Here is a 55,875-nt window from a genome sequence, read left to right as displayed (position 1 = left end):
CTGGTCTGGCCGCTCGACTGGGGCCAGGCCAAGTCCACCGGTGACGCCGTCGCCGAGAACACCGGCTCCGCCGCCACGCACCCGGTGATCGTCTTCCGCGGCCCCTGCTCCATGCCGACCGTCACCGAGCGGGTCTCCAAGCGCCGGCTGCGGTACGCGATCGACCTGGCCGCCGGCGACGAGCTCGTCGTCGACACCGCCAACGGCACGGTGACGCTCAACAACACCGCCTCCCGCCGCCACACCGCGATGGCCGACTCCAGCCCCGAGGAGCTGTTCCTCCTCGAACCGGGCCGCACGGAGCTGGCGTTCCGGCCCGACGCGGCCACCCCCGAGGCGCTGATGACGGTCCGCTGGCGCAGCGCCGAGTGGTGACCACCGCCTAGGCCGACCAGCCGGGCCACCCCCTAGGTCACCCCCTAGGCCGACCAGCCAGGCCGCGCCCCCTACGCCACCGCCTAGGCCCACCAGCCAGGCCCGCCCCCTAGGCCACCGCCTGGGCCGCGCCCCCTAGGCCACCGCCTGGGCCGACCCCCAGGCCGCCCCCCAGGCCGCCGCCACCCAAGCGCCGACCCCCCTCCCGACCCCACAGAAGAGGTGAACCCATGACCGTACGGGCCGCCTGGCTCCAGGCCAGCGGGCAGACCCGCGAGGACACCCGGATCGCCCTGTCCGCGCTGCTCACCCCCAGCAGCGGGAGCGCCACCTCGCCCCCGCTGCGCTCGCGGCCCGGCATCGTGCCGGGCGGCTTCGCGCTGACCGGTGACTCCGCGATGCAGTGCAGCGTCGGCACCGGCCGGGCCGTCGTCCAGGGCTACGAGACCGCCCAGGGCGCGTACATGATCGCGGTGACCGCCCCCGAGACGTTCACCATCGCCGACGGCGACCCGCAGTACGGCCGGATCGACGTCATCGAGCTGGCCGTGCTCGACGACGCCTACGACAAGAGCGGCGCCACCGACGCCGTGATCCGGCTGGTCAAGGGCACGCCCTCGGCCGCCCCCCAGATCCCGGCCTCGGGCCCCGGCAGCTCCTTCCAGCTCTACACGATCGCCGTCACGGCCGGCACCTCCGCCGGCACCGGCGGCATCGGCTGGACCTCCGGCGCCGTCACCACCAGGCACTACCCGATGACGGCGCTCGGCGGCATCATGCCGACGAGCGGTTTCAACGGCGTGTACGCCGGCCAGTACCGCGACGTCTCGGGCCAGTTGCAGCGCTGGGACGGCACCGCCTGGGTGGCGTACCCGAAGGCGATCGGCGGCATCGCCCCGAACGGGGCGGCGACGACCGGCAGTTACGCCGGCCAGTACCGCGACAACGCCGGCATCCTCCAGCGCTGGGACGGTTCCGCCTGGCAGTACGCCGAGGGCAAGGCGACCATCCTGTTCAGCGCCTCGCAGACCGCGATGCAGAGCGTGCCGCAGAACGCCTGGACGACGATCACCCTGAACTACGTCGACATCGACGACTTCAACGGCTGGAACGGCACCGACAGCTTCGTCGTACCGCGCACCGGCTGGTGGCGGGTCGGCGCCAACATCAACTGGTACGGCGACTCCACCACCGGCGTCCGCGGCGCCCGCCTCCTCGTCGGCGGCGTCGGCTACTCCCGGATGACCTGGATGACCGCGGCGTCCATGGGCACCACGAGCGTCGGCGGCGACGGCCTGGTCAAGCTCACCGCCGGCAACGTGCTCCAGCTCGCGGGCTACCACAACGCCACCGCCCCGGTCCGCACCCTCGGCGGCTCCGGCTACTACACGACCCTCACCGCCCAGTGGATCCGGTCCTGAACCGTCTTCCCCGTACACCCTCTTGGAGAAGTCCATGAACCTGCGCAGCAGCTGGGTCGCCGAGACCGGCCAGACCCGCGAGGACACCCGCCTCACCCAGACCCCGACCACCATGATCAACCCCGTCCAGGTGCGCTCCGGCATCCTGCCGGGCTCCTACAGCGGCCAGTGGCGGCTCTCCGGCTTCTGGATGACCGGCGCCTCCGCGATGACGGCGACCGTCTCCGAGGGCCGCGCCGTCATCCAGGGCGACATCTCGCAGGGCGTCTACCCGGTGACCCTGCCGGCCTCCGAGCCGGTCACCTTCACCGCCGGCAACGCCACCTACGGCCGGATCGACCTGGTCGTCCTCAAGGTCTACGACAAGCTCTACGACGGCGGCACCCGCAACGAGGCCGTCATCGAGGTCATCCAGGGCGTGCCGGAGGCCGCCCCGAAGGCCCCGGCCACCCCGCCGCGCAGCCTCCCGCTGTACGAGGTGACGGTGCCGGCGAACGCGAGCGCGGGCAACGGCGGCATCCCGTGGAACACCTCCCTGAAGGACCTGCGCACCCCGGTCGTCGCGGCCGGCGGCATCCTCCCGGTCGAGGGCCCGGTGCTGCCGGGCGCCCACCCGGGCGCGTACCAGGACGCCCCGAACAACCAGCTGCAGCGCTGGGACGGCGGCAAGTGGGTGGCCTACCCGGAAGCGATCGGCGGCATCGTGCCGAGCTCGGCGTCCACCCTGCCGGGCAGCTACGTCGGCCAGTACCGGGACGGCGCGGGCGGCCGGATCGAGCGCTGGAACGGTTCGGCGTGGGCGCCGGCCGTGCCGGGGCCGTACTTCACCGACTCGCTGACCTCCGGCTACACCACCTCGACGACCTGGGTGAACACGCTCACCACCCGGGACGTGGTGTCCCTGTCCTTCGTCGCCCCGGCCTCGCGGCAGGCCCTGCTCTCGTACGGCTCGCGGATCCAGCTCGTCGGCACGGGCTCCGGGGTCGGCTTCATGGGCGTGAAGGTCACCACGGGCGCGACCGTCCACAGCGACGTGAACGACTCGAACGCGGTGGTCGCCGCCTCCCCCGGCAACGTCTCCATGGCCACCGTCCAGCGCCTCCAGAACCTCACGGCCGGCGCCACGTACACGGTGACCGCCTACTACCGGGGCAGCAACACCGCGCTGCAGACCTGGTTCAACAACACGTACCTCCAGGTCACCCCGCAGCACTGAGCCCAGGCCACCCGCCCGCCGCCCCACCGACAGGAGTCCACCCATGCCCGTACGTTCCGGATGGCTGATGCCCACCGGGCAGACCCGCCAGAACACCCGCATCACCGCCATCGGCGCCACCATCCCCGTCAACCCGCTCGGCGTCCGGTCCGGCATCCTGCCCGGCACGTACGACGGCAAGTACCGGGTCGGCGGCCTGTGGATGAGCTCGAACGGCCCGATGACGGCCACCGTCTACGCCGGCAGGGCCGTCGTCCAGGGCGCCACCGTCACCGACGGCGCCTACCCGGTCACCCTCGACGAGGACATGACCCTCACCTTCGCCGACGGCGACCCGCTCAACGACCGCGTCGACCTCGTCGTGGTCCGCGTCTACGACAACGACGTGGACGCCACCGGCAAGTACGACGCCGGCATCGAGATCGTCAAGGGCACCCCGGCGGCCACCCCCGCCGCCCCGGCCGCCCCCGCCCGCTCCCTGACCCTGTTCACGGTCAAGGTGAAGAAGGGCGCCTCCGCCGGCACCGGCGGCATCGACTGGGCGGGCGGCGCCGCCACCGACCTGCGCACCACGACCGTCTCCTCCGGCGGCATCCTGCCCGTCTACAACAACGCGGGCGTGCCCGGCTCCTACCCGGGCCAGTACCAGGACAACGACAACGCCCACTTCCTCCAGCGCTGGGACGGCACCGCCTGGGTCGCCTACCCCAAGGAGATCGGCGGCATCGCGCCCAGCGGCACGGTGGCCACGGGCAGCTACACGGGCCAGTACCGCGACTACAACGGCGGCCAGCTCCAGCGCTGGAACGGCACCGCCTGGGCGGTCTACCAGCCGCCGGTCGAGATCGAGACCACCAACACCGGCGCCACCCCGTACGTCAACTGGACCGTGACGTCCTTCAACGGCCGCAAGACCAAGGGCGGCCTGTGCACCATCAACGTCATCGTCACCCGCACCGGCGCCGACGTCACCGCCAGCACGGCCGGAAACGTCACCGACGAGCAGCTGTGCATCCTCCCGGCCGGCTGGCGCCCCGGCCTCGACTACGAGGCCACCGCCAGCGACGGCTACGGAGACGGCGCCGCGACGATCTACACCAGCGGCGAGGTCAAGCTCCGCACCTGGTCCGCCAACGGTCTCCTGACCGCGGGCCGCGGCCTGCGCGTCACCGCCACCTACGTCCTGTAAGGAGGTCCCCCGATGGCCATCGACACGCCCTACCGGGCGATCTTCTGCGACCTGCTCACCGACCAGACGCTGGACATCCTCCCCCTGCGGGACGTCTCGTTCGACGACTACATCGGAAAGGCCGGCTCGCTCTCCGGCACCATCCCCATCCCCGACAAGTCCATCGCCGACCGCGTCAAGAAGGTCCGGGAGGGCCGCACCGCGGTCTACCTGGAGCGCGGCGGCGACCTGTGGTGGGGCGGCATCGTCTGGACCAGCACCCTGCAGTCCAGCGGCCGCGGGGTGCTGACCCTCGGCATCCAGGCCGCGACCTTCGACTCGTACGCCGGACGCCGCCGCATCCGTACGGACATCACGTACGCCACCCCCACCGACCAGGTGGAGATCGCCCGCCGGCTGTGGCGCGAACTCGACGTCCAGGCCTACCCCGACGCCCCCGACGGCGAGGAACCCCGCCGCCTCGGCATCACGTTCGGCGACGAGGTCCCCAAGTTCAAGAAGACGGCCTCGTGGCGCAAGGGCGACGAGACCGTCTACCTGGAGGCGCTCGACCAGCTCGCCGCCACGGAGAACGGCTTCGAGCACCAGATCCTGGTCTACCGCGACCCCGTCAGCGGCGCCCGGATCCGGCAGCTCCGCATCGGCGAACCCAAGATCGTCACCGGCGCCACCGACCTGGTCTTCGACCGGCCCGGCGTCATCCTGTCGTACTCCTTCCCGTACGACGCGACCCGCGGCGGCACCACCGCCCTGGCCCGCGGCGCCTCCACCAACGCCAACGCCGCCGCCGAGTCCCGGCCGATCTTCTCCACCCAGCAGTACGCCAGCGACCTGCTCGCGGACGGCTGGCCGCTGATCGACCTGTCCTCCGACCACAACGAGATCACCGACCCGCTCGCCCTCGACTCGGTGGCCTCCACCGAACTCGCCCAGGCCCGCGGCGCCGTGGTGATCCCGTCCATCAGCATCCACCTCGGCGGGATCGTCCCGCCCGCGCTCCTCGGCCGCGTCGCCCGCATCCGGATCACCGACGAGTGGTACTCCCAGGGCCTCGACGCCCGCTACCGCATCATCGGCACCAAGGTCACGCCCCCGGAGCGCGGCCGCCCCGACACCGCCGAGCTCTACCTCGAGGAGGCCTGATGCCCCAGCTGCCCGAGGACATCATCGACCGGCTCAACCAGATGGAACGCCGGCTCAAGGCCCTGTCCACCGCCGTGAACACCCGTCCCGCCGTCAACGAGTTCCGCCCGACGGCGACCGAGAGCGTCACCATCACCCGTCCGCTGTTCCGGATCTTCGACGGCTACAACCACGAGATCTTCGCGGACGACATCATGACCGGCGGCCTCGCCCGGCCCTGGCTGCAGCTGATGCCGCCGCTGGCCAGCGACGTGACCAAGTGGCCCGCCACCACCGCCGCCGCCTTCACGACCGTCGCCCGCTGCTCCAACCCCGTCTGGCAGCCCAAGATGCGGCTCGCGATCAGCACGGCGGCCTCCAGCGGCGCCACCGGCCAGGTCCGGGTCCTCGTCGACAACGTCCCCTTCGGCCCCACGGTCACCGCCGGCACCACCTACGACTACATCGGCCTGCTGCCCGGCGACATGAAGGCCCGGTTCGGCCAGACCATGAACATCGAGATCCAGGCCCTCGCCACCGGCGGCACGGTCTACGCCCAGCCCGTCCTCATCCACGGCGCCCAGACCTGAGCAGGAGCACTCCATGAACATCGACCCCACCCAGCCCTGGGGCGTGGCCATCGACTACGCGGGCCGCGCCACCGTCACCGAGAACGGCCACACCCTCTCCGTCCGCGTCTACGACAACAGCCTGGGCAACAGCGTCCAGCGCGACCCGGTGACCGGGCAGTACCCGGCCGTGTACGTCACCGCCGAGGTCACCGAGAAGGGCACCGGCGACTCCGTCCTGCGCGGCTCCGGCCTGGTCATCGTCGACGCGAAGGACGGCGCCCCGGCCGTCCCCGACCAGACCGCCGCCCAGCGAGCCGTGACCGCCGCGCTCGCCGACTTCGAGTCGCGCCGCTCCGCGTACGCCGCCCTGTGCGCCACCTGGGCCCCGCCGGCCCCGTAACACCCCCCACGAAGAAACCGCAGGCCCGCCGGACGCGGGCCTTTCTCATGTCCGGAGGACACCAGATGGCCACTCCCCTCACCGCGGACCGGTTCGTCGCCGCACTCCGCGCCGAAGGCGTCAACGTCGTCGAACACCCCGGCTGGCGCACCCACAACCGCAACCACGTCGGCGCCTGGGGCCCCGTCACCGGCGTGATCATCCACCACACCGTCTCCGCCGGCACCGCCAACTCCGTCGAGATGTGCTTCAACGGATACGAAGGGCTGCCCGGCCCGCTCTGCCACGGCGTCATCGCCAAGGACGGCAGCGTCCACCTCGTCGGCAACGGCCGCGCCAACCACGCCGGCGGCGGCGACCCGTCCGTCCTCCAGGCCGTGATCAGCGAGACGTACGGAGACCGGCCGCCCGCCACGCGCGAGCACCAGGGCAGCGCCGGCGCCGTCGACGGCAACTCCCGCTTCTACGGCTTCGAGTGCGTCAACCTCGGCGACGGCACCGACCCCTGGCCGCCCGCCCAGCTCGACGCCATCGAACGGGTCTCCGCCGCCCTGTGCCGGGCCCACGGCTGGGGCGCCCGCTCCGTCATCGGCCACAAGGAGTGGTCCGACTGGAAGGACGACCCCCGCGGCTTCGCCATGCCGACGATGCGCGACCGGGTCCAGACCCGCCTGAACAAGGCCCCCGCCAAGCCGTCCGCCGACACCGCCAAGCCGGCCGCCCCCCGCCTCCAGCCCTTCCCGGGCACCTCGTTCTTCCGCGCGGAGACGAGCTCCCCGGTCATCACGGCCATGGGCCGCCGCCTCGTCGCCGAGGGCTGCTCCGCGTACACCGTCGGCCCCAGCCCCCGCTGGGGCGAGGCCGACCGGCTCAGCTACCAGAAGTGGCAGCACAAGCTCGGCTTCCGCGGCTCCGACGCCGACGGCATCCCGGGCGCCGCCTCGTGGAACGCCCTCAAGGTCCCGTACACGAAGTAACCGCAAGGAGCACAGTGATGTCCGATGCCGCCAAGCGCACGGCCCGTACCGTCCTCCAGTCCGCCGTCGGCATCGCCGTCGTCCTCCCCGCCATCGTCGACGCCTCCGGCATCCCCGCGACCCTCCCCTGGGTCGCCGGGGCGCTTGCCGTCGCCGGCGGGCTGGCCCGCGTGATGGCCCTCGACCTGGTGCAGAACCTGCTGCCGTCCTGGCTGCGCCCCACCCGGGGCGGTGCCGATGACCGAGTCTGACCCGAACGACCCCGTCGCCGTCGCCCTCGAACTGGAGCGGCTCCGCGGCACCCTGGAGGCCGGCTTCGCCCGCGTCGACGGCTCGCTCGCCCTGCTCGTGCAGCGCAGCGACCAGACCGACAAGCAGCTCGCCGACCACGAGGCCCGCCTCGACGACCTGGAACGGGCCCGCTGGCCGCTGACCAGCATCGCCGCGCTGGCCGCGGTGGCGACGGTCGCCGTCACGGCCTGGGAGCTGACGGCACGGTGACCCCTCTTTCTTAACGAACGCCGAAGGGCGGCCACCCCGTGATCGGGGTGACCGCCCTTCGTACTACCGCTTACTGGTTGTACGGACCGTAGTCGTAGTCCTCCAGCGGAACGGCCTGGCCGGAGCCGGAGCCGAACGGCGAGTAGTCGATGTCGTCGTAGCCGACGGCCGAGTACATCGCGGCCTTGGCCTCCTCGGTCGGCTCGACCCGGATGTTGCGGTAGCGGGACAGACCCGTACCGGCCGGGATGAGCTTACCGATGATGACGTTCTCCTTGAGGCCGACGAGGCTGTCGGACTTGGCGTTGATCGCCGCATCCGTCAGGACTCGGGTCGTCTCCTGGAAGGAGGCGGCCGACAGCCAGGACTCCGTCGCCAGCGAGGCCTTGGTGATACCCATCAGCTGCGGACGGCCGGAGGCGGGGTGACCGCCCTCGGTGACCACACGACGGTTCTCCTTCTCGAACTTCGACCGCTCGACCAGCTCGCCCGGCAGGAGCTCCGCGTCGCCGGACTCGATGATCGTCACGCGGCGCAGCATCTGCCGGATGATGATCTCGATGTGCTTGTCGTGGATCGACACGCCCTGCGAGTTGTAGACCTTCTGGACTTCGGCGACCAGGTGGACCTGGACCGCGCGCTGGCCGAGGATCCGGAGCACGTCGTGCGGGTTGGTGGCACCCACGGTGAGCTTCTGGCCCACCTCGACGTGGTCGCCCTCGCCCACGAGCAGACGGGCACGCTTCGAGATCGGGAACGCCGTCTCGTCGGTGCCGTCGTCCGGGGTGACGACGATCTTCTTGGTCTTCTCGGTCTCCTCGATACGGATGCGGCCGGCCGCCTCCGAGATCGGGGCGACACCCTTGGGCTGGCGCGCCTCGAAGAGCTCGACGACACGGGGCAGACCCTGGGTGATGTCGTCACCGGCCACACCACCGGTGTGGAAGGTACGCATCGTCAGCTGGGTACCGGGCTCACCGATGGACTGGGCGGCGATGATGCCGACCGCCTCACCGATGTCGACCAGCTTGCCGGTGGCGAGCGAACGGCCGTAGCAGAACGCACAGGTGCCGACGGCGGACTCACAGGTCAGGACCGAACGGGTCTTGACCTCCTCGACGCCCGCGTTGACCAGGGCGTCGATGAGCACGTCACCCAGGTCGACGTTGGCCGGCGCGATGACCTTGCCGTCGACGACGACGTCCTCGGCGAGCATCCGCGCGTACACGGAGGTCTCGACGTCGTCCGTCTTCCGCAGGACACCGGCCTCGTCCTTGGCCGCGATCCGCAGCTTCAGACCGCGCTCGGTGCCACAGTCCTCCTCGCGGATGATGACGTCCTGCGAGACGTCCACCAGACGACGGGTCAGGTAACCCGAGTCGGCGGTACGCAGGGCGGTGTCGGCGAGACCCTTACGGGCACCGTGCGTGGAGATGAAGTACTCGAGGACGGTGAGGCCCTCACGGAACGACGCCTTGATGGGACGCGGGATCGTCTCGTTCTTGGCGTTGGACACCAGACCACGCATACCGGCGATCTGACGCATCTGCATCATGTTTCCTCGGGCACCCGAGTCAACCATCATGAAGATGGGGTTCGTCTTGGGGAAGTTCGCGTTCATCGCCTCGGCGACCTCGTTGGTCGCCTTGGTCCAGATCGCGATGAGCTCCTGCGTGCGCTCTTCCTTGGTGATCAGACCGCGCTCGTACTGCTTCTGGACCTTCTCGTCCTGCGCCTCGTAGCCCTTGACGATCTCCTTCTTCGCCTCGGGAACGACGACGTCGGAGATGGCCACGGTGACGCCGGAACGGGTCGCCCAGTAGAAGCCGGCCGCCTTCAGGTTGTCGAGCGTCGCCGCCACGATGACCTTGGGGTAGCGCTCGGCGAGGTCGTTGACGATCTCGGAGAGCTGCTTCTTGCCGACGGAGTAGTCGACGAACGGGTAGTCCTCGGGCAGCAGCTCGTTGAAGAGCGCACGGCCCAGGGTCGTCTTCAGACGGAAGGTGTCACCCTGCTGCCACTCCGGCTCGCCCTCCTCCGCGACCGGGGGAACCCAGCCACGCGGAGCGACGGTGCCGACGGGGAAGCGGATCTCGATCTCCGACTGGAGCGCGAGCTCGCCGCCGTCGAACGCCATGATCGCCTCGGCCGTGGAGCCGAACGCGCGGCCCTCGCCCTTGGTGTCACGGAGCTCACCGTCGGTGGTGAGGAAGAACAGACCGAGGACCATGTCCTGGGTCGGCATCGTCACCGGACGGCCGTCGGCGGGCTTGAGGATGTTGTTCGAGGACAGCATCAGGATGCGGGCCTCGGCCTGCGCCTCCGCGGAGAGCGGCAGGTGGACGGCCATCTGGTCACCGTCGAAGTCCGCGTTGAACGCGGTGCAGACGAGCGGGTGGATCTGGATGGCCTTGCCCTCGACCAGCTGCGGCTCGAAGGCCTGGATGCCGAGGCGGTGCAGCGTGGGCGCACGGTTCAGCAGAACCGGGTGCTCGGCGATGACCTCTTCGAGGACGTCGTACACGACCGTGCGGCCGCGCTCGACCATCCGCTTCGCCGACTTGATGTTCTGCGCGTGGTTCAGGTCCACCAGGCGCTTCATCACGAACGGCTTGAAGAGCTCCAGCGCCATGGCCTTCGGCAGACCGCACTGGTGCAGCTTGAGCTGCGGGCCGACGACGATGACGGAACGCGCGGAGTAGTCCACACGCTTGCCGAGCAGGTTCTGGCGGAAACGACCCTGCTTGCCCTTCAGCATGTCGCTGAGGGACTTCAGCGGACGGTTGCCGGGGCCCGTGACCGGGCGACCACGACGGCCGTTGTCGAAGAGGGCGTCGACCGCCTCCTGGAGCATCCGCTTCTCGTTGTTCACGATGATCTCGGGGGCACCGAGGTCGAGCAGACGCTTCAGACGGTTGTTGCGGTTGATCACACGGCGGTACAGGTCGTTCAGGTCGGAGGTCGCGAAGCGGCCACCGTCCAGCTGCACCATCGGACGCAGGTCCGGCGGGATGACCGGGACGCAGTCGAGAACCATGCCCTTGGGGCTGTTCGCGGTCTGCAGGAACGCGGAGACGACCTTGAGGCGCTTGAGCGCGCGGGTCTTCTTCTGGCCCTTGCCGGTACGGATGATCTCGCGGAGGCGCTCGGCCTCCTCCTCCAGGTCGAAGGACTCCAGGCGCTTCTGCAGCGCCGCGGCACCCATCGATCCGTCGAAGTACGTGCCGAAGCGGTCACGCAGCTCGCGGTAGAGGAGCTCGTCGCCCTCCAGGTCCTGGACCTTGAGGCTCTTGAAGCGCGACCAGACCTCGTCCAGACGGTCGATCTCGCGCTGCGCACGGTCGCGCAGCTGCTTCATCTCGCGCTCGGCACCCTCGCGCACCTTGCGGCGCACGTCGGCCTTGGCGCCCTCGGCCTCCAGCTCGGCGAGGTCGTTCTCGAGCTTCTTGGCGCGGGCCTCCAGGTCGGAGTCGCGACGGTTCTCGATCTGCTGACGCTCGACGGAGACGTGCGCCTCCAGCGAGGGCAGGTCACGCGTACGACGCTCGTCGTCGACGTACGTGATCATGTACGCCGCGAAGTAGATGACCTTCTCCAGGTCCTTCGGGGCGAGGTCGAGCAGGTAGCCAAGGCGCGACGGAACGCCCTTGAAGTACCAGATGTGGGTGACGGGAGCGGCGAGCTCGATGTGGCCCATCCGCTCACGGCGCACCTTGGCGCGGGTGACCTCGACGCCACACCGCTCACAGATGATGCCCTTGAAGCGGACACGCTTGTACTTGCCGCAGTAGCACTCCCAGTCCCGGGTCGGACCGAAGATCTTCTCGCAGAAGAGTCCGTCCTTCTCGGGCTTGAGCGTGCGGTAGTTGATGGTCTCCGGCTTCTTGACCTCGCCGTGGCTCCACTGACGGATGTCGTCAGCGGTGGCCAGACCGATCCGGAGCTCGTCGAAGAAGTTGACGTCGAGCACTATGCGTCAATCCCTCTCAGGGTTGTAAGGCTTTGGGGTCTGATACGGGGGTCCTGGGGCCGGCGGGGGCTCATCGCTGAGCCCCCACCGGACTCCCGTCAGACCTCTTCGACGCTGCTCGGCTCGCGCCGGGACAGGTCGATGCCGAGCTCCTCCGCTGCGCGGAAGACGTCCTCGTCGGTGTCGCGCATCTCGATGGACATGCCGTCCGAGGACAGCACCTCCACGTTGAGGCACAGGGACTGCATCTCCTTGATGAGGACCTTGAAGGACTCGGGGATGCCGGGCTCAGGGATGTTCTCGCCCTTGACGATGGCCTCGTAGACCTTCACGCGGCCGGTCACGTCGTCGGACTTGATCGTCAGCAGCTCCTGGAGGGCGTACGCGGCGCCGTATGCCTCCAGCGCCCACACCTCCATCTCACCGAAGCGCTGGCCACCGAACTGGGCCTTACCACCCAGCGGCTGCTGGGTGATCATCGAGTACGGGCCGGTCGAACGCGCGTGGAGCTTGTCGTCGACCAGGTGGTGGAGCTTGAGGATGTACATGTACCCGACGGAGATCGGGTCCGGGAACGGCTCGCCGGAGCGGCCGTCGAACAGCCTCGCCTTGCCGGTCGGGAGCACCATGCGCTCGCCGTCACGGTTCGGGATGGTGTGGTTCAGCAGACCCGCGAGCTCGTCCTCACGCGCACCGTCGAAGACCGGGGTCGCGACGTTGGTGCCGGGGGCGACCTGGTCGGCGCCGATCGCCTGGAGGCGCTGCGCCCACTCGTCCGCGAGACCGGAGACGTCCCAGCCGCGGCTGGCGAGCCAGCCGAGGTGGATCTCCAGGACCTGTCCCGGGTTCATTCGGGACGGGACACCCAGCGGGTTGAGGATGATGTCGACCGGGGTGCCGTCCTCGAGGAAGGGCATGTCCTCGATCGGAAGGATCTTGGAGATGACACCCTTGTTGCCGTGACGGCCGGCGAGCTTGTCACCGTCGGTGATCTTGCGCTTCTGGGCGACGTAGACGCGGACCAGCTGGTTCACGCCCGGGGGAAGCTCGTCGCCCTCCTCGCGGTCGAAGACGCGGACGCCGATGATCTTGCCGATCTCGCCGTGCGGCACCTTCAGCGAGGTGTCACGGACCTCACGGGCCTTCTCACCGAAGATCGCGCGGAGCAGGCGCTCCTCCGGGGTCAGCTCGGTCTCACCCTTCGGGGTGACCTTGCCGACCAGGATGTCGCCGGCGACGACTTCGGCACCGATGCGGATGATGCCGCGCTCGTCGAGGTCCGCGAGGACCTCCTCGGAGACGTTCGGGATGTCCCGGGTGATCTCCTCGGGGCCGAGCTTGGTGTCACGGGCGTCGACCTCGTGCTCCTCGATGTGGATCGAGGAGAGGACGTCGTCCTGCACGAGGCGCTGCGACAGGATGATCGCGTCCTCGTAGTTGTGGCCCTCCCACGGCATGAACGCCACGAGGAGGTTCTTGCCGAGGGCCATCTCGCCCTCTTCGGTGGCGGGACCGTCGGCGAGGACCTGGCCCTCGATGACGCGCTGCCCCTCGTCCACGACGACCTTCTGGTTCACAGAGGTGCCCTGGTTGGAGCGGGAGAACTTGTGCAGGCGGTACGTGATGTACGTGCCGTCGTCGTTGGCGACCGTGATGTAGTCGGCCGACAGCTCCTGGACGACACCGTCCTTCTCGGCCTTGAGCACGTCGCCGGCGTCGGTGGCGCAGCGGTACTCCATGCCGGTGCCGACGAGCGGGGCCTCCGACTTAATCAGCGGGACGGCCTGACGCATCATGTTCGCGCCCATGAGGGCACGGTTGGCGTCGTCGTGCTCGAGGAAGGGGATCATGGCCGTCGCGACCGACACCATCTGGCGCGGCGAGACGTCCATGTAGTCCACGTCCGAGGGCTCGACGTAGTCGACCTCGCCGCCACGCTTACGGACCAGGACGCGCGGCTCGGTGAAGCGGAGCTCGTCGTTCAGGGTCGCGTTCGCCTGGGCGATGACGAAGCGGTCCTCCTCGTCGGCGGTGACGTAGTCGACCTCGTCGGTGACCTGGCCGTCGACGACCTTGCGGTACGGCGTCTCGATGAAGCCGAAGGGGTTGATCCGGCCGTACGAGGCGAGCGAACCGATCAGACCGATGTTCGGGCCTTCGGGGGTCTCGATCGGGCACATGCGTCCGTAGTGGGACGGGTGCACGTCTCGGACCTCGAAGCCGGCCCGCTCACGGGACAGACCACCGGGACCCAGCGCCGAGAGACGACGCTTGTGCGTCAGACCCGACAGCGGGTTGTTCTGGTCCATGAACTGCGACAGCTGGCTGGTGCCGAAGAACTCCTTGATGGAGGCGACGACCGGCCGGATGTTGATCAGGGTCTGCGGCGTGATCGCCTCGACGTCCTGGGTGGTCATCCGCTCGCGGACGACGCGCTCCATACGAGCCAGACCCGTGCGGACCTGGTTCTGGATGAGCTCGCCGACGTTGCGCAGACGACGGTTGCCGAAGTGGTCGATGTCGTCGGGCTCGACGACGATCTCGTTGCCGTTCTCGCCGACCGTCTCGGTCTCGCCCGCGTGGAGCTTCACGAGGTACTTGATCGTGGCGATGATGTCGTCGGTGGTGAGGACACCGGCGTCCAGCGGCTCGTCGGCGCCGAGCTTCTTGTTCACCTTGTAGCGGCCGACCTTTGCGAGGTCGTAGCGCTTCGGGTTGAAGTAGAGGTTCTCGAGCAGCGTCTGAGCGGCCTCACGGGTCGGCGGCTCGCCCGGACGCAGCTTGCGGTAGATGTCCAGCAGCGCGTCGTCCTGGCCCTGGGTGTGGTCCTTCTCCAGGGTGGCGCGCATCGACTCGTACTCGCCGAACTCCTGCAGGATCTGCTCGGTGGTCCAGCCGAGGGCCTTCAGGAGGACGGTGACGGACTGCTTGCGCTTGCGGTCGATGCGGACACCGACCAGGTCGCGCTTGTCGATCTCCATCTCCAGCCAGGCACCCCGCGACGGGATGATCTTGGCGGAGAAGATGTCCTTGTCGGACGTCTTGTCGATGGAGGAGTCGAAGTAGACACCGGGGGAACGGACCAGCTGCGACACCACGACACGCTCGGTGCCGTTGATGACGAAGGTGCCCTTGCTGGTCATGAGCGGGAAGTCGCCCATGAAGACAGTCTGGGACTTGATCTCGCCGGTCTCGTTGTTGGTGAACTCGGCGGTGACGAAGAGCGGGGCGCCGTACGTGAAGTCACGGTCCTTGCACTCGTCGATCGAGTTCTTCGGCGGCTCGAAGCGGTGGTCGCGGAAGGTCAGCGACATCGACCCGGAGAAGTCCTCGATCGGGGAGATCTCCTCGAAGATCTCCTCCAGACCGGACTTCCTGGGGACGTCCTGTCCCGACTCCAGGGCAGCCTCGACGCGAGCCTTCCAGGCGGCGTTGCCGAGCAGCCAGTCGAAGCTCTCGGTCTGCAGCGCGAGGAGGTTCGGAACCTCGAGGGGCTCCCGGATCTTTGCAAAGGAGATGCGCAGCGGGGCGGTGCTTGCGCCGTTGTTCGTATTGGTCGAGGCGTTGCGCGAGGCGGCCAAGAGGGGGTCCTTCCGAGGGCTCGGACTCACTACGCGCGTACCGGTCCCCAGCAACGCTTCACGGCAGACGTTTCCTGAGATGGCCAAAAGGCCAGGTCAGACGGGGTCGGTCCACGAAGCTGATGCGAAGGTATGCCCCTGGTGACGGGCAGGAGGCAGCTAACAGGCAGCGCAAAGGGTCAGTGTAGCCACTTGGCTCACTGATGTCCAGGGCGACTTCTTCGCGACCCTCGTTGCTCTCAACTCCGCGGTACCTCGCGCCGTGCGGCGCACCTCGATACTGCCCGTTCAGTCGTCGATCCATGCCTCGGAAACGGATCGTTGTGACGACGCGTCCTGAGAATTGCGCGCTGCGTGCGGTTCGTCAAGACCCGCCGGTCTGCGGGGCGCACGGCGAAGATCACCATACTCCGCCGTCGGCGGCCCGTCAGACCCCCGCCACGCCCGTTTCCCGGGAACGCCGAAAGGCGACCACCCAGATGGATGATCGCCTTTCGATGCCCCCGCGTTACACGGATTCGCGCTACACGGGGGCAGGAGTCAGCTCAGCGAGCCGAAACGGTCTTACTTGACCGTGACGGAGGCGCCGGCGGCCTTGAGGGACTCGGCAGCCTTCTCGGCGGCCTCCTTCGCGACCTTCTCGAGGACCGGCTTCGGGGTGCCGTCGACGAGGTCCTTGGCCTCCTTGAGGCCCAGGGAGGTGAGCTCACGCACGACCTTGATGACCTGGATCTTCTTGTCGCCGGCACCCTCGAGGATGACGTCGAACTCGTCCTGCTCCTCGGCGGCCTCAGCGGCGACACCGGTGGCGGCGGGGCCGGCAACGGCGACGGCCGCGGCGGCGGTGACGTCGAACTTCTCCTCGAAGGCCTTCACGAACTCGGAGAGCTCGATGAGGGTCATCTCCTCGAACTGGGCGAGGAGGTCGTCCTGAGAGAGCTTCGCCATGATGGGCGATCCTTCCACTAATCTCGGCAGGTGCCGATGTGTCTATAGAGGCGGGCGTAACGGCCCGCTACGACCCGCGCACTAGGCGGCGCGGATCAATGCGCGAGCCGAATTACTCGGCACCGCCCTGCTCGGCGAGCTTGACGCGAAGCGCTTCCGCGGTGCGGACGAACTTCGACGGCAGCGCCTGGAAGAGCGAGGCAGCCTGAGACTGCTTGCCCTTGAAGGCACCGGCCAGCTTGCTGAGCAGAACCTCGCGGGACTCGAGGTCCGCAAGCTTCTTGATGTCGTCGGCGGAGAGAGCCTTACCGTCAAGGACACCGGCCTTGATGATGAGGTTCGGGTTCTCCTTGGCGAAGTCACGCAGAGCCTTCGCCGACTCCACCGGGTCACCGGTGACGAAGGCGACCGCGGTCGGACCAGCGAAGTGCTCGTCCAGTGCGGTGATCCCGGCCTCGTTGGCCGCGATCTTGGTCAGCGTGTTCTTCACCACGGCGTACTGGGCGTTCTCACCGAGCGAACGACGCAGCGTCTTGAGCTGCGCCACGGTGAGACCCCGGTACTCGGTCAGCACGGCGGCGTTGGAGCTCTGGAACGCGTCCTTGAGCTCGGCCACCGATGCAGCCTTGTTGGGCGTCGGCATAGTGCTTCGGCCTCCTTCCGGGTGATGAGGACCGCTCAGAAGGGGACTGAACAAAACAAAACGCCCCGGGCGCAGGCGCACGGGGCTGAGCTCGACCGAACATAAAGTCCGGGAACTTTCCACAGTCACCTGCGCGGGTCGTCCGTCGTGAGCGGATCCTTCGGCCACCGCACCCGGTAAGGGCACAGCAACGACCAGCGGTCTTTGGCTTCCTCGGAAGAGTACGTGATGGCCCGGTCCAGGAGCAAATCGGCTCTGACCGCCCCCTGAGCGGCCCGGACCTTCCCTGCTGCCGGGCAACGCCCTCACGGGCCCAGGACGGCCTCGTACGGCCTCAGGAGCGCGAAAGAAGCCGGCCCCGCACCTCCGGAGAGGTGCGGGGCCGGCTGACCACTCAGCGAACCGGTGAGGTTCAGACCGCGGCCGGGTCCTCCTCGACGAGGAGGTTACGGGTGCGGTTGGAGTCCAGCGGGATGCCGGGGCCCATCGTGGTGGCGAGGGCAGCCTTCTTGATGTAGCGGCCCTTCGCGGCGGACGGCTTCAGACGGAGGATCTCCTCCAGCGCCGCGGCGTAGTTCTCGACCAGCTTCGTCTCGTCGAAGGAGACCTTGCCGATGATGAAGTGCAGGTTCGAGTGCTTGTCGACGCGGAACTCGATCTTGCCGCCCTTGATGTCGTTGACAGCCTTCGCGACATCGGGGGTGACGGTGCCGACCTTGGGGTTCGGCATGAGACCACGCGGACCGAGGACGCGGCCGAGGCGGCCGACCTTGCCCATGAGGTCCGGGGTGGCCACAACGGCGTCGAACTCGTTCAGGCGGTTGCCCTTGGAGATCTCGTCGATGAGCTCGTCGGAGCCGACGATGTCGGCGCCCGCGGCGATCGCGGCCTCGGCACGGTCACCGGTCGCGAAGACCAGGACCCGGGCGGTCTTGCCGGTGCCGTGCGGAAGGTTCACGGTGCCACGGACCATCTGGTCGGCCTTGCGCGGGTCGACGCCCAGGCGGAAGGCGACCTCGACGGTGCCGTCGAACTTCGTGGTGGCCGTCTCCTTGGCGAGACGGACGGCCTCGAGGGGGGCGTAGAGCCGCTCGCGGTCGATCTTGGCGTCCGCGGAGCGGAGAGCCTTGCTGCGCTTCACTGCTTCTCCTGTTTGTTCAGGTATGGAGTCGTGGTGCGGGCCGCGCCGGCCCTACCACTAGGTCAAACGGGGGGTGATCAGCCCTCGACCGTGATGCCCATGGAGCGGGCGGTGCCAGCGATGATCTTGGACGCGGCGTCCAGGTCGTTGGCGTTGAGGTCGGGGAGCTTGACCGTGGCGATCTCGCGGACCTGGGCGGCCGTGAGCTTGGCGACCTTGGTCTTGTGCGGCTCGCCGGAGCCCTTCTCCACACCCGCGGCCTTGAGGATCAGCTTGGCGGCCGGCGGAGTCTTGGTGATGAAGGTGAAGGTGCGGTCTTCGTAGACCGTGATCTCCACCGGCACGACCATGCCACGCTGCGACTCGGTCGCGGCGTTGTAGGCCTTGCAGAACTCCATGATGTTGACGCCGTGCTGACCGAGCGCGGGGCCGACCGGCGGGGCCGGGTTCGCCGCACCGGCGTTGATCTGGAGCTTGATAAGCCCCGTGACCTTCTTCTTCTTGGGAGGCATTGCTCTCTCCGGGTCCTAGTGAGAGTGTTCAGCCCGCCTTCCGGTCATCCGGATGCAGGCATACCGCACAACGATAACGGGTATAGTCGCGCGGCCAAAAACCGAGCAGGTCAGAGCGGCTGCGAGAGCCACTCTGACCTGGTCGGAAGACGGTGAGATCAGTTCTTCTGGATCTGGTCGAAGCTGAGCTCGACCGGGGTCTCGCGACCGAAGATCTCGACGAGGCCCTTGACCTTCTTGGAGTCCGGGTTGATCTCGTTGATCGTGGCCTGGAGCGTCGCGAACGGGCCGTCGGTGACGGTGACCGAGTCGCCGACCTCGAAGTCCAGGACCTGGACCTCCAGCTTGCGGGCCGGAGCCGGCTTGCCCTCGGCCTCGGCGGCCTCGCGGGCGGCCTTCTCCTCGGCCTCCGGGGCGAGCATCTTGACGATCTCGTCCAGGGTCAGCGGGTACGGGTCGTAGGCGTTGCCCACGAAGCCGGTGACGCCGGGGGTGTTGCGGACGACGCCCCAGGACTCGTTCGTCAGGTCCATGCGGACGAGAACGTAGCCGGGGAGCTTGTTCTGCTTGACGTTCTTCCGCTCGCCGCCCTTGATCTGGACGATCTCTTCCTCGGGGACCTCGGCCTGGTAGATGAAGTCCTCGACGTTGAGCGAGACGGCACGCTGCTCGAGGTTGGCCTTCACGCGCTTCTCGTAGCCCGCGTAGGTGTGGATGACGTACCACTCGCCGGGGAGGGTGCGGAGCTCCTCGCGGAGCGCGGCGACCGGGTCGACCGGGGCGGCCGGCTCGGCCTCCTCCTCGGCGTCCTCGTCCTCGACGGTCACGACGGACTCGTCCTCGTCGGACTCGTCCGCAGCGTCCTCGTCCTCGTCGATCTCGTCGACCTCGACGTCCTCGTCCGCAGCGTCCTCAGCAGCGTCGACCTCGACGTCCTCGACGTCCTCGTCGGCGGCCTCGACGATGTCCAGCTCGTCCTCGACGGACTCGGACTCGAAGGCGTCGTTCAGGTTCGCGTCAGACACGGTGGCTGCTTCTTCCTGCGATACAGATGGGTGGAACAAAAAGTCAGCCGAAGACGTACTTGACTGCTTCCTGGAAGCCATAGTCAATCACGGTGACAAGGCCGATCATGATGACGACGAAGACAATCACCACGGACGTGTACGACGTCAGCTGGTTGCGCGTGGGCCAGACGACCTTGCGGAGCTCCGCGATGATCTGGCGGTAGAAGAGCGCGAGACGGCCCAGAGGGCCCTTCTTTCCGCGCTTGCCGCCCTTACGGGACTTCTTCTTCGACTCGGCGGTCTCGTCATCGGCATCAGGCATGTCGATGGAGCCTACGGCGTCCGTCACGATCTCTCACCTGATTCCGGGTCGGCCGTGCCGCGCCCGGGTGGAGCCGCACGGCGGTGCAATGAAGTACGTACACATGCGCACAACACCTGGCGGTGTGTGTAGCAGGGCCGGAGGGACTTGAACCCCCAACCGCCGGTTTTGGAGACCGGTGCTCTACCAATTGAGCTACGACCCTTTGTCGGTGCCCCTCAACCTACCGCATCGTGAGATGTGGTCGCTGTGGGCCAACGAGGAGTGAGCATACGTGGTCAGGTGCCCCTACGTCGAACAGGAACTGCGCCGACCTGCCGCCGGACGCGCGTACGACCGGGAATGACCGTTCCTGTCCGGTCCGTGAAACCCGTGTACCGGGCCCTTACGGGGTCTGGGACGATGGCCGCATGAGCGCTGCTACCCCTCCCACCGAGCGTCGGGTCTCCGCCCGGATCGGTGCGATCTCCGAGTCCGCCACCCTCGCCGTCGACGCCAAGGCCAAGGCCCTCAAGGCCGCCGGTCGCCCGGTGATCGGTTTCGGCGCTGGTGAGCCCGACTTCCCGACCCCTGACTACATCGTCGAGGCGGCTGTCGAGGCCTGCAAGAACCCCAAGTACCACCGCTACACGCCGGCCGGCGGTCTGCCCGAGCTGAAGGCCGCGATCGCCGCCAAGACGCTGCGCGACTCCGGCTACGAGGTCGACGCCTCCCAGGTCCTGGTGACCAACGGCGGCAAGCAGGCGATCTACGAGGCCTTCGCCGCGATCCTCGACCCGGGCGACGAGGTCATCGTCCCGGCGCCGTACTGGACGACGTACCCCGAGTCGATCCGCCTCGCGGGCGGTGTCCCGGTGGACGTCGTCGCCGACGAGACCACCGGCTACCGGGTCTCGGTGGAGCAGCTGGAGGCGGCGCGCACGGAGAGGACCAAGGTCGTCCTCTTCGTCTCCCCCTCGAACCCGACCGGCGCGGTCTACAGCGAGGCGGACGCCGAGGCGATCGGCCGCTGGGCCGTCGAGCACGGTCTGTGGGTCCTGACGGACGAGATCTACGAGCACCTGGTCTACGGCGACGCGAAGTTCACCTCGCTGCCGACGCTCGTGCCCGAGCTGCGCGACAAGTGCATCGTGGTCAACGGTGTGGCGAAGACGTACGCGATGACGGGCTGGCGCGTCGGGTGGATCGTCGGCCCGAAGGACGTCGTGAAGGCCGCGACGAACCTGCAGTCGCACGCCACGTCCAACGTGAGCAACGTCGCGCAGGTCGCCGCGCTCGCCGCCGTCTCCGGCAACCTGGACGCGGTCGCGAAGATGCGCGAGGCCTTCGACCGCCGCCGCCAGACGATCGTGCGGATGCTGAACGAGATCGAGGGCGTGTACTGCCCGACGCCCGAGGGCGCGTTCTACGCGTACCCGTCGGTGAAGGCGCTGCTCGGCAAGGAGATCCGCGGCAAGCGCCCGCAGACCTCGGTCGAGCTGGCCGCCCTGATCCTGGACGAGGCCGAGGTCGCGGTCGTGCCGGGCGAGGCCTTCGGCACCCCGGGCTACCTGCGCCTGTCGTACGCGCTGGGCGACGAGGACCTGGTGGAGGGCGTGTCCCGCATCCAGAAGCTCCTCGCGGAGGCGCGCGACTGAGCCTCCTGAGGCGCACGGGCCCCTGGTTCTCCGGAACCAGGGGCCCGTTTTTACGTTCTAGCAAGGTCCCGATCGGGGAAACGGACTGTATTCGTCCATTCGAGTGCGGCAGGATCGGCCAATGGAGCACCCTCACCGCGATCTCACCCTGCTGCCCAAGGCCCATCTGCACCTGCACTTCACCGGTTCGATGCGGCCCACGACGCTCATCGAGCTGGCCGACAAGTACGGCGTGCACCTCCCGGAGGCGCTCAAGAGCGGTACTCCTCCCAAGCTGCGGGCGACCGACGAGCGCGGCTGGTTCCGCTTCCAGCGGCTCTACGACATCGCCCGCTCCTGCCTGCGCGAGCCGGAGGACATCCGGCGGCTTGTACGGGAGGCGGCCCAGGAGGACGTCAGGGACGGCTCCGGGTGGCTGGAGATCCAGGTCGACCCGACCTCGTACGCCCCGCACCTGGGCGGTCTGATCCCGGCCCTGGAGATCGTCCTGGACGCGGTCGACGCGGCCTCGCGGGAGACCGGGCTCGGGATGCGGGTGGTCGTCGCGGCGAACCGGATGAAGCACCCCCTGGAGGCGCGGACCCTGGCCCGGCTCGCGGTGCGCTTCGCGGACCGGGGCGTGGTCGGTTTCGGGCTCTCCAACGACGAGCGGCGGGGCATGGCGAGGGACTTCGACCGGGCCTTCGCGATCGCGCGGGAGGGCGGCCTCCTGGCGGCCCCGCACGGCGGCGAGCTGACGGGCCCCTCGTCCGTACGGGACTGCCTGGACGATCTGCGGGCGGCGCGGGTCGGGCACGGCGTGCGGTCGGCGGAGGACCCGCGGCTGCTGCGGAAGCTCGCCGAGCGGGGCGTGACCTGCGAGGTCTGCCCGGCGTCGAACGTGGCGCTCGGGGTGTACGAGAAGCACGAGGACGTGCCGCTGCGGACCCTCTTCGAGGCCGGGGTGCCGATGGCGCTCGGCGCGGACGACCCGCTGCTCTTCGGGTCGCGTCTGGCCGCCCAGTACGAGATCGCGCGGAAGCACCACGGGTTCACGGACGCGGAGCTGGCGGAGCTGGCCCGTCAGTCGGTGCGGGGCTCGGCGGCGCCGGAGGACGTCCAGGCGAAGCTGCTGGCGGGGATCGACGACTGGATCGCCTAGCCGATCCCCCGGAGGAGGGTGCGGGCGAGGGCGCGGGCGAACTCGTCGAGGGAGTCCGGCGGCCTGCGGTCCGGGGCCATCTCCCAGGCGAAGGAGCGCTGCACGCAGGCTCCGAGGAGCAGGGAGGCGGCGGCCACCGGGTCGGCGTCGGCGCTGATGCGGCCGTGCTGCTGCTCGGCGCGGAGGTAGGCGGCGAGGCCTTCGATGGGCTTGTGGGGGCCCATCCCGTACGTACGCATGGCCTCCTCGTGGCGGCGCTTGAGCTGCGGTTCCGCGTAGAGGGATGCGACGACGGGGAAGGTCTGCTCGTAGAAGAGGGCGGCCTGCCGGGCGACCTGGGTGAGGTTCTCCTCGACGGTGCGGCCGCCGGGGTCGGCGGCGAGTGCGCCGAGGAGCCCGCCGAGCTGGGGAAGGCGCTCGTTCAGGACGGTCAGGAAGAGTTCTTCCTTGCTGCTGAAGTACTTGTAGAGCGCGGCTTCCGAGCAGCCGGCCGCCTTGGCGATCTCCTTGGTGGTGGTGCGGGCGAGCCCCGCCGTGCGCATGAGGTCGCGGGCGGCGTCGACGATCCGGGTGCGGGTCGGTTTCTGTTCCCTGCGGTCCATGCATCCTCCAGCCACGCTTGACGTATGAGTGAGTATCCACTCACCCTGGGGGTGAGTGAATACTTACCCACCCGGGGAGGGTGCGACATGAAGCTCACAGTCTTCGGTGCGACCGGCGGCATCGGTCAGGAGATCGTCCGTCAGGCCCTGGCCGCGGGCCACGAGGTCACGGCGGTCGTGCGGGATCCGGCGCGGCTCACGGTGACCGGCACACGCCTCACGGTCCGGCGGGCCGACCTGACCGACCCCGAGGCCCTGCGCGGGGCCGTCGCGGGCCGGGACGCGGTGCTCTCGGGCCTCGGGGCCCGCAGCCGTGCGGACGCGGGCGTAGCCGCGCGGCTCACCCGCTCGGTGATCGCGGCGATGGAGGCCGAGAAGACGCGCCGGCTCCTGGTGGTCAGCGCGGCCCCGCTCGGCCCGGTCCCGGACGGGCAGGCCCTCGTGGACAAGGCGGTCCTGGCGATCATCAACAACGTCCTCAAGGACGTCTACGCCGATCTGCGGGTCATGGAGTCGGACCTCGCCGCCAGCGGCACCGACTGGACCTCCGTACGCCCGCCCAAGCTGACGGACAAGCCCGGCACGGGCCGGTACCGCAGGGTCGTCGGCGGCACCCCGTCCCGGGGCCGTTCCCTGGCCCGCGCGGACGTGGCGCACGCGATGCTGGCGATGATCGACGACCCCGCGACGGTCGGGCAGGGCGTGGGCGTCGCGTACTGATCCGCCGGACAGGTCCTAGAGCTGGACTCCCACGGTCACCGGCTCGTTGACGAGGGTGACCCCGAAGGCCTCCCGCACCCCGGCGACGACCTCGCGGGCGAGGGCCAGGAGGTCCTCGGTGGTCGCCTCGCCGCGGTTGGTGAGGGCGAGCGTGTGCTTGGTGGAGATGCGGGCGGGCCCGGAGCCGTACCCCTTGGTGAAGCCGGCCTTGTCGATCAGCCAGGCCGCCGAGGTCTTCACGGCGCCGTCCTCGCCCGCCGGGAAGGCCGGCGGGGCGACGTCGGGGCCGAGCCGGCCCGCCACGCGCGCGAGGAAGGTCTCGTACTCCCCCGCCGTGAGGACCGGGTTGGTGAAGAAGGATCCCGCGGACCAGGTGTCGTGGTCCTCCGGATCCAGGACCATGCCCTTGCTCGCGCGGAGCCCCAGGACGGTCTCGCGGGCGTGCGCGAGCGGCACCCGCTCGCCCATCCCGACCCCCAGGGCGCGGGCGGTCTGCTCGTACGAGACCGGCGCGGACTGCCCGTCCGCGTCCTCCAGCTCGAAGCGGACCCGCAGCACGACGTACCGGTCGGGCTGGCCCTTGAAGAGGCTGTGCCGGTACGAGAAGGCGCACGCGGCGTTCGTGAGGGTGACGGTCTCCTCGGCGCGCCGGTCGTAGGCGACGACCTCGCTGATGGTGGCGGAGACGTCCTGCCCGTACGCGCCGACGTTCTGGATCGGGGTCGCGCCGGCCGAGCCGGGGATGCCGGCCAGGCACTCGATCCCGGCGAGCCCGGCCTCGACGGTCCGCGCCACGGCGTCCGTCCAGACCTCTCCGGCGGCGAGCTCCAGGCGGGTCCCGTCGAGCGCGAACCCGGTGGTGGCGATCCGCAGCGCCGTGCCGTCGAAGCCCTTGTCCCCGATGACCAGGTTGGAACCGCCGCCGATGATCAGCAGCGGGGTCCCGGCGGCGTCGGCCTCGCGGACCGCCGCGACCACCTCGTCGTCGGTGGTGGCGGTGACGAGCCGGGTGGCGGGCCCGCCGAGGCGGAAGGTGGTCAGGGGCGCGAGGGGGGCGTCTGCGATCTGCTGCACGGGCTCAAGGGTACTTACCGCGGGGGTAAGCACCCTTCGGCAGCGACCGTCAGGCCAGCCGGACCACGGCCCGGCTCATGCCGAGGACCTTCTGTCCGGCGCTCATGGCCGTGATGTCGACCCGCACCTGCTGGTCGTCCAGCTTCGCGGCGACCTTGGCGGAGACCTCGATCAGGGCGCCGGTCCCGTCGTCGGGGACGACGACCGGCTTGGTGAAGCGGACGCCGTACTCGACGACGGCGGCGGGGTCGCCGGCCCAGTCGGTGACGACGCGGATCGCCTCGGCCATGGTGAACATGCCGTGGGCGATGACGTCCGGGAGGCCGACCCCGACCGCGAACTTCTCGTTCCAGTGGATGGGGTTGAAGTCCCCGGAGGCGCCGGCGTACTGCACGAGCGTGGCGCGGGTCACGGGGAAGGTCTGCGCGGGCAGCTCGGTGCCGACCTCGACCTCGTCGTAGGCGATCTTCGCGGTCATGGTCAGGCCCCCTCGGGTGCGCGGGAGACGAGCTTGGTCCAGGCGGTGACGACGTGCTCGCCGGAGGCGTCGTGGACCTCGCCGCGGATGTCCAGGATGTCGTTGCCGGCGAGGGACTTGATCGCCTCGATGGTGGAGGTGACCGAGAGCCGGTCCCCGGCGCGGACGGGCCGGGTGTAGGCGAACTTCTGGTCGCCGTGGACGACGCGACTGTAGTCGAGGCCGAGCTGCGGGTCCTCGATGACGGCGCCGGCGGCCTTGAACGTGATGGCGAACACGAAAGTGGGCGGGGCGATCACATCGGAATGTCCGAGCGCCTTGGCCGCCTCGGTGTCGGTGTACGCGGGATTCGCGTCGCCGATCGCCTCGGCGAACTCGCGGATCTTCTCGCGGCCGACCTCGTAGGGCGGGGTGGGCGGATAGGTCCGGCCCACGAAGGACTGGTCGAGCGCCATGGACTCGATACCTCCTGGATTTGTTGCCGATGTCGTCGGGGGGAGCCGACAAACGACACGAGGCCGCCCCCGAGTGGGGACGGCCTCGTGTACGAGCCTGATTAGCGCGTCTCGCGGTGCGCGGTGTGCGAGTTGCAGCGGGGGCAGTGCTTCTTCATCTCAAGACGGTCCGGGTTGTTACGCCGGTTCTTCTTGGTGATGTAGTTCCGCTCCTTGCACTCCACGCAGGCCAGCGTGATCTTCGGGCGGACGTCGGTGGCAGCCACGTGAGTGCTCCTTGACGGACGGATGGACGGATGAACGCATAGAAGAGTAGCCGATCGTAGGACCGACCCCACAATCGGCTACTGTCTGTAGCGGTGACCGGACTTGAACCGGTGACACAGCGATTATGAGCCGCTTGCTCTACCGACTGAGCTACACCGCTTTGATGATCCGGATCCCACCCGAAGGCGGGATCCCTCTCACCAGAGCCCCAATACGGAATCGAACCGTAGACCTTCTCCTTACCATGGAGACGCTCTACCGACTGAGCTATTGGGGCGAGCGAGGAAGACATTACACGGTCTGCGGCCCATCACCCAAATCCGTTTCCCCACGCCCTCGCGACCGCCCTCATCAGGCGTCCCGTACGCCACTCGTGGCCTCATCGGTACGACTTTTGCCGCTCCTCCCCGAAGGTCACTCCGAGCGCCCCTAGGCTCGGCCCCACGCTGCGTGATCTTGATCTTGAGGAGCCTTGAGGAGCCCGATGTCAGCCGACAGCAAGCAGCCCCAGCCGCCCGAGGACGGGGCCGCCACCACCGCCGACTCGACCTCGCTCCTGCTCTCCCACGCCCGGCTCACCGACGGACGCACCGTGGACGTGCGGCTCGTCGGCGGCCGCATCGAGGCCGTCGGCACCGCGGGCAGCCTCACTGCCGTGGGCGCGCGCGTGGACCTCGCCGGCTACCTCCTGCTGCCCGCCGCCGCCGAACCCCACGCCCACGCCGACACGGCGCTCTCCGCCGACACCCCGGGCCCCGTCTCGTACGCCCCCGAGGACGTGCAGCGGCGGGCCACCGAGGCGGCGCTGCTCCAGCTCGGCCACGGCGCGACGGCGCTCCGCGCGCACGTGCGCATCGGCGACGTCCACGGGCTCGGCCCGCTCGAAGCGGTGCTCCAGGCCCGGCGCTCGCTGCGCGGCCTCGCCGACCTGACGGCGGTCGCCGTGCCCCGGCTGCTCACCGGCGTCGCGGGCGCGGACGGGCTCGCGATGCTGCGGGACGCGGTGAAGATGGGCGCCGGCGTGGTGGGCGGCTGCCCGGACCTCGACCCGGACCCCGCCGGGTACGTGGAGGCCGTCCTGGAGGCCGCCGCAGAACACGGCGTCCCGGTCGACCTGCACACCGACGGGGACGACCCGGCGCGGCTCGCCCGGCTCGCGGCGATGGCCGGCGGGCTGCGGCCCGGGGTGACGATCGGGCCGTGCGCGGGGCTCGCCCGGCTTCCCGCGGACGCGGCCCGGCGGGCGGCGGACCAGCTGGCGGCGGCCGGCGTGACCGTGGTCTGCCTGCCCCAGGGCGGCTGCGGGGCGACCGAGGTGCGCGGCACCGCCCCCGTACGGCTGCTGCGGGCGGCCGGGGCGCGGGTCGCGGCGGGCAGCGGGGCGCTGCGGGACGTGGCCAACCCGGTGGGGCGCGGGGACCCGCTGGAGGCGGCCTACCTCCTTGCCTCGCTCGGCGGGCTGCCGCCCGAGGAGGCGTACGGGGCGGTGAGCACGCACGCGCGTGAGGCGATGGGCCTGCCGGAGGTGCGGGTGGAGGCCGGCTTCCCGGCGGAGCTGCTCGCGGTGCGGGGCGAGCGCCTGGCGGGCGTGCTGTCCCTCGCGTACAGCCGGATCGTGGTGCACCGGGGGCGGGTGGTGGCCCGGACGAGCGCGGTGCGGGAGTACTGCGATTCGGCGGCGGCCCTGGACCTGCCACGGCAGGCGCGGCCCGAGCGCCCGGAGCGCACGGAGCGGCCGGAGCGGCCGCCCGAGCCGGGAAGCCCTCCGGCCGGACCCGACGTACGGTCGTGAGTATGCGCATCGTCATCGCTGGGGGACACGGACAGATCGCCCTGCGCCTGGAGCGGCTGCTCTCGGCGGCGGGCCACGAGGTCGCGGGGATCATCCGCAACCCGGAACAGGACGACGACCTGCGGGAGGCGGGCGCTGAGCCCGTCGTGCTCGACCTGGAGTCGGCGTCGGTCGAGATGGTCGCCGCGGTGCTCCAGGGCGCCGACGCGGCCGTCTTCGCGGCGGGCGCGGGCCCGGGCAGCGGCGCCGCCCGCAAGGACACGGTGGACCGGGCGGCCGCGGTGCTGTTCGCTGACGCGGCGGAACGCGCGGGCGTGCGGCGCTACCTCGTCGTCTCCTCGATGGGCGCGGACGCCTCCCACCCGGGGAACGAGATCTTCGACGCCTACCTGCGCGCGAAGGGTGCGGCCGACGACGACGTCCGCGCCCGTACGGCCCTGGACTGGACGATCCTGCGACCCGGCTCCCTGACGGACGACGCGGGCACGGGCATGGTCCGCCTGGAGGCCCGCACGGGCCGCGGGCCGGTCCCGAGGGACGACGTGGCCGCGGTCCTCGCCGAACTCATCGACACCCCGGCGACGGCCGGCCTCACCCTGGAACTGATCGCCGGCTCGGTCCCGCTCTCGGTGGCCGTGAAGGACGTGGCCGGCAACTGACGCCGATCGTCTCCGGAAACGAGTGAAGGTCCCCGGTGTGAACACCGGGGACCTTCTTCACGTGGCGACGCCAGGATTCGAACCTGGGTAGGCTAAGCCGACGGATTTACAGTCCGCTCCCATTGGCCACTCGGGCACATCGCCATGGGTTCGCTGCCTTGGTCCACCGCGTTTCTGCGGTGTTCCCCGGCAACGACGTAAACAATACCTGATCCCCGGGGGTGGTTCGCCACCCGGTTGATCAGCGGTTCGGCCGGCGGCTCACCCCCTAGGCTTTGGGGGTACCCCACAGCATCCGAGCAAGGAGCCACGAGTCATGGCCGACTCCAGTTTCGACATCGTCTCCAAGGTCGAGCGGCAGGAGGTCGACAACGCCCTCAACCAGGCCGTGAAGGAGATCTCCCAGCGCTACGACTTCAAGGGAACCAACGCCTCGATCTCCTGGTCGGGCGAGAAGATCCTGATGCAGGCGAACGGCGAGGAGCGCGTCATGGCGATCCTCGACATCTTCCAGTCCAAGCTGATCAAGCGCGGGATCTCGCTCAAGTCGCTGGACGTCGAGGGCGAGCCGCAGCTGTCCGGCAAGGAGTACAAGCTCTTCGCCTCCGTCCAGGAGGGCATCTCCCAGGAGAACGCCAAGAAGGTCGCGAAGGCCATTCGCGACGAGGGCCCCAAGGGCGTCAAGGCGCAGGTCCAGGGCGACGAGCTGCGGGTCAGCTCGAAGAGCCGGGACGACCTGCAGGCCGTGCAGGCGCTGCTCAAGGGCAAGGACTTCGACTTCGCGATCCAGTTCGTGAACTACCGCTGACCCCGTAGCGGGTCATGAGGGCGGTGTCCGAATACCGCCAGCCCCGGGCTCGCCGGTCCCCGCACACTGGGTCTCAGGAAGACCCGTACGGGGAGAGGAACCAGCCATGACCGTGTACGCGTACGTCGACGGCCCCCTGGGCGAGATGCTCCTCGTCGGACAGCTCGCCGAAGGGGGCCGAGCCGTGCTGCGCTCGCTGTCCCTGCCGGGGCAGAAGGGCGCCGTCGAGGTCGAGGACGGCTGGACGCTCGCACCCGGGGCGTTCGCCGAGGCCGCCGGGCAGCTGGGCGAGTACTTCGCCGGCCGCCGGGACCGGTTCGACCTGCCGCTCGCCGACGACGCCGGGACCGCGTTCCAGCGGCGCGTCTGGCGGGCCCTGGAGGAGATCCCGTACGGGACGACCGTCTCGTACGGGGAGATCGCCCGGCGCGTCGGGTCGGCCGGCTCCGGAGTACGGGCCGTGGGCACCGCGATCGGGCGCAATCCGCTGCTCGTGGTGCGGCCCTGCCACCGGGTGATCGGCGCCGACGGGAGCCTGCGCGGGTACGCCGCCGGCCTTGAGCGCAAGGAGCGGCTCCTGGGGCTCGAAGGGACCCTCACCGGGACCCTCGCGTGACCGAGGGGCTGTTCCCCCGCGAGCGGGCCGAGATCGCGCCCGGGGCGGTGCACGTGCCCGCGTGGCTCCCGTTCGCGCGGCAGCGGGAGCTGGTCGACGCCTGCCGGGAATGGGGGCGCGGGCCGTACCCGTACCGGCAGACCGTGCTGCCCGGCGGCGGCGTGATGTCGGTGCGCTCGCTGGCCCTGGGGCGGCAGTGGGTGCCGTACCGCTACCTCGACACGCTCGGGGTCCCGCTGCCGGAGTGGCTGGTCGCCCTCGGCCGGGACGCCCTCGTCGAGGCCTACGGCGAGCACGGCGGCTTCACCCCCGACACCGCGCTCGTGAACTTCTACGCGCCCGGCGCGCGGATGGGCATGCACCAGGACCGGGAGGAGCGCTCCGGGGCGCCGGTGGTGTCGCTGAGCCTCGGGGACCGGTGCGTGTTCCGCTTCGGGAACGAGGAGAACCGCGGCCGGCCGTACCAGGACGTCGATCTGGTCTCCGGGGACCTCTTCGTCTTCGGCGGGGCTTCGCGGTGGGTTCACCACGGGGTTCCCCAGGTGTTCCCGGGGACGGCCGACCCGGCGCTCGGCCTGGCCGGGCGGCTGAACATCACGCTCAGGGAGACCGGACTCAGCGTCTAATGTGCGGAGCATGACACCGGAACTGCGCCGCTCGCTGGGCCTCTTCGACGCGGTCGTGATCGGGCTCGGCTCGATGATCGGCGCGGGGATCTTCGTCGCGCTCGGGCCCGCGGCGGACGCCGCCGGTTCCGGACCCGGACTGCTCTGGGCGCTCGGGCTCGCCGCCGTCGTCGCGTACTGCAACGCCATGTCCTCGGCGCGGCTCGCCGCCCGCTACCCGGCCTCCGGCGGCACGTACGTGTACGGTCGCGAACGTCTCGGCTCCTTCTGGGGGTACCTGGCCGGCTGGGCGTTCGTCGCCGGCAAGACCGCCTCGTGCGCGGCGATGGCCCTCACCGTCGGTTCCTACGTGTGGCCGGAGCAGGCGCACGCGGTGGCCGTCGCCGCGGTGGTGGCCCTGACAGCAGTCAACTACACGGGAGTTCAGAAGTCGGCGCTCCTCACCCGGGTGATCGTGACGCTCGTCCTGGCCGTCCTCGCGTGCGTGGCCACGGCCTCGCTCACGGCCGGCGGGACGGGGCTCTCGGCCCCCGGCGGAGAGCTCACCACCGGCGGGGGGCTCCAGGCCGCGGGTTTGCTCTTCTTCGCGTTCGCGGGGTACGCGCGGATCGCCACGCTCGGCGAGGAGGTCCGCGATCCGGCCCGCACGATCCCCCGCGCGGTGCCGCTCGCCCTCGGCATCACCCTCGCCGTCTACGCACTCGTCGCGGTGAGCGTGCTGACGGTCCTCGGCCCCTCCGCCCTCGCCTCCTCCCCCGCGCCGCTCGCCGACGCGGCCCGCGCGGCGGACGCCGACTGGCTGGTGCCGCTGGTCACGGCCGGAGCGGCGGTGGCCGCCCTGGGCTCGCTCCTCTCGCTGATCCTCGGGGTGTCCCGTACGACCCTGGCGATGGCCCGCGACGCGTACCTCCCGACGGCCCTCGCGGCCGTGCACCCGCGCTTCCAGGTCCCGCACCGGGCCGAGCTCGCGGTGGGCGCGGTGGTGGCCGTGGTGGCGGCGACGGTGGACGTGCGGGGCGCGATCGGCTTCTCGTCGTTCGGCGTCCTCGTCTACTACGGCATCGCGAACGCCTCGGCCTGGACCCTGGGCGGCCGCGACCGCGCCCTGGCCGCCCTGGGCCTCACCGGCTGCGGAGCCCTGGCCTTCGCCCTCCCCCTGGGCTCGGTCCTGGCGGGCTCGGGCGTGGTGGCGGCGGGCGTGGTGGCCTGGGCGATAAGCCGGGGGCGCGCGATCCCACCACATGCGTGAGCGGCTGGGCCTGGTTGTGGCCTCCACCCGTTGCGGCCGAGTCTTCGATGACCCGTTGTGGGCATTCGTTCCGCATGAGGGTCCCACGGTGATGTGCACGGGGTACTGATGTTGACAGGACAGTACCGGCGGACCCACCTCGAAAGGTGTCGATCATGAAGCTGTTCAACCTGCTGCTGAACATCATCTGGCTCGTCTTCTGCGGCATCTGGATGGCGATCGGCTACCTCGTCGCCGCGTTGATCTGCTTCGTTCTGATCATCACCATCCCCTTCGGTATCGCGTCCCTGCGTATCGCAGGCTTCGTCCTCTGGCCGTTCGGCCGCACCACTGTGGAGCGACCGGGCGCTGGAGCCGGGTCGGTCATCGGGAACGTGATCTGGGTGGTCTTCGCCGGGTGGTGGCTGGCCCTGGGACACCTGGTCACGAGCATCCCCCTGTTCCTGTCGATCATCGGAATCCCGTTCGGCTGGGCCAACCTGAAACTGATCCCGATCTCACTCATGCCGCTGGGACGCGAGGTGGTTCCGTCAGATCAAGGCTTCGGTGGACGTTAAGACGTCAGCCCGAACCCTGAGTCATCCGGCCCGTCGCGCCCCCAGGATCATTCGGCACGCCCAGTGACACCTGGGCATAGCCCCCATCCCGGAACACGAACACGGTCGACTCCGTGTCGTACTCGTGCCGCAGAAAGCCCCCGTGTCCCGGGACTGCCACATGCGGGGTCACCAGCGCCAGTAGGGCATCGAGGAGCGGCAGATTGTCATCGACCCAGTAGTTGCGTGCGAAGACTTCCCACATCGGGCGGCCGAGCTCGTCCACCCTCTCCGATCTCCGCATGGTCGCCGTATCCCCTCCCGGCAGCTCGCTGCCGGGATACGTGAGGAAGAGCGGCCAGGGATGCTCCTCCTCGTCAAGGTCCTCCGGACAGTCGGAGTCCACGCCCAGATGCCAGAGGCAGGCGGCCAGCACAGCCTCGGGAGTGTCGCTGCGCAGGAAGCAGCTCAAGACGATCTCGTAGTGCTCACTCATGCGGCACATCATGAGACCGCTCACTGGCAGAACCCTGGAAACGCCGACGGCACGTCAGATACCCGAGCTACCTTGGAAGCTCAGACAAAACGCCCCGGCAGCGGCTGGCACCGCCCCGGGGCTGGCCGACTGATTGGGAGTCGACGTGTCCCATGTAAGCACACCCCTGTCTTCGGACGTCGAGACCGACGCATGCGCGGCCGATACACGCACCTCGCGTGCGGTCGACTACCTACGCGTATCGACTGAGGAGCAGAAGAAGGGCTACGGCGTAGCCCGGCAGAGCCGCAAGACGACCCGACACATCGCACTCAAGCAGTGGACCCATATCGGCACCTACAAAGACGAGGGAGTCTCGGGTTCTCTGGAAGCTGCCGACCGCCCTGACCTGAAGCGGCTCATGGATGCCGCCCAGCGGACTCCACGTCCCTTCGACATCGTGGTCGTGCCGGACGGTCGTGTGATCGGTCGCAAGAGTCGTGCCTTCTGGCGCTGGGTCTGGGCTCTGGAAGACATCGGCGTCTTCGTCGCCGTCGTCGCGGACGACTACGACAACACCACCGCTGAGGGCCGCAAGAAGATGCGACGCGATGCGGACTACGCCGAGACCGAGTGGGAGATGGTCCGCGACCGCACTCAGGGCGGCCTGCAGGAGAAAGCGGAGCGGACGCCGGCCGCACACATCGGCGGGCCCGCCCCCTACGGCTACCGCATCGCCGACAAGGGGACCCCCGGTTCGCACCTGGTGATCGACGAGGACGAGGCGAAGGTCATCAAGCACGTGTACGACCTCGTGGTCGGCGAAGGGCTCAATCTCCGCAGGGCCACCATCCGCCTGATCAGCGAAGGGATCACGGCACGCTCCGGCAGGGCATGGACGCGGGACAATCTCCGAGACCGCATCATGTCGGCACCCGTACTCGATGCCGTGCTGGTCTTCCGTGGGAAGCATGCCGAGAGGGACGAGAACGGCGACCCCGTCTGGGGAGACTCCGTCCGGATCGAGTTGCCTCGAATCCTGACCGAAGAACAGAGCACCGAGCTACGACGCAAGGTCGCCGAGACAGCGAAGAGCAGCAGTGGCCAACGATGGAACTACCCGCTCAGCGGCCGCATCGTCAGCCTTTGCGGCAGGACTCACTCGGGGTTCGGCTATTCCTCAGGCCGGGAGGTGGCTCGGTTCTACCGGTGCACGGGCAACGCGCCCAGGGAGCTCGCCCAAGAGCCCTGTCACTGCTCTCGCATCGATGCGGACGCCCTTGAAAAGCATGTCTGGAAGCACGTCACCGAGATCGCGAGCAACAGCGAAATGCTCCGAGGGCCGGCTGTCGAGCAGATCGGGATGGCGGCAGGGGACACAGTGGCCCTGGCTGACCGGATCGCCGGCCTCGACCAGCAGATTGAGGGAATGAACGCCTCGATCGCGGCCGTCATCGCCGTAGCAGCCGAACAGTCCAGGTCATCGGATGCCATCGAGGCGGCCACAGCAGTCCTGAACCGCGAACTTCAACAGCTCCAGAACCTGCGCGATGAGGCGACCGAATGGCTGGCCGAGAGGGAAGCGTCTGATCGGCGGGCCCGTGATCTCATCGCGCTGGCGGACACGGCGCAGAAGTCGTTCCCCGACGTGCCCCCTGAGCAGCAAGCGGCCATCCTGTCCATGCTGGAACTGAAGGTCACCGTCACCGGCCCTGTTCCCCGCGACCGACGCGCCGGCGTCCCCTGCACCGTGAGGGCCTGGTACGCCATGGCCGCCCTCGACGTACCCGCTGCCCCGCTCGCGGACGAGGAATGGGCGAGGGTCTCTGCCCTCCTCCCGAAGGGACGCAGGGACACCGTCCGCCGGTCCGTGGACGCCATCTTCTACAAGGCCCGCACCGGCAAGTCATGGCCCGACGTGATCAAGGAGACCGGAGCCACCATCCAAGCTTCGAAGCATTTCAATGCCTGGACGTGCGACGACACCTGGAGCCGCGTGAACGCTGCGCTCGCGGACGTGGAACGGATCTCTCTCCCGGAGATCCGGCTACTGCCCCCGATGGTCATCGAAGGTCGAGCCACCTGACGTTCAGGATCGTTTTCACGGGCGTCGACCTGCCATCTGTTCGAGCCGGGCGATGCGCTCGGCCATCGGCGGATGGGTGGAGAACATCTTCGACAACCCCTGCCCGGGCCGGAAGGGGTTCGCGATCATCATGTGGCTCGCCGCCTCGATCCTCGGCTCGGGCGGCAGGGGCAGCTGCTTCGTGCCGGCCTCCAGCTTCCGCAGGGCGCCGGCGAGGGCCAGCGGGTCTCCGGTGAGCTGGGCGCCGGACGCGTCGGCCTCGTACTCCCGGGAGCGGGAGATGGCGAGCTGGATGACCGAGGCGGCGATCGGGCCGAGGACGAGGACCAGCAGGTAGCCGAGGATGCCGGGGCCGTCGTCGTCGTTGGAGCGGCCGACGGGGATCAGCCAGGCGAAGTTGACCAGGAACATGATCACGGAGGCGAGCGCTCCGGCGACCGAGGAGATCAGGATGTCCCGGTTGTAGACGTGGCTCAGCTCGTGCCCGATGACCCCGCGCAGCTCGCGCTCGTCGAGGATCGCGAGGATGCCCTCGGTGCAGCAGACGGCGGCGTTGCGCGGGTTGCGGCCGGTCGCGAAGGCGTTGGGCGCCTGGGTGGGCGAGATGTAGAGCCGGGGCATGGGCTGGCGCGCCTGCGTGGAGAGCTCGCGCACCATCCGGTACAGAGCGGGGGCCTCGAATTCGCTCACCGGGCGGGCCCGCATGGCCCGCAGCGCCAGCTTGTCGCTGTTCCAGTAGGCGTACGCGTTGGTGCCGAGCGCCACGACGAGCGCGACGATCAGCCCCGTACGCCCGAAGAAGCTGCCGATGACGATGATGAGGGCCGAGAGCCCTCCGAGGAGGACCGCGGTCCTCAGCCCGTTGTGCCGGCGGTGCACGGTACGCCCTCCAGGTGGTGCGGCGGGGGAACCCTCGTCCTCGTGGTCGTCTACTCGTCCAGTGGACCCTCCCGTAGAGGTCAACGCCAGGCGGGAGGTTCGGGTTCCCCGGCTCGCACGGGGTGCCGTGTGGGCCGTACGGGTGATCAGCGCGCGGCGGGGATCTTCTCCAGGCCGAAGACGGTGGGCTCGACCTCGCTGGTGCAGTGGGCGCAGCGGGAGGCGATGGCCGGGATCTCGGTGAAGCAGCGGGGGCAGTCGCGCTTCTCCGACTTGGGGTCCTTCGCCTCCTCCTTGGCGAACTTCTCCTGGATCTTCGTCATGGGGACGACGATGAGGAAGTAGAGGACCGCGGCGGTGATCACGAACGCTATGGCGGCGGCGATCGCCAGACCGTAGGGGAAGTCGGTCTTGCCGATGCTGAACTTGGCCTCGCTGAAGTCGCCGACCGAGCCCGTCGCCAGGCCGATGAGCGGGGTGATGAACGCCTTGCTGAAGCCGGTGACGACGGCCGTGAACGCCGAGCCGATGGCCAGACCGATGGCCATCGAGACGACGTTCCCGCGAAGTATGAAGTCCTTGAATCCGTTCAGCACGGGGTGTTGCTCCTCGGTGTTCTCTGGGGGGTCAGAACAGGGTGGTCGCCGCGAAGCGGAGGACGAACTGCGGGTAGCCCGACAGGACGACTCCGGCGGCGGCGGTCAGTGCGATCGCCAGGGTGACCGGCGCGGGGGCCTTGTGGGGGGCCTTCTCGACGGTCCCTTCCGGTGCGCGGAAGAGCAGGGCCGTCCAGCGCAGGTAGTAGTACAGCGCGATCACGACGTTGACGCCCATGATCACGGCCAGCCACCCGAGGCCCGCGTCGACGGCCGCCGAGAAGACGGTCACCTTGGCGAAGAGGCCGATGATACCCGGGGGCAAACCGGCCAGATTCAGGAGGAAGAACCCGAGGGTGAGGGCGGCGCCGGGGCTCGTGGCGTACAGGCCGCGGAAGTCGGAGATCCGGGTCTCGGGGTGCGTACGGGCGACGAGCGCGACGACGGCGAAGGCGCCGAGGTTCACGACGGCGTACATGAGGGCGTACGCGACGGTGGCGCCGATCTGGTCGTCGCTGGAGTACGCGGCGGCCGCGATCGGCACCAGGAGGTAGCCGGCCTGGGCGACGGAGGACCAGGCGAGCAGCCGGACGGCACTGCGCGCGCGCGTGGACACCTGGCGGAGCGCGGCGACGTTTCCGGCGGTCATGGTGAGCGCGGCGAGGGCGGCGAGCGCCGGGCCCCACACGTCCGCGTACGAGGGGAAGGCGACGACGGTCACCAGGATGAGGCCGGTGAAGCCGACGGCCTTGCCGACGACGGAGAGGTAGGCGGCGACGGGCAGCGGGGCGCCGACGTAGGTGTCGGGGACCCAGAAGTGGAAGGGGACGGCGGCCGTCTTGAAGGCGAAGCCGACGAGGGTGAGGGCGACGCCGGCCTCGGCGAGGGTCTGGAGCTGCCCGGGGACGTCGTCGAGGAGCTGGGCGATCTCCGTGAGGTGGAGGGTGCCGGTCGCCGCGTACACGAAGCTCACGCCGAGGAGGGTGACGGCGGTCGCGGTGACGGAGGAGAGGAAGAACTTGAGCGCGGCCTCGCCGGACATGCGGTCGCCGCGCTTGAGGCCGACGAGCGCGAAGGCCGGCAGCGAGGCCACTTCGAGGGCGACGACGAGGGTCGCCAGGTCGCGGGAGGCGGGCAGCAGGGCGGCGCCGGCGGCCGAGGACAGCAGCAGGAACCAGAACTCGCCGGCCGGGAGCCTCTCGCGGGTCGCCTCCATGGAGAGGAGCGCGGTGAGCAGCGCTCCGGCGAGGACGAGGAGCTGGATGACGAGGGTGAACTCGTCGGCGGTGTAGCTGCACGCCTTGACCTGGGTGGCGGCGCTGAGGCAGAAGGTCTCCCGGTCGCCGGACCGCAGGGGCAGGAGGAGGGCGAGGGAGGCGGTGAGGCCGCCGATCGCGGTCCAGCCGAGGAGCTGCTTGCGCTCCTGCGGGAGGAAGAGGTCGGCGACGAGGACGACGAGCGCGACCACGGCGGTGAGGGTCGGGGGCGCGATCGTGAGCCAGTCGACGGACTGGACGAGGGACGTCATCGGGGTCCTCCCGCGAGGAGCTGCTGGACGGCCGGGTCGGTGAGGCCGAGGAGGACGGCGGGCCAGAGTCCGGCGAGGACGGTGAGGGCGACGAGCGGGGTCCAGGCGGCGAACTCGTAGCCCTGGACGTCGGCGATCGCCGTCTCCCCCGCGGGTCGCGGGCCGCCCATGCAGACGCGGCGGACGACGGCGAGGAGGTAGGCGGCGGTGAGGAGGGTGCCGAAGGCGCCGATCGCCATGAAGGTGAGGAAGGCGGGGCGGCTGAGGCCCTCGGCCGGGTCGAAGGCGCCGAAGAGGGCGAGCATCTCGCCCCAGAAGCCGGCGAGGCCGGGCAGTCCGAGGGAGGCGACGGCGGCGAACGCGAGGAGGGCGCCGAGGCGGGGGGCGCGGCCGTAGAGGGCGGCGCCGGTGGCTCCGGCGAGGGTGTCGAGGTCGGCGGTGCCGTAGCGGTCCTTGACGGCGCCGACCAGGAAGAAGAGCAGTCCGGTGACGAGGCCGTGGGCGATGTTGGCGAAGAGGGCGCCGTTGACCCCGGTGGGGGTCATGGTGGCGATGCCGAGGAGCACGAAGCCCATGTGGCCGACGGAGGAGTACGCGATGAGGCGCTTGAGGTCGCCCTTGTTGCCGGGCTTCGCGAGGGCGAGGCAGGCGAGCGATCCGTAGATGATCCCGGCGACGGCGAAGGCCGCGAGGTAGGGGGCGAAGGTCGCCATGCCGTCGGGGGCGATCGGCAGGACGATCCGGACGAACCCGTACGTGCCCATCTTGAGCAGGACGCCGGCGAGGAGGACGGAGCCGACGGTCGGGGCGGCGGTGTGGGCGTCCGGGAGCCAGCTGTGCAGCGGCCACATCGGGGTCTTCACGGCGAGCCCGAGACCGATCGCGAGAACGGCGATGACCTGCACCGATGTGGTGAGTCCGCGGCCGTTGTCAGTGGCGAGTGCCACCATGTCGAACGTGCCCGCCTTCAGACCGATGAGGAGCAGGCCGAGCAGCATGACGACGGAGCCGAGCAGCGTGTAGAGGATGAACTTCCAGGCGGCGGCCTGCCTGCCCTCGCCGCCCCAGCGGGCGATGAGGAAGTACATCGGGATGAGGACCATCTCGAAGGCCAGGAAGAACAGGACGAGGTCGAGGACGGCGAAGGTGGCGAGGGTGCCGGACTCCAGGACGAGCAGCAGGGCGACGAAGGCCTTCGGGGACGGGCCCGCGGCCCGCGGCGTCAGCCGCTGATGTTGCTGTTTGAAGTAGCTGTAGAGCGCGCAGAGGAAGGTCAGCAGCGCGGTCAGGACCAGGAGGGGGAGGGAGATGCCGTCGACACCGAGGTGGATCCGCACGTCGAGTGCCCTGATCCAGCTGATGTCCGTCGTGGCCTGCATCCTCGACGGATGGTCGTGGTCGAAGCCGAGCGCGAGGACGAGCGCGGCCAGCAGGATGACGCCGGTGACGGTGACGCCGTGGCGGAGCACGGCCTGGTCGGGTGACTTCCCCTTCAGTCCGGGCGGGGCCGGGAGGAGAGCGGCGGCGGCGCCGAGGAGCGGGCCGGCGACGATCAACGCCAGGAGGAACTGCATCACGGATTCGCTGATATCGATCACGGCTCACGCTCCGGCGACGGCGTTGGCGAGGACGACGGCGACGATCGCCAGGACGACGGAGCCGGCGAGCAGGGCGCTCAGGTAGGTCTGCACGTTGCCGGTCTGGGCGCGGCGGACGAGCCAGCCGAGCCCCTTGGCGGAGCTCCCCGCGGCGCTGACGTACGTGTCGACGACCTCGCGGTCCAGGAAGCGGACCAGGGAGGCGGCGGCGAGTACGGGGCGGACGAAGGCGGTCCGGTAGACGGCGTCCAGGTGGAAGCCGTCGGCGGCCGCGCCGTGCAGCGGCCCCAGGAGGGCGCGGCCGGGGTCGGCCGGGTCCTCGGCGGGGTGCGGCAGGTGCAGCGCCTCGGCCTCGACCTGACCCGCCTCGGCGTCCGGGTGGGCGACGTGCGGGACGGGGGCCGCGACCGGGGTGCGGGCGGCGAGGGTGCGCCAGACCGCGTAGGTGATGACGGCTCCGGCGGCTGCGAGACCGGTGCCGAGGACGGCGGTGGTCAGGGTCGGGGTCAGCGGGTGCCCGTCGAACCAGTCGTCGAGGTAGGTGACGGTCAGACCGAAGCCGAGGGAGGGGATCGCGAGGACCCACAGGACGCTCGTCATGGCGATCGGCTGGCGGCCGTGGTCGGGGGCTTCGGGGCCGCGGCCGCGGAAGGTCCGCAGCCAGAGGCGGAGCGCGTACGCGGCGGTCAGCAGGGCCGTGAGCAGTCCGGCGACGAGGACGATCCAGCCGGCGCCGGCGGGGGCGACGTCCCGCTCGCCGAGGGCGGTGTGCTCGGCGGCCACGAGGACGGCTTCCTTGGAGAAGAAGCCGGCGAAGGGCGGGATCGCGGCGAGCGCGAGCAGGGCGACGGTCATCGTCCAGTACGCGTCGGGGATGCGCTTCGCGAGGCCGCTCATGCGGGACATGGCGGTGAGCGAGTTCGTACCGGCGGCGTGGATGACCGCGCCGGCGGCGAGGAACAGGAGCGCTTTGAACGCGGCGTGCGAGAGGAGGTGGAAGACGGCGGCCCCGCGGTCGCCGACGGCGAGGGCGCCGGCCATGTAGCCGAGCTGGCCGATCGTCGAGTAGGCGAGGACCCGCTTGATGTCGTCCTGGGCGAGCGCGGCGAGCCCCGAGCCGACCATCGTGATCGCGGCCATGACGGCCAGCACGGTCATCGCGGCGGCGGAGGCGGCGAAGACGGGCAGCAGCCGGGCGACGAAGTAGATGCCGGCGGCGACCATCGTCGCCGCGTGGATGAGCGCGGAGACGGGGGTGGGGCCGGCCATGGCGTCCGGGAGCCAGGTGTGGAGCGGGAACTGCGCGGACTTGCCCGCGACGCCTGCGAGCAGCAGCAGCGCGATCAGGGTGGGGTGGTCGATGCCGCCGCTCGCGACGGCGCCGAGGACGCCCGTGATCCGGAACGTGCCGGCGTCGGCGCCGAGCGCGAAGAGACCGATGAGGAAGGGGACGTCACCGAGCTTGGTGACGAGGAAGGCCTTGAGGGAGGCGGACCGTGCCTCGGGGGTCTCCCAGTAGTGGCCGACGAGGAAGTACGAGCAGATGCCCATGATCTCCCAGCCGACCAGGAGCACCATCAGGTCGCCGGAGTAGACGACGACCAGCATCGCGGAGGTGAAGAGGGAGACGAGCGCGGCGTACGAGGGGTAGCGCGGGTCGTCGCGGAGGTAGCCGGTCGAGTAGATCTGCACGCAGGTCGCGACCACGCCGACGAGGACGGCGACGAGCGCGGCGAAGCCGTCGACGTGAAGGGCCAGATCGATGGGGACGGAGCCCGTGGGCGTGAGCTGAGTGGACGCGTCGATCGCCTGGCCCCCGCCCTGGCGGGCGGCGACGACGGCGGCCAGGACCGCGGCGGCCAGCGTCGGCAGCACGGCCAGCGGGCGGACGAAGCCGGGCGCGGTGCGGCCGAGCAGGAGTCCGGCGGCGGAGCCGAGGAAGGGGAGGAGGGGGACGAGGACGGCGAGGGTGGTCGTGGTCACGCGGCGGCCTCGGCCTTCTCCTCGGCGGACGGCTGTTCCCCGGCCGCCGGCTGTTCCTTGGTGTCGCGGAGCCGGTCGATGTCCGAGGTGCCGCGGTTGCGGTGGACCATCAGGACGATGGAGAGACCGATGCCGATCTCCGCGGCGGCGATGGCGATGGTGAAGAGGGTGAGCGCCTGGCCGGCGTGGAGGGTGTCGCGGAGCCAGACGTCGAAGGCGACCAGGTTGAGGTTGACGGCGTTGAGCATCAGCTCGACGGACATCAGGACCAGGATCGCGTTGCGCCGGGCGAGGACGCCGTACAGGCCGACGGCGAAGAGGAGGGCGGCGAGGACGGCCGGGTAGGCGAGGTGCATCAGCTCTCGTCCTCCTTCTTCTTCCGGGAGAGGACGATCGCGCCGACCAGGGCGGCGAGGAGCAGCACCGACAGCGCCTCGAAGGGCAGCACCCAGTGCTGGAAGAGAATCTGGCCGGTGACGTCCGTGGAGCCCTGGGCGGGCCCGTCGAGATCGATCCAGGTCGTGCGGAAGGCGTCGACGACCACCCAGACGAGGGCGGCCGCGGCGGCCAGCGCGACGGCGAGGGCGACCGGCCGGTTGCCGGAGTCGGCGTCCGGGGAGCGGCCGATGGGGGCCTTGGTGAGCATGAGACCGAAGAGGAGGAGGACGACGACGGAACCGACGTAGATCAGGACCTGGACCCAGGCGATGAACTCGGCGGTCAGGAGGAGGTACTCGACGGCGAGCCCGCCGAGCGCCACGACCAGCCAGAGGGCGGCGTGCACCAGCTGGCGGGTGGTGACGGTGACGAGGGCGGCGCCGAGGGTGGCGATGCCGACGAGGAGGAAGGCGACCTCGACGCCGGTGGGCGAGAGGAAGCCGTGGGTTGCCGCTTGGGCTGCTGCGAGGGTCACTGCTGGTCCTCCGTGGCTGCCGCCTCCGTGGCCGCCGCCTGCGCGGCGGCGGCCTTCTCCGCCGCCTTGCGGGCCGCGGCGATCTCCTTCGGCTCCTCCGCTCGCGGGTCGAGCGCGGGCGGCTCGGGGACCGTCCACATCCACTCGCGGAGCTTGTCGCGCTCGTGGGTGAGCTCGTGGATGTCGGTCTCCGCGTACTCGAACTCGGGCGACCAGAACAGGGCGTCGAAGGGGCAGACCTCGATGCAGATCCCGCAGTACATGCAGAGCGAGAAGTCGATGGCGAAACGGTCGAGGACGTTCCGGCTGCGCTCGCGGCCGCCGGGGGCGGCGGGCGGCACCGTCTCCTTGTGGGAGTCGATGTAGATGCACCAGTCGGGGCACTCACGGGCGCAGAGCATGCAGACCGTGCAGTTCTCCTCGAACAGGCCGATGACCCCGCGGGTGCGGGGCGGGAGCTCGGGCTGCACCTCGGGGTACTGCGCGGTGACGTTCTTGCGCGTCATCGTGCGGAGGGTGACGGCGAGGCCCTTGGCCAGGCCGGAGCCGGGGATGGGCATCAGCTGATCGCCACCTTCACGATGCCGGTGAGCGCGATCTGCGCGAGCGCGAGCGGGACGAGGGTCGTCCAGGCGAGCTTCTGGAGCTGGTCCTCGCGCAGGCGCGGGTAGCTCACCCGCAGCCAGATCACGACGAACGCGAGGACGGCCGTCTTGAGGAGGGTCCAGACCCAGCCGAGGCCGTCGGCGCCGAAGGGGCCGTGCCAGCCGCCGAGGAAGAGGACGGTGGTGAGACCGCAGAGGACGACGATGCCCGCGTACTCGGCGAGCAGGAACAGCGCGAAACGGAGACCGGTGTACTCCGTGTACGCGCCGAAGATGATCTCCGAGTCGGCGATGGGCATGTCGAACGGGGGCCGCTGGAGCTCGGCGAGACCGGCGACGAAGAACACCAGGGCGCCGACGATCTGCCACGGCACCCACCACCAGTGGAAGCCGTTCAGGATGCCGGGCAGCGACACGGTGCCGGCCGCCATCGCCACGGACGCGGCGGCGAGCAGCATCGGCAGCTCGTACGCGAGGAGCTGGGCGGCGGTACGCAGGGCGCCGAGCAGCGAGAACTTGTTCGCGGACGCCCAGCCGGCCATCAGGCTGCCGAGGATGCCGACGCCCATGACCGCGAGCACGAAGAAGATGCCGGCGTCGACGACCTGCCCGACGGCGCCTTCGCTCGGCCCGATCGGGATCGCGAGCAGCACGAGCAGATACGGGAGGAGGGCGACGGCCGGCGCGAGCTGGAAGACGCGGCGGTCGGCGTCCTTCGGGACGACGTCCTCCTTCTGCGCGAACTTCACGCCGTCGGCGACGAGCTGCGCCCAGCCGTGGAAGCCACCGGCGTACATGGGGCCGAGCCGGCCCTGCATGTGCGCCATGACCTTGTGCTCGGTCTGCCCGACGACGAGCGGCAGCACGAGGAAGCACACGAAGACGACGACCAGCCGGAGGGCGACGTCCAGTACGTCGTTCACGCGGGATCGCCTCCGGCGGGGTCGGTGGGGGTGTCGGTGCCGTCCCGCGCGGGGGGCGGTTCGGTGGTGGTGCGGTCCCGGTCCTCGTCGGGACGGACGTCCGGAGCCTCGGCCGAGGCGGGGGCCTCGGGCTCGGGGGCCGGGGTGTCCTCGGGGGCTTCCGGCTCAGGCGCCGCGACCTGGGCCTCCGGCTCGGGGGCTTCTTCGTCGAAGGCCGGGCGGGCGTGGTGCCAGGGGGCGTCCGAGCTGCGGGTACGCGAGGCGGTGGCCGCCGCGCGAGGCTCCTCGCCGCTGGTCTCCGGGGCCGTCTGGCTCGCCGAGCCGTCCGACGCGGAGCGGGAGCGGCGCGGCGGGCGGGTCGGGGAGGCCGGGGGCTCCGTAGGCGTGTCCTGCTCCGGGGCCGTCTGGCTCGCCGAGCCCTCCGACGCGGAGCGGGAACGGCGGGCCGGGGCCGGCGGCTCCTGGGCCGTCTGGCTCGCCGAGCCTTCCGTGGCCGAGCGGGAGCGGCGTACCGGAGCACCCGGTTCCTGGGTCGGCGGGGTCTCGGGCGTCGCCTGGCTCGCCGAGCCCTCCGCGACCGTGCGGGTCCGGCGCACCGGGCGTTCGCCCGCTGCCGCGCGGGCCGGGCGGGCCGGGGCCGGGGGGAGCTGGCCCTTCAGGGGGCCCCATTCGTTGGGGTCCGGGACGCCCGGCGGGAGCATCTGGCGGCGCTTCGGACCGCCGTCGTGCGACTCGCCCGGCTCCTTCGCGCCCGGCCACGCCTTGGCGACCCGCGCCGCGAGGACGAAGTCCTTGCGCAGCGGGTGGCCCTCGAAGTTCTCGGGGAGGAGGAGGGGAACCAGGTGCGGGTGCCCCTCGAAGTCCACGCCGAACATCTCGTGGGTCTCGCGCTCGTGCCAGCCCGCGCCCGCGTACACCCCGATCGCCGTCGGCAGGACCGCCGCCTCGTGCGGGACCGTCGTGCGCAGGAGGAGGCGCTGCGGGTGGCCGGAGCCCAGCGCCACCACGTGCGCGCAGACGCGGAAGCCCGTGCCCGGCTCGTCCACCGCGCTCAGCCAGTCGAAGTACGTGCAGCCCAGGACGTCCCGGGCGGTGGAGAGGGCCGTGAGCCAGGAGGCCGGCGGGACGTCGACCGTCAGCAGGTCGTACGCCCGCTCCGCCGTCGCCTCCTCGCCGAAGATCTCCGTCACGGAGTCGGGGAGGGAGTCGTAGCCGGTCATGCCGTGCCTCCCGGCGGGGGCGTCAGCGGGCTCGTCAGCTGGCCGACCGTCGCGGCGGTCGCGTACCGCTCGGCCAGGCTCTCCCGGGCGATCTTCTCCTGGAGCTTGAGGATGCCCTGGAGCAGCGCCTCGGGGCGGGGCGGGCAGCCGGGGACGTAGACGTCGACCGGGATGATCTGGTCGACGCCCTTGGTGACCGAGTACGAGTCCCAGTACGGGCCGCCGCAGTTCGAGCAGGCGCCGAAGGAGATCACGTACTTCGGCTCCGGCATCTGCTCGTACAGACGCTTCACGGCCGGCGCCATCTTGTCCGTCACCGTGCCCGAGACGATCATCAGGTCGGCCTGGCGCGGGCCCGGCGCGAAGGGGATCACGCCGAGCCGGATGAAGTCGTGCCGGGCCATCGACGCGGCGATGAACTCGATCGCGCAGCAGGCGAGGCCGAAGTTGAAGACCCACAGGCTGTAGCGGCGGCCCCAGTTCAGGACCACCTTCATCGGCTCGGGAGCCAGGCGGGCGAGGGGCCCCAGCTTCGGGGCGGGGAGCGGGGTCACGTCCATGTCATGACGCCCTTCTTGTATGCGTAGAGCAGCCCCACGGCGAGGAAGCCCAGGAAGACGAACATCTCGACCAGGGTCGTGGCGCCGTAGCCGGGCGCCGCGAAGACGGTCGCCCAGGGGAAGAGGAAGATCGAGTCGACGGCGAAGATGACGTAGAGGAAGGCGTACACGTAGTAGCGGACCTGGGTGTGGGCCCAGCCCTCCCCGACGGGGTCGACGCCGCACTCGTAGGTGAGGAGCTTCTCGGGCGTCGGCACGACGGGCCTGAGCAGCCGGTTCGCCGTGAATGCCACGGCGACGAAGAGCACGCCGACGACGGCGAGCAGGCCGACGACGGAGTACGTCTGGAAGTAGTCCGCCGCGTCGGCCGCGACAACGGTCGGTTCCCGCACGTCCGCCCCTCGGTCTCGGTGTCTCATCAGTCACTTCTGTACGGACGCGAGTCTAGGCCCTGCTAAAGGGACGGTAAGCAGTCGCGGGTGCCTTCGACGTTGCCTCATGAGTAGCTTCGCGGGGGCCTGGCAGGTGTCCGGGCGGTGCGTCGCGAGACCTCCGCCGGTGGGGATATCCCCCCTCCACCTCACCCACCTCCCCCATGGCGTCGGGCCGTCCCCGACCGGCAGGCTGGGGAGCATGACCGCCGATCTTGATCCCGCCGACTCCGCAGAGTCCTCCCGCTCCGCCGGTTCCGCCCAGAGCCCCCGTCCGCCGCTGCGGTTCGCCTACGGGAAGGAGACCTGGCAGGAGATCGCCTTCCTCCTCTCCAACCTCTTCACGGCACTGGCCGGTTTCGTGTACGCGGTCGTCAGCATCGCGCTCGGCGCGGGCCTCGCCGTCACCGTCATCGGGCTGCCGCTGCTCGCCCTCGGCCTCGGCGGCGCCCGCCTGCTCGGCCGGTCGGAGCGGGCGCGGGCCCGCGCGCTGCTCGGCGTGCGGGTCGCCGAGCCCTCGCCGCTGCCGCGGCCCCGCGGCTTCTTCGGCTGGCTGTGGACCTCGCTGAAGGACCCGGTGGCCTGGCGGACCCAGCTGTACGGGCTGATCCGGCTGCCGTGGGGGATCGTGACCTTCACCGTCGCGCTGGTCTCGCTCTTCGTGCTCTGGCCCGTCCTGCCGTTCGTGGCCCGCGGTCTGGCCAACGCCGACCGGGGCATGGTCCGGGGGCTGCTCTCGCCCTCCGACGAGCTGGAGCGGCGGATCGCCGAGCTGGAGTCCGACCGGGGCGTCGTCGTCGACACCGCCGCCGCCGACCTGCGGCGCATCGAGCGCGACCTGCACGACGGCGCCCAGGCCCGGCTCGTGGCCCTGGCGATGGGCCTCGGCCTCGCGAAGGAGAAGCTGCTCGAAGACCCGGAGGCCGCCGCGGCGATGGTCGACGAGGCGCACGGCGAGGTGAAGCTCGCCCTCCAGGAGCTGCGGGACCTCGCCCGGGGCATCCACCCGGCGGTCCTCACCGACCGGGGCCTCGGCGCGGCCCTCTCCTCCGTCTCGGCGCGCTGCACGGTGCCGGTGAAGGTGAACGTCGACCTGGCGGAGCGGCCGGCCGAGGCGATCGAGGGCATCGCGTACTTCACGGTGTCCGAGCTCCTCCAGAACGTCTCCAAGCACGCGCGTGCCCGGTCCGCGTCCGTGGACGTCTGGCGCGCCGCCGACCGGCTGCTGCTCCAGGTGCGCGACGACGGGGCGGGCGGGGCGCGTCTCGACGGCGGTACGGGTCTCGCGGGGCTCGCGGAGCGGCTCGGGGCGGTCGACGGGCTGCTCGTCCTCGACTCGCCCGAGAGCGGCCCGACGGTGGTCACGGCGGAGCTGCCGTGGCGGTCGCGACCGGCGGGGTGAGCCGTCCCGCAGCTCCCTGGTAGGGAAAACCCCCGCCCCCAGACGCCCACCCGCCTCATGGTCCGGCGGGGCGCGGGACGGAAGCCTGGAACACGTACCGTCCGCCCCCTCTGAGCAGAGAAGGAACCCCCGCGATGGCTGCCGCCTCCCACCCGCTCCGACTCCCCGCCGCGATCCGCGCGCCGTTCGAGGCCCGCACCTGGCGCGCCTTCGGGTACGTGCTGATCGGGCTGCCGCTGAGCGTCCTCTGGTTCTCGCTCGCCGTCTCCTTCGTCTCGCTCGGCGCGGGGCTGCTGATCACCTTCCTCGGCGTGCCGGTCCTGGCCGGGGCGCTCGCGATGTGCCGGGGCTTCGGCGCGGTCGAGCGGGCCCGGGCGCGCGGGCTGCTCGGGCTCGACGTGGCCGCGCCGGAGCCGGTGCGCGGGAAGACCGGCGGGGCGTTCTCGTGGATGGGGGCCATGTTGAAGAGCGGTGCGTCGTGGCGGCACCTGCTGTACGCGCTCCTGCACATGCCGTGGGCGGTGTTCTCGTTCTCGGTCACCGTGGCGCTGTGGAGCTGGGGCTGGTCCCTCTTCACGTACCCGCTGTGGCAGTGGGTGTTCCCCACGTGGGTGGGGCAGGACGGGATCCAGCTGTACGGGGACCGGGCCCACTCCTTCTATCTCGACACGCCGTTCGAGCTGGCCGTGACGTGCCTGATCGGGTTCGTGTTCGTCCTCGCCGGGCCGTGGGTGCTGCGCGGGCTCGTCTCCGTCGACCGGCTGCTCGTCTCCGGGCTCCTCGGCCCGTCGCGCCTCGCCTCCCGCGTCACGGAGCTGGAGTCGGACCGGGGTGTGGTCGTCGACACCGCCGCGGCCGACCTGCGGCGCATCGAGCGCGACCTGCACGACGGCGCGCAGGCGCGGCTCGCCGCGCTGGCCATGGACCTCGGCCTGGCGAAGGAGAAGCTGGCGGCCGACCCGGAGGCGGCGGCGGTACTCGTCGACGAGGCGCACGGCGAGGTGAAGCTGGCCCTCCAGGAGCTGCGGGACCTCGCCCGGGGCATCCACCCGGCGGTCCTCACCGACCGGGGGCTCGACGCGGCGCTGTCGGCGGTGGCGTCCCGGTGCGCGGTCCCGGTGTCCGTGGACGTGGACCTGCCGGCCCGGCCGGTGCCGGCGATCGAGGGCATCGCGTACTTCACGGTCTCGGAGCTCCTCCAGAACGTCTCGCGGCACTCGGGGGCGCGGCGGGCGTGGGTGGACGTGTGGCGCACGGAGAACCGGCTGATGCTTCAGGTGCGGGACGACGGGGTGGGCGGCGCGGTCGCCTCGGCGGGCGGCGGGTCCGGCTTGGCCGGTCTTGCGGACCGGGTGGGCGCGGTGGACGGGGTCCTTGCGGTGGACTCGCCGGCGGGCGGGCCGACGACGGTGACGGTGGAGCTGCCCTGGCGCACGGCGCCGTGACCGACGGCCCGCCGTCGTGGGCCCGCGCCCTGCCAGGGCGCGGGCTCACGGCGTCCGGGGCTCAGCCCCCGTCGGGCGGGGCGTCCGAGTGCCATGCTGGGGGCCTCATCAGGTGAGCGAAGCAGGGGGCACAGGCGCGTGAGTGGGCAGAGTGTGGCGGCGCGGGTTCGGGTGGTCATCGCCGAGGATTCCGTGCTGCTCAGGGAGGGGCTGACCCGGCTCCTGACCGATCGGGGCCATGAGGTCGTCGCCGGGGTCGGGGACGGGGAGGCGCTGGTGGAGACCGTCGCGGGGCTCGCCGAGGAGGGCGCCCTGCCGGACGTGGTCGTGGCGGACGTGCGGATGCCGCCGACGCACACCGACGAGGGCGTGCGCGCGGCGGTGCGGCTGCGCAGGGAGTTTCCGGGTCTCGGCGTCCTGGTCTTGTCGCAGTACGTGGAGGAGCAGTACGCCACCGAACTTCTGGCCGGTTCCAGCCGGGGTGTGGGGTACCTGCTCAAGGACCGCGTCGCGGAGGTCCGTGAGTTCGTGGACGCGGTCGTGCGGGTCGCCGGGGGCGGTACGGCCCTGGATCCGGAGGTCGTGCAGCAGCTCCTCGGCCGGAGCCGTCAGCAGGACGTGCTGGCGAATCTGACCCCGCGCGAGCGGGAGGTCCTGGGGCTGATGGCGGAGGGCCGGACGAACTCGGCGATCGCGAAAGCGCTGGTCGTGAGCGACGGCGCGGTCGAGAAGCACATCAGCAACATCTTCCTGAAGCTCGGTCTCTCGCCGAGCGACGGCGATCACCGCCGGGTGCTCGCCGTCCTGACGTACCTGAGGTCGTGAACAGTTCCGCGCACGTCCGCGCAGGTCCACCCATCTCCGACCCGTTCTGACGACCCGTCAGATAAGCTGGTCCTAGACCCAAGGAATGAGACGGAATCCGACATTCCAGAACACTCCGGGTAGCGACAGACCGTGACGATTCAGGGCAACAAGGGATCTCAAATAGAGGTCCATGATGTGAGAAGTCCCGGGAAGGGCCCCCTTACCGTCGTAGGGTGGGCCTCGGGACGGAAGGTGATCTCCGCGCAGGGGCCACCCGCCGCGCCCCGAGCCTTCTCCCCGCCTCCGGCGGAGAGACCCCTTGCCGCGAGGGAGGTCCAGTTCAGTGACCAGCCAGGTCAGTAGCGAGGCCGGTGAGGCCCTGGTCGGGGAGCAGCGCAGCGCCCCGGCGTCGCCCCACCACGGCACCGAGAAGGAAGTACGCCGGCTCGACCGGGTGATCATCCGCTTCGCGGGTGACTCCGGAGACGGCATGCAGCTGACAGGTGACCGCTTCACCTCGGAGACGGCGTCCTTCGGGAACGACCTCTCCACGCTGCCGAACTTCCCGGCCGAGATCAGGGCGCCTGCCGGAACCCTGCCGGGTGTCTCTTCCTTCCAGCTCCACTTCGCCGACCACGACATCCTGACCCCGGGCGACGCCCCGAACGTGCTGGTCGCCATGAACCCCGCCGCCCTCAAGGCGAACATCGGGGACGTGCCGCGCGGCGGCGAGATCATCGTCAACACCGACGAGTTCGCCAAGCGCGCCATGGCCAAGGTCGGGTACGACACCTCGCCCCTCGAAGACGGGTCGCTCGACGGCTACCGGGTCCACCCGGTGCCGCTGACGACGCTCACCCTTGAGGCCCTCAAGGACTTCGGGCTCTCCCGGAAGGAGGCCGAGCGGAGCAAGAACATGTTCGCGCTCGGGCTGCTCTCCTGGATGTACCACCGGCCGACCGAGGGCACCGAGACCTTCCTCCGCCAGAAGTTCGCGAAGAAGCCGGAGATCGCCGAGGCCAACGTGGCCGCCTTCCGGGCCGGCTGGAACTTCGGGGAGACGACGGAGGACTTCGCGGTCTCCTACGAGGTCGCCCCCGCGACCCGGGCCTTCCCGACCGGCACGTACCGGAACATCTCCGGGAACCTGGCCCTGTCGTACGGCCTGATCGCCGCCGGCCGCCAGGCCGACCTGCCGCTCTACCTCGGCTCGTACCCGATCACCCCGGCCTCGGACATCCTGCACGAGCTGAGCAAGCACAAGAACTTCGGCGTGCGGACCTTCCAGGCCGAGGACGAGATCGCCGGCATCGGCGCCGCGCTCGGCGCCGCCTTCGGCGGCTCCCTCGCCGTCACCACCACCTCCGGTCCCGGTGTGGCGCTCAAGTCCGAGACCATCGGCCTCGCCGTCTCCCTGGAGCTGCCGCTCCTGATCGTCGACATCCAGCGCGGCGGCCCGTCCACCGGTCTGCCGACCAAGACCGAGCAGGCCGACCTCCTCCAGGCCATGTACGGGCGCAACGGCGAGGCCCCGGTGCCGGTCGTCGCGCCCAGGACGCCGGCGGACTGCTTCGACGCCGCCCTCGACGCCGCCCGGATCGCGCTCACGTACCGCACGCCGGTCTTCCTGCTCTCCGACGGCTACCTGGCCAACGGCTCCGAGCCCTGGCGCATCCCGGACGTCGACGAGCTCCCCGACCTGCGGACCCAGTTCGCGACCGGGCCGAACCACCAGCTGTCCGACGGCACCGAGGTCTTCTGGCCGTACAAGCGCGACCCCGAGACCCTCGCCCGCCCCTGGGCCGTCCCGGGCACCCCCGGCCTCGAACACCGCATCGGCGGCATCGAGAAGCAGGACGGCACGGGCAACATCTCGTACGACCCCGCCAACCACGAGTTCATGGTCCGCACCCGCCAGGCCAAGGTCGACGGCATCGAGGTCCCCGACGTCGAGGTCGACGACCCGGACGGCGCGAGCACCCTGGTCCTCGGCTGGGGCTCCACCTACGGGCCGATCACGGCGGCCGTCCGCCGCATCCGGCGCGAGGGCGGCCACATCGCCCAGGCCCACCTGCGCCACCTCAACCCCTTCCCGAAGAACCTCGGCGAGGTGCTGAAGCGGTACGAGAAGGTCGTGATCCCCGAGATGAACCTCGGCCAGCTCGCCACCCTCGTCCGCGCGAAGTACCTCGTCGACGCCCGCAGCCACACCCAGGTCAACGGCATGCCGTTCAAGGCCGAGCAGCTCGCCGCCGCCCTCAAGGAGGTCATCGATGCCTGAGCCCCTGCTGCATCTGGTGCCGAAGGCCGAGGCCGCCCAGTCGATGAAGGACTTCAAGTCGGACCAGGAGGTCCGCTGGTGTCCCGGCTGCGGTGACTACGCGGTCCTCGCCGCCGTGCAGGGCTTCATGCCCGAGCTCGGCCTGGCGAAGGAGAACATCGTCTTCGTCTCCGGCATCGGCTGCTCCTCCCGCTTCCCGTACTACATGAACACCTACGGGATGCACTCCATCCACGGCCGCGCCCCGGCCATCGCCACCGGTCTGGCCACCTCGCGCCGCGACCTGTCGGTGTGGGTGGTCACGGGCGACGGCGACGCGCTGTCCATCGGCGGCAACCACCTCATCCACGCCCTGCGCCGCAATGTGAACCTCAAGATCCTGCTCTTCAACAACCGGATCTACGGGCTCACCAAGGGCCAGTACAGCCCCACCTCCGAGGTCGGCAAGATCACCAAGTCGACCCCGATGGGCTCGCTCGACGCCCCCTTCAACCCGGTGTCGCTCGCGCTCGGCGCCGAGGCGTCGTTCGTGGCCCGCACGGTCGACTCCGACCGCAAGCACCTCACCGAGGTGCTCCGCCAGGCCTCCCAGCACAACGGCACGGCGCTCGTCGAGATCTACCAGAACTGCAACATCTTCAACGACGGCGCCTTCGAGGTCCTCAAGGACAAGGACCAGGCCAAGGAAGCCGTCATCCGCCTCGAACACGGGCAGCCGATCCGCTTCGGCGCCGAGAACGAGAAGGGCGTCGTCCGCGACCCGGCCACCGGCGACCTCCAGGTCGTCACGGTCACCCCGGAGAACGAGTCCCGGATCCTGATCCACGACGCCCACGCGACCACCCCGACGACGGCGTTCGCCCTCTCCCGCCTGGCCGACCCGGACACGCTCCACCAGACGCCGATCGGCGTCTTCCGCTCCGTGGACCGCCCGGTGTACGACACGCTCATGGCCGACCAGCTGGAGACGGCGGTCGAGCGGTACGGCAAGGGCGACCTGAACCAGCTCCTCGCGGGCAACGACACCTGGACGGTCGTCGGCTGACCCGCGCCGGCGCGGTCAGTCGCGCTTCGCTGCCTCGGCGAACGGGCCGAGGCAGCGGGGCCTTCCGGACTTGATCTGCCAGAGGGTCAGGCCTTCGAGCTGGATCGTCGCCTTGCCGTTCTTGGCGTTGTAGGACCTCGCCACCCCCCGGTACACCGCGTCGTCGTTCATGAACGCGTTCGAGATCGCCGCGCCCGAGCGCTCCGCGCTCCTCCCGGCGGCGGTGCGCAGCGCCTGCCCCATCCAGTACAGGGCGTCGTACGACTCCACCGCGAACCGGTCGACCGGGTCCGTGGCCGCGATTCGCCAGCGCTTGCGGTACGCGGCCGCGAACTCCTTCGCGGCCGGGACCGTGTCGGGATCGGTGTAGCCCGTCCCGAAGTACCAGCCCTCGGCGGCCGGCCCCGCCACGGCGAGGAACTCCGGTTGGAGCGGGGGCTCTACGCTCCCACACGGGCCCCGGAATCCCTGCTGCCGCAGGGCCTTCGCACACAGGGCGGCCCGGCGCGGCGACTTCCCCGCGTACATCACGCCCGTGGGGGAACCGGCGAGCGCGGCCCGGACCGCCGCCCCGAAGTCCTCACTGTCCGCATCGACTTGGTGCACGGTGACCGTGCCGCCTGCGGGACGTCTGTCCTTCATGGTCCGGGCGACGGACCAGCCGTACGCGCCGGCCGCCCGGTCCTCGATGACGACGGTGCGGCCCAGTCGGTGCTCCTGGAGATAGCGGGCGAAGGGCACGACCGTCACCTCGGGGTAGGGCCGCAGCTCGAAGTACGTACGCGCCTCCGCAAACTGGCCCCGGATCACCCCCTCCGAGACCGATGCCACCACGCTCAGCATCGGCACCTTCTGATCGACGAGCACGTTCGCCGCCGCGACGGCCGTCTCGGTGGTCGTCGGGCCGAGCACGGCGACCAGGGACGGGGTCCGCAGGAAGGCGCGGGCCCCGGCGGCGGCCCGCTGCGGGTCTCCCCCGTCGTCCGTCACCTTGAGCACCAGGTCGAAGGGCCGGTCCGCGCGGGCGTTGAAGGTCTCCGCGGCGAGGCGAAGACCGCGTTCCTGGGCGCGGCCGTCCGCCTTGGTCGGGCCGCTGAGGTCGGTGAGGACGCCGAGCGTGTACGCCGTCCGTACAGTCCCGGCTCCCGTACCGCCTCCCGGGTCGCGGCCGAGCAGCCAGGCCGTGAAGCCGCCCGTACCCGCGACGGCCCCGGCCGCTCCGAGGGCGAGGAAGCGGCGGCGTGAAGTCCCCTGCGGTTCCTCTGGGTTGAGCATGGTCGGGTCGGCGACCGGCAGATCGAGGACCCGCGAGGAGCGCTGGGCGATCAGCGCGGGCAGGCCGGGCGGCAGCCAGTTCCCCGCCGCCGGGTCCTCGTACGACCCGAGGGCGTCCCGTACCTCGGCGGCGCTCGGCCGGTCGGCGGGGTCCTTCGCGAGGCAGGCGGTGACGAGCGGGAGCAGGGTGTCCTGCACGTCGGTGAGGTCGGGCTCCTCGTGGACCGTGCGGTAGACCACGGCCGCCACCGCGCCCGTACCGAAGGGGCGTTCGCCGGTCAGGGCGTACGCGAGGACACAGCCGAGCGAGAAGACGTCGGCGGCCGGGCCGATCTCGCCGGCGCCCGCGACCCGGGCCTGTTCGGGGGCGAGGAAGCCGGGGGTGCCGATCATCGCGTCGGTGGCGGTGAGCGCGGTGGCGCCGCTGACCCGCGCGATGCCGAAGTCGATGAGCCGGGGCCCGTCGAGGGCGAGGAGGACGTTGCCGGGCTTGACGTCGCGGTGGACGAGCCCGGCCGTGTGCATGCCGTCGAGGGCGTCGGCGAGCCGGGCGCCCAGGGTGCGGACCGTGGGCTCGGGCAGGGCGCCGTGCAGGGCGACGGCCTCGGCGAGCGAGGGCCCGGGCACGTACTCGGTGGCCAGCCACGGCTCGCGGGCCTCCGGGTCGGCGCCGAGGACGCGGACGACCCACCGGCCGGTGATCCGCTCGGCGGCGGTCGCCTCGCGGCGGAAGCGGGCCCGGAAGCCGGGGTCGGCGGCGTGCTCGGCGCGGATCAGCTTGAGCGCGGCGAGCGCGCCGCCGGAGGTCCGGGCGAGGTAGACCACGCCCATGCCTCCGGTGCCGAGCCGCCCGAGGAGGCGGTAGCCGGCGATGGCGGAAGGGTCGGCCTTCTTGAGCGGCTGCATGCTCAAGCCTTCTTCTCGGGCTCGGCAGGGGCGGGGCCGAAGTACTTGTAGGCCCCGTTCTGCACGCCGTAGAGGAAGGTGCCGACGCCGATGAGCTCGCCGTTGTCGCGGAACTGGTAACCGCCCATGGCCCCGGTGTACTTCTGCTTCCGCAGGGCCTCCCACAGGCCCTTGCGGGTGAGCGGGCCCTTGGCGGCGCTCGTGGCGAGCCAGGACGTCACCATGTTGACCACGTCGAAGGACTCGCCGGTGTAGAAGGCCGGGGTGGTGCCGTAGCGCTTGCGGTGGGCGTCGAGGAGTTCCTGGGTGAGCTTGCGGTCGGCGGGCTTCTGCTTCGGGTCGGCGGCCCGCTGGACGGGG

Annotated in this window: 54 protein-coding genes and 4 tRNA genes (2 of these 58 cut by a window edge); 26 read left to right on the top strand and 32 right to left on the bottom strand. The window is 70.5% G+C overall.

The features are described from left to right. The 10 genes from ACZ7HT_RS31365 to ACZ7HT_RS31320 form a co-directional block, all read left to right on the top strand. Window positions 1-375, top strand: the 3' end of a protein-coding gene (locus ACZ7HT_RS31365) for a phage distal tail protein (RefSeq protein ID WP_471172008.1). It extends 549 nt beyond the left edge of the window; 375 of the gene's 924 nt are visible here — the last part of the coding sequence; its start codon lies beyond the left edge, outside the window; the stop codon is at window positions 373-375. A gap of 230 nt (window positions 376-605) precedes the next feature. Beyond that, window positions 606-1,796 (top strand): hypothetical protein, encoded by a 1,191-nt coding sequence (locus ACZ7HT_RS31360; RefSeq protein WP_471172006.1) that lies wholly within the window; start codon window positions 606-608, stop codon window positions 1,794-1,796. 34 nt (window positions 1,797-1,830) lie between these two features. Continuing rightward, the gene (locus tag ACZ7HT_RS31355; protein WP_471172004.1) at window positions 1,831-3,012 is read left to right on the top strand and encodes a hypothetical protein; all 1,182 of its coding nucleotides are present in this window, start codon (window positions 1,831-1,833) and stop codon (window positions 3,010-3,012) included. 43 nt (window positions 3,013-3,055) lie between these two features. Next, entirely contained in the window at window positions 3,056-4,201 is a 1,146-nt protein-coding gene (locus ACZ7HT_RS31350) for a hypothetical protein (RefSeq protein ID WP_471172003.1), read from the top strand. Between the two features lie 12 nt (window positions 4,202-4,213). Next, window positions 4,214-5,344: a hypothetical protein gene (locus ACZ7HT_RS31345; RefSeq protein WP_471172002.1), complete on the top strand. Its 1,131-nt coding sequence runs from the start codon at window positions 4,214-4,216 to the stop codon at window positions 5,342-5,344. Next, the gene (locus ACZ7HT_RS31340) at window positions 5,344-5,913 is read left to right on the top strand and encodes a hypothetical protein (RefSeq protein ID WP_471172000.1); all 570 of its coding nucleotides are present in this window, start codon (window positions 5,344-5,346) and stop codon (window positions 5,911-5,913) included. Before ACZ7HT_RS31345 ends, ACZ7HT_RS31340 begins: the two co-directional genes overlap by 1 nt. Before the next feature lie 13 nt (window positions 5,914-5,926). Beyond that, window positions 5,927-6,295, top strand: a complete 369-nt coding sequence (locus ACZ7HT_RS31335) for an ATP-binding protein (RefSeq protein WP_471171999.1) — start codon at window positions 5,927-5,929, stop codon at window positions 6,293-6,295. Between the two features lie 65 nt (window positions 6,296-6,360). Then, on the top strand, window positions 6,361-7,272 hold the full coding sequence (locus ACZ7HT_RS31330; RefSeq protein WP_471171997.1) for a peptidoglycan-binding protein: 912 nt from the start codon (window positions 6,361-6,363) through the stop codon (window positions 7,270-7,272). Between the two features lie 17 nt (window positions 7,273-7,289). Then, entirely contained in the window at window positions 7,290-7,523 is a 234-nt protein-coding gene (locus tag ACZ7HT_RS31325; protein WP_471171995.1) for a hypothetical protein, read from the top strand. Further along, window positions 7,510-7,773: a hypothetical protein gene (locus tag ACZ7HT_RS31320; protein ID WP_471171993.1), complete on the top strand. Its 264-nt coding sequence runs from the start codon at window positions 7,510-7,512 to the stop codon at window positions 7,771-7,773. Before ACZ7HT_RS31325 ends, ACZ7HT_RS31320 begins: the two co-directional genes overlap by 14 nt. 70 nt (window positions 7,774-7,843) lie before the next feature. On the opposite strand, the gene ACZ7HT_RS31315 is transcribed toward ACZ7HT_RS31320, so the two are convergent. From ACZ7HT_RS31315 to ACZ7HT_RS31275, 9 genes are all read right to left on the bottom strand, one after another. Then, window positions 7,844-11,743: a DNA-directed RNA polymerase subunit beta' gene (locus ACZ7HT_RS31315; RefSeq protein ID WP_471171991.1), complete on the bottom strand. Its 3,900-nt coding sequence runs from the start codon at window positions 11,741-11,743 to the stop codon at window positions 7,844-7,846. Between the two features lie 98 nt (window positions 11,744-11,841). Then, a complete protein-coding gene (gene rpoB, locus ACZ7HT_RS31310; protein ID WP_471171989.1) occupies window positions 11,842-15,324 on the bottom strand; it encodes a DNA-directed RNA polymerase subunit beta in 3,483 nt (1,160 codons plus the stop codon). A gap of 564 nt (window positions 15,325-15,888) precedes the next feature. Further along, a complete protein-coding gene (rplL, locus tag ACZ7HT_RS31305; RefSeq protein ID WP_471171987.1) occupies window positions 15,889-16,272 on the bottom strand; it encodes a 50S ribosomal protein L7/L12 in 384 nt (127 codons plus the stop codon). A gap of 112 nt (window positions 16,273-16,384) precedes the next feature. Next, a complete protein-coding gene (rplJ, locus tag ACZ7HT_RS31300; RefSeq protein ID WP_030687887.1) occupies window positions 16,385-16,915 on the bottom strand; it encodes a 50S ribosomal protein L10 in 531 nt (176 codons plus the stop codon). A 412-nt stretch (window positions 16,916-17,327) separates the two neighbouring features. Next, window positions 17,328-18,056, bottom strand: a complete 729-nt coding sequence (gene rplA, locus ACZ7HT_RS31295) for a 50S ribosomal protein L1 (RefSeq protein WP_471171984.1) — start codon at window positions 18,054-18,056, stop codon at window positions 17,328-17,330. A 77-nt stretch (window positions 18,057-18,133) separates the two neighbouring features. After that, window positions 18,134-18,568 carry a 50S ribosomal protein L11 gene (rplK, locus tag ACZ7HT_RS31290; RefSeq protein ID WP_030687894.1) on the bottom strand — a complete coding sequence of 145 codons (435 nt, stop codon included), beginning with the start codon at window positions 18,566-18,568 and terminating at the stop codon, window positions 18,134-18,136. A gap of 158 nt (window positions 18,569-18,726) precedes the next feature. Beyond that, the gene (gene nusG / locus ACZ7HT_RS31285; RefSeq protein WP_471171982.1) at window positions 18,727-19,593 is read right to left on the bottom strand and encodes a transcription termination/antitermination protein NusG; all 867 of its coding nucleotides are present in this window, start codon (window positions 19,591-19,593) and stop codon (window positions 18,727-18,729) included. Between the two features lie 43 nt (window positions 19,594-19,636). Then, a complete protein-coding gene (gene secE, locus ACZ7HT_RS31280; protein WP_359507751.1) occupies window positions 19,637-19,924 on the bottom strand; it encodes a preprotein translocase subunit SecE in 288 nt (95 codons plus the stop codon). A 105-nt stretch (window positions 19,925-20,029) separates the two neighbouring features. Beyond that, window positions 20,030-20,102 (bottom strand) — tRNA-Trp (locus ACZ7HT_RS31275). 205 nt (window positions 20,103-20,307) lie between these two features. Here ACZ7HT_RS31275 and ACZ7HT_RS31270 point away from each other — a divergent pair. Further along, a complete protein-coding gene (locus tag ACZ7HT_RS31270) occupies window positions 20,308-21,534 on the top strand; it encodes a pyridoxal phosphate-dependent aminotransferase (protein WP_471171980.1) in 1,227 nt (408 codons plus the stop codon). A gap of 121 nt (window positions 21,535-21,655) precedes the next feature. Then, entirely contained in the window at window positions 21,656-22,675 is a 1,020-nt protein-coding gene (locus tag ACZ7HT_RS31265; protein WP_471171978.1) for an adenosine deaminase, read from the top strand. Here ACZ7HT_RS31265 and ACZ7HT_RS31260 read toward each other — a convergent pair. Further along, window positions 22,672-23,277: a TetR/AcrR family transcriptional regulator gene (locus ACZ7HT_RS31260; RefSeq protein ID WP_471171977.1), complete on the bottom strand. Its 606-nt coding sequence runs from the start codon at window positions 23,275-23,277 to the stop codon at window positions 22,672-22,674. The genes ACZ7HT_RS31265 and ACZ7HT_RS31260 overlap by 4 nt on opposite strands. A gap of 87 nt (window positions 23,278-23,364) precedes the next feature. On the opposite strand from ACZ7HT_RS31260, the gene ACZ7HT_RS31255 reads away from it, so the two are divergent. Then, window positions 23,365-23,997: an NAD(P)-dependent oxidoreductase gene (locus ACZ7HT_RS31255; RefSeq protein ID WP_471171976.1), complete on the top strand. Its 633-nt coding sequence runs from the start codon at window positions 23,365-23,367 to the stop codon at window positions 23,995-23,997. A 15-nt stretch (window positions 23,998-24,012) separates the two neighbouring features. Here ACZ7HT_RS31255 and ACZ7HT_RS31250 read toward each other — a convergent pair whose 3' ends face one another. The 6 genes from ACZ7HT_RS31250 to ACZ7HT_RS31225 form a co-directional block, all read right to left on the bottom strand. Further along, window positions 24,013-25,104, bottom strand: a complete 1,092-nt coding sequence (locus ACZ7HT_RS31250; protein WP_471171974.1) for a UDP-N-acetylmuramate dehydrogenase — start codon at window positions 25,102-25,104, stop codon at window positions 24,013-24,015. Between the two features lie 16 nt (window positions 25,105-25,120). Further along, window positions 25,121-25,549: a MaoC family dehydratase gene (locus ACZ7HT_RS31245; protein WP_471171971.1), complete on the bottom strand. Its 429-nt coding sequence runs from the start codon at window positions 25,547-25,549 to the stop codon at window positions 25,121-25,123. Between the two features lie 2 nt (window positions 25,550-25,551). Further along, window positions 25,552-26,004, bottom strand: a complete 453-nt coding sequence (locus tag ACZ7HT_RS31240; protein WP_024755361.1) for a MaoC family dehydratase N-terminal domain-containing protein — start codon at window positions 26,002-26,004, stop codon at window positions 25,552-25,554. 101 nt (window positions 26,005-26,105) lie between these two features. Then, window positions 26,106-26,270 carry a 50S ribosomal protein L33 gene (gene rpmG, locus ACZ7HT_RS31235; protein WP_003956487.1) on the bottom strand — a complete coding sequence of 55 codons (165 nt, stop codon included), beginning with the start codon at window positions 26,268-26,270 and terminating at the stop codon, window positions 26,106-26,108. 88 nt (window positions 26,271-26,358) lie between these two features. Next, a tRNA-Met gene (locus ACZ7HT_RS31230) sits at window positions 26,359-26,431 on the bottom strand. A 44-nt stretch (window positions 26,432-26,475) separates the two neighbouring features. Beyond that, window positions 26,476-26,548: transfer RNA gene (locus ACZ7HT_RS31225), tRNA-Thr, on the bottom strand. 207 nt (window positions 26,549-26,755) lie between these two features. On the opposite strand from ACZ7HT_RS31225, the gene ACZ7HT_RS31220 reads away from it, so the two are divergent. Further along, window positions 26,756-28,063, top strand: coding sequence for an amidohydrolase family protein (locus tag ACZ7HT_RS31220; protein WP_471171968.1), 1,308 nt, complete (start codon window positions 26,756-26,758; stop codon window positions 28,061-28,063). A gap of 2 nt (window positions 28,064-28,065) precedes the next feature. After that, a complete protein-coding gene (locus ACZ7HT_RS31215) occupies window positions 28,066-28,722 on the top strand; it encodes an NAD(P)H-binding protein (RefSeq protein ID WP_471171966.1) in 657 nt (218 codons plus the stop codon). A 62-nt stretch (window positions 28,723-28,784) separates the two neighbouring features. Here the strand turns inward: ACZ7HT_RS31215 and ACZ7HT_RS31210 are convergent. Beyond that, window positions 28,785-28,866: transfer RNA gene (locus tag ACZ7HT_RS31210), tRNA-Tyr, on the bottom strand. A 172-nt stretch (window positions 28,867-29,038) separates the two neighbouring features. Here ACZ7HT_RS31210 and ACZ7HT_RS31205 point away from each other — a divergent pair. From ACZ7HT_RS31205 to ACZ7HT_RS31185, 5 genes are all read left to right on the top strand, one after another. Further along, on the top strand, window positions 29,039-29,530 hold the full coding sequence (locus tag ACZ7HT_RS31205; protein ID WP_030687924.1) for a YajQ family cyclic di-GMP-binding protein: 492 nt from the start codon (window positions 29,039-29,041) through the stop codon (window positions 29,528-29,530). 106 nt (window positions 29,531-29,636) lie between these two features. Continuing rightward, window positions 29,637-30,146 carry a methylated-DNA--[protein]-cysteine S-methyltransferase gene (locus tag ACZ7HT_RS31200; protein WP_471171965.1) on the top strand — a complete coding sequence of 170 codons (510 nt, stop codon included), beginning with the start codon at window positions 29,637-29,639 and terminating at the stop codon, window positions 30,144-30,146. Next, a complete protein-coding gene (locus ACZ7HT_RS31195; protein ID WP_471171963.1) occupies window positions 30,143-30,772 on the top strand; it encodes an alpha-ketoglutarate-dependent dioxygenase AlkB family protein in 630 nt (209 codons plus the stop codon). The genes ACZ7HT_RS31200 and ACZ7HT_RS31195 overlap by 4 nt, the downstream gene beginning before the upstream one ends. A 10-nt stretch (window positions 30,773-30,782) precedes the next feature. Next, window positions 30,783-32,021, top strand: a complete 1,239-nt coding sequence (locus ACZ7HT_RS31190) for an APC family permease (protein WP_471171961.1) — start codon at window positions 30,783-30,785, stop codon at window positions 32,019-32,021. 155 nt (window positions 32,022-32,176) lie between these two features. Then, a complete protein-coding gene (locus tag ACZ7HT_RS31185; RefSeq protein WP_471171960.1) occupies window positions 32,177-32,578 on the top strand; it encodes a YccF domain-containing protein in 402 nt (133 codons plus the stop codon). 4 nt (window positions 32,579-32,582) lie between these two features. Here ACZ7HT_RS31185 and ACZ7HT_RS31180 read toward each other — a convergent pair whose 3' ends face one another. After that, window positions 32,583-33,053, bottom strand: coding sequence for a hypothetical protein (locus ACZ7HT_RS31180; RefSeq protein ID WP_471171957.1), 471 nt, complete (start codon window positions 33,051-33,053; stop codon window positions 32,583-32,585). 145 nt (window positions 33,054-33,198) lie between these two features. On the opposite strand from ACZ7HT_RS31180, the gene ACZ7HT_RS31175 reads away from it, so the two are divergent. Then, window positions 33,199-35,118, top strand: coding sequence for a recombinase family protein (locus tag ACZ7HT_RS31175; protein ID WP_471171956.1), 1,920 nt, complete (start codon window positions 33,199-33,201; stop codon window positions 35,116-35,118). Window positions 35,119-35,133: 15 nt separating this feature from the next. Here ACZ7HT_RS31175 and htpX read toward each other — a convergent pair whose 3' ends face one another. The 12 genes from htpX to ACZ7HT_RS31115 form a co-directional block, all read right to left on the bottom strand. Beyond that, window positions 35,134-35,997, bottom strand: coding sequence for a zinc metalloprotease HtpX (htpX, locus tag ACZ7HT_RS31170; RefSeq protein ID WP_471171954.1), 864 nt, complete (start codon window positions 35,995-35,997; stop codon window positions 35,134-35,136). A 146-nt stretch (window positions 35,998-36,143) separates the two neighbouring features. Next, on the bottom strand, window positions 36,144-36,593 hold the full coding sequence (gene mscL / locus ACZ7HT_RS31165; protein ID WP_471171953.1) for a large conductance mechanosensitive channel protein MscL: 450 nt from the start codon (window positions 36,591-36,593) through the stop codon (window positions 36,144-36,146). A gap of 31 nt (window positions 36,594-36,624) precedes the next feature. After that, the gene (locus tag ACZ7HT_RS31160; protein ID WP_471171951.1) at window positions 36,625-38,121 is read right to left on the bottom strand and encodes an NADH-quinone oxidoreductase subunit N; all 1,497 of its coding nucleotides are present in this window, start codon (window positions 38,119-38,121) and stop codon (window positions 36,625-36,627) included. Next, window positions 38,118-39,719 (bottom strand): complex I subunit 4 family protein, encoded by a 1,602-nt coding sequence (locus ACZ7HT_RS31155; protein ID WP_471171949.1) that lies wholly within the window; start codon window positions 39,717-39,719, stop codon window positions 38,118-38,120. The genes ACZ7HT_RS31160 and ACZ7HT_RS31155 overlap by 4 nt, the downstream gene beginning before the upstream one ends. A 3-nt stretch (window positions 39,720-39,722) precedes the next feature. Beyond that, window positions 39,723-41,702, bottom strand: a complete 1,980-nt coding sequence (locus ACZ7HT_RS31150) for an NADH-quinone oxidoreductase subunit 5 family protein (protein ID WP_471171947.1) — start codon at window positions 41,700-41,702, stop codon at window positions 39,723-39,725. After that, the gene (gene nuoK, locus ACZ7HT_RS31145) at window positions 41,699-42,058 is read right to left on the bottom strand and encodes an NADH-quinone oxidoreductase subunit NuoK (RefSeq protein WP_116159398.1); all 360 of its coding nucleotides are present in this window, start codon (window positions 42,056-42,058) and stop codon (window positions 41,699-41,701) included. The genes ACZ7HT_RS31150 and nuoK overlap by 4 nt, the downstream gene beginning before the upstream one ends. Continuing rightward, complete coding sequence (locus ACZ7HT_RS31140; RefSeq protein ID WP_471171946.1) at window positions 42,058-42,615, bottom strand: NADH-quinone oxidoreductase subunit J family protein; 558 nt, start codon at window positions 42,613-42,615, stop codon at window positions 42,058-42,060. The genes nuoK and ACZ7HT_RS31140 overlap by 1 nt, the downstream gene beginning before the upstream one ends. After that, a complete protein-coding gene (locus ACZ7HT_RS31135) occupies window positions 42,612-43,178 on the bottom strand; it encodes a NuoI/complex I 23 kDa subunit family protein (protein ID WP_471172023.1) in 567 nt (188 codons plus the stop codon). The genes ACZ7HT_RS31140 and ACZ7HT_RS31135 overlap by 4 nt, the downstream gene beginning before the upstream one ends. Further along, window positions 43,175-44,143, bottom strand: coding sequence for a complex I subunit 1/NuoH family protein (locus tag ACZ7HT_RS31130; RefSeq protein ID WP_471171944.1), 969 nt, complete (start codon window positions 44,141-44,143; stop codon window positions 43,175-43,177). Before ACZ7HT_RS31130 ends, ACZ7HT_RS31135 begins: the two co-directional genes overlap by 4 nt. Then, window positions 44,140-45,363 carry an NADH-quinone oxidoreductase subunit C gene (locus tag ACZ7HT_RS31125; protein WP_471171943.1) on the bottom strand — a complete coding sequence of 408 codons (1,224 nt, stop codon included), beginning with the start codon at window positions 45,361-45,363 and terminating at the stop codon, window positions 44,140-44,142. The genes ACZ7HT_RS31130 and ACZ7HT_RS31125 overlap by 4 nt, the downstream gene beginning before the upstream one ends. Continuing rightward, on the bottom strand, window positions 45,360-45,923 hold the full coding sequence (locus tag ACZ7HT_RS31120) for an NADH-quinone oxidoreductase subunit B (RefSeq protein ID WP_471171942.1): 564 nt from the start codon (window positions 45,921-45,923) through the stop codon (window positions 45,360-45,362). Before ACZ7HT_RS31120 ends, ACZ7HT_RS31125 begins: the two co-directional genes overlap by 4 nt. Then, entirely contained in the window at window positions 45,914-46,342 is a 429-nt protein-coding gene (locus ACZ7HT_RS31115) for an NADH-quinone oxidoreductase subunit A (RefSeq protein ID WP_376588529.1), read from the bottom strand. The genes ACZ7HT_RS31120 and ACZ7HT_RS31115 overlap by 10 nt, the downstream gene beginning before the upstream one ends. Before the next feature lie 214 nt (window positions 46,343-46,556). On the opposite strand from ACZ7HT_RS31115, the gene ACZ7HT_RS31110 reads away from it, so the two are divergent. The 5 genes from ACZ7HT_RS31110 (at window position 46,557) to ACZ7HT_RS31090 (ending at window position 53,334) form a co-directional block, all read left to right on the top strand. Then, entirely contained in the window at window positions 46,557-47,756 is a 1,200-nt protein-coding gene (locus ACZ7HT_RS31110; protein WP_471171938.1) for a sensor histidine kinase, read from the top strand. 134 nt (window positions 47,757-47,890) lie between these two features. Then, window positions 47,891-49,201: a sensor histidine kinase gene (locus tag ACZ7HT_RS31105; RefSeq protein WP_471171936.1), complete on the top strand. Its 1,311-nt coding sequence runs from the start codon at window positions 47,891-47,893 to the stop codon at window positions 49,199-49,201. 153 nt (window positions 49,202-49,354) lie between these two features. Further along, a complete protein-coding gene (locus tag ACZ7HT_RS31100) occupies window positions 49,355-50,026 on the top strand; it encodes a LuxR C-terminal-related transcriptional regulator (protein ID WP_471172022.1) in 672 nt (223 codons plus the stop codon). A gap of 325 nt (window positions 50,027-50,351) precedes the next feature. Beyond that, complete coding sequence (locus ACZ7HT_RS31095; RefSeq protein ID WP_471171935.1) at window positions 50,352-52,289, top strand: 2-oxoacid:acceptor oxidoreductase subunit alpha; 1,938 nt, start codon at window positions 50,352-50,354, stop codon at window positions 52,287-52,289. Further along, window positions 52,282-53,334, top strand: a complete 1,053-nt coding sequence (locus ACZ7HT_RS31090; protein WP_471171932.1) for a 2-oxoacid:ferredoxin oxidoreductase subunit beta — start codon at window positions 52,282-52,284, stop codon at window positions 53,332-53,334. Before ACZ7HT_RS31095 ends, ACZ7HT_RS31090 begins: the two co-directional genes overlap by 8 nt. A gap of 15 nt (window positions 53,335-53,349) precedes the next feature. Here ACZ7HT_RS31090 and ACZ7HT_RS31085 read toward each other — a convergent pair whose 3' ends face one another. Continuing rightward, the gene (locus ACZ7HT_RS31085) at window positions 53,350-55,515 is read right to left on the bottom strand and encodes a bifunctional serine/threonine-protein kinase/ABC transporter substrate-binding protein (protein WP_471172021.1); all 2,166 of its coding nucleotides are present in this window, start codon (window positions 55,513-55,515) and stop codon (window positions 53,350-53,352) included. Window positions 55,516-55,517: 2 nt separating this feature from the next. Next, window positions 55,518-55,875, bottom strand: the 3' portion of a protein-coding gene (locus ACZ7HT_RS31080; protein WP_471172019.1) for a bifunctional serine/threonine-protein kinase/ABC transporter substrate-binding protein. 1,913 nt of this gene lie beyond the right edge of the window; 358 of the gene's 2,271 nt are visible here — the last part of the coding sequence; its start codon lies beyond the right edge, outside the window; the stop codon is at window positions 55,518-55,520.

The sequence above is a fragment of the Streptomyces sp. NPDC037410 genome (assembly GCF_055602235.1).
Note: the sequence above shows the minus strand (reverse complement) of the source record. Positions and strands in the feature narration are given on the sequence as shown.

What these genes read in the sequence shown, in the direction of transcription:
- ACZ7HT_RS31360 (WP_471172006.1), top strand. Translation starts at nt 606, where the DNA reads ATGACCGTACGGGCCGCCTGGCTCCAGGCCAGCGGGCAGACCCGCGAG.
- ACZ7HT_RS31355 (WP_471172004.1), top strand. Translation starts at nt 1,831, where the DNA reads ATGAACCTGCGCAGCAGCTGGGTCGCCGAGACCGGCCAGACCCGCGAG.
- ACZ7HT_RS31350 (WP_471172003.1), top strand. Translation starts at nt 3,056, where the DNA reads ATGCCCGTACGTTCCGGATGGCTGATGCCCACCGGGCAGACCCGCCAG.
- ACZ7HT_RS31345 (WP_471172002.1), top strand. Translation starts at nt 4,214, where the DNA reads ATGGCCATCGACACGCCCTACCGGGCGATCTTCTGCGACCTGCTCACC.
- ACZ7HT_RS31340 (WP_471172000.1), top strand. Translation starts at nt 5,344, where the DNA reads ATGCCCCAGCTGCCCGAGGACATCATCGACCGGCTCAACCAGATGGAA.
- ACZ7HT_RS31335 (WP_471171999.1), top strand. Translation starts at nt 5,927, where the DNA reads ATGAACATCGACCCCACCCAGCCCTGGGGCGTGGCCATCGACTACGCG.
- ACZ7HT_RS31330 (WP_471171997.1), top strand. Translation starts at nt 6,361, where the DNA reads ATGGCCACTCCCCTCACCGCGGACCGGTTCGTCGCCGCACTCCGCGCC.
- ACZ7HT_RS31325 (WP_471171995.1), top strand. Translation starts at nt 7,290, where the DNA reads ATGTCCGATGCCGCCAAGCGCACGGCCCGTACCGTCCTCCAGTCCGCC.
- ACZ7HT_RS31320 (WP_471171993.1), top strand. Translation starts at nt 7,510, where the DNA reads ATGACCGAGTCTGACCCGAACGACCCCGTCGCCGTCGCCCTCGAACTG.
- rplL (WP_471171987.1), bottom strand. Translation starts at nt 16,272, where the DNA reads ATGGCGAAGCTCTCTCAGGACGACCTCCTCGCCCAGTTCGAGGAGATG.
- rplJ (WP_030687887.1), bottom strand. Translation starts at nt 16,915, where the DNA reads ATGCCGACGCCCAACAAGGCTGCATCGGTGGCCGAGCTCAAGGACGCG.
- rplK (WP_030687894.1), bottom strand. Translation starts at nt 18,568, where the DNA reads ATGCCTCCCAAGAAGAAGAAGGTCACGGGGCTTATCAAGCTCCAGATC.
- ACZ7HT_RS31270 (WP_471171980.1), top strand. Translation starts at nt 20,308, where the DNA reads ATGAGCGCTGCTACCCCTCCCACCGAGCGTCGGGTCTCCGCCCGGATC.
- ACZ7HT_RS31265 (WP_471171978.1), top strand. Translation starts at nt 21,656, where the DNA reads ATGGAGCACCCTCACCGCGATCTCACCCTGCTGCCCAAGGCCCATCTG.
- ACZ7HT_RS31260 (WP_471171977.1), bottom strand. Translation starts at nt 23,277, where the DNA reads ATGGACCGCAGGGAACAGAAACCGACCCGCACCCGGATCGTCGACGCC.
- ACZ7HT_RS31255 (WP_471171976.1), top strand. Translation starts at nt 23,365, where the DNA reads ATGAAGCTCACAGTCTTCGGTGCGACCGGCGGCATCGGTCAGGAGATC.
- ACZ7HT_RS31245 (WP_471171971.1), bottom strand. Translation starts at nt 25,549, where the DNA reads ATGACCGCGAAGATCGCCTACGACGAGGTCGAGGTCGGCACCGAGCTG.
- ACZ7HT_RS31240 (WP_024755361.1), bottom strand. Translation starts at nt 26,004, where the DNA reads ATGGCGCTCGACCAGTCCTTCGTGGGCCGGACCTATCCGCCCACCCCG.
- ACZ7HT_RS31220 (WP_471171968.1), top strand. Translation starts at nt 26,756, where the DNA reads ATGTCAGCCGACAGCAAGCAGCCCCAGCCGCCCGAGGACGGGGCCGCC.
- ACZ7HT_RS31215 (WP_471171966.1), top strand. Translation starts at nt 28,066, where the DNA reads ATGCGCATCGTCATCGCTGGGGGACACGGACAGATCGCCCTGCGCCTG.
- ACZ7HT_RS31205 (WP_030687924.1), top strand. Translation starts at nt 29,039, where the DNA reads ATGGCCGACTCCAGTTTCGACATCGTCTCCAAGGTCGAGCGGCAGGAG.
- ACZ7HT_RS31200 (WP_471171965.1), top strand. Translation starts at nt 29,637, where the DNA reads ATGACCGTGTACGCGTACGTCGACGGCCCCCTGGGCGAGATGCTCCTC.
- ACZ7HT_RS31190 (WP_471171961.1), top strand. Translation starts at nt 30,783, where the DNA reads ATGACACCGGAACTGCGCCGCTCGCTGGGCCTCTTCGACGCGGTCGTG.
- ACZ7HT_RS31185 (WP_471171960.1), top strand. Translation starts at nt 32,177, where the DNA reads ATGAAGCTGTTCAACCTGCTGCTGAACATCATCTGGCTCGTCTTCTGC.
- ACZ7HT_RS31180 (WP_471171957.1), bottom strand. Translation starts at nt 33,053, where the DNA reads ATGAGTGAGCACTACGAGATCGTCTTGAGCTGCTTCCTGCGCAGCGAC.
- ACZ7HT_RS31160 (WP_471171951.1), bottom strand. Translation starts at nt 38,121, where the DNA reads ATGACGTCCCTCGTCCAGTCCGTCGACTGGCTCACGATCGCGCCCCCG.
- nuoK (WP_116159398.1), bottom strand. Translation starts at nt 42,058, where the DNA reads ATGCACCTCGCCTACCCGGCCGTCCTCGCCGCCCTCCTCTTCGCCGTC.
- ACZ7HT_RS31125 (WP_471171943.1), bottom strand. Translation starts at nt 45,363, where the DNA reads ATGACCGGCTACGACTCCCTCCCCGACTCCGTGACGGAGATCTTCGGC.
- ACZ7HT_RS31120 (WP_471171942.1), bottom strand. Translation starts at nt 45,923, where the DNA reads ATGGACGTGACCCCGCTCCCCGCCCCGAAGCTGGGGCCCCTCGCCCGC.
- ACZ7HT_RS31115 (WP_376588529.1), bottom strand. Translation starts at nt 46,342, where the DNA reads ATGAGACACCGAGACCGAGGGGCGGACGTGCGGGAACCGACCGTTGTC.
- ACZ7HT_RS31110 (WP_471171938.1), top strand. Translation starts at nt 46,557, where the DNA reads ATGACCGCCGATCTTGATCCCGCCGACTCCGCAGAGTCCTCCCGCTCC.
- ACZ7HT_RS31105 (WP_471171936.1), top strand. Translation starts at nt 47,891, where the DNA reads ATGGCTGCCGCCTCCCACCCGCTCCGACTCCCCGCCGCGATCCGCGCG.
- ACZ7HT_RS31090 (WP_471171932.1), top strand. Translation starts at nt 52,282, where the DNA reads ATGCCTGAGCCCCTGCTGCATCTGGTGCCGAAGGCCGAGGCCGCCCAG.
- ACZ7HT_RS31085 (WP_471172021.1), bottom strand. Translation starts at nt 55,515, where the DNA reads ATGCAGCCGCTCAAGAAGGCCGACCCTTCCGCCATCGCCGGCTACCGC.